This window comes from Acinetobacter sp. AND/436, assembly GCF_049546925.1.
In the GTDB taxonomy this organism is placed as follows: domain Bacteria; phylum Pseudomonadota; class Gammaproteobacteria; order Pseudomonadales; family Moraxellaceae; genus Acinetobacter; species Acinetobacter indicus.
This window is the reverse complement of sequence record NZ_JBMXBO010000010.1, coordinates 1-56343: the sequence shown is the minus strand read 5'-3', so window position 1 is coordinate 56343 and position 56343 is coordinate 1. Positions and strand designations below refer to the sequence as shown.

At 47.4% G+C, this 56343-nt stretch carries 56 protein-coding genes (1 of these 56 only partly in view); 32 read left to right on the top strand and 24 right to left on the bottom strand.

What is annotated here, in order from left to right:
* Positions 1-130: the 3' end of an alkyl hydroperoxide reductase subunit F gene (ahpF, locus tag ACPEPR_RS09385; protein ID WP_005179083.1), read on the top strand. The gene continues 1436 nt to the left of window position 1, outside the view; only the last 130 of its 1566 coding nucleotides appear in the window; its start codon lies off the left edge, out of view; its stop codon occupies positions 128-130.
* Positions 131-266: 136 nt separating this feature from the next.
* On the opposite strand, the gene ACPEPR_RS09380 is transcribed toward ahpF, so the two are convergent.
* The 3 genes from ACPEPR_RS09380 to arsC form a co-directional block, all read right to left on the bottom strand.
* Positions 267-521, bottom strand: coding sequence for a YfhL family 4Fe-4S dicluster ferredoxin (locus tag ACPEPR_RS09380; RefSeq protein ID WP_168407484.1), 255 nt, complete (start codon positions 519-521; stop codon positions 267-269).
* Positions 522-524: 3 nt separating this feature from the next.
* Positions 525-1916 (bottom strand): tRNA 5-hydroxyuridine modification protein YegQ, encoded by a 1392-nt coding sequence (gene yegQ / locus ACPEPR_RS09375; RefSeq protein ID WP_075166953.1) that lies wholly within the window; start codon positions 1914-1916, stop codon positions 525-527.
* Between the two features lie 144 nt (positions 1917-2060).
* Positions 2061-2489 (bottom strand): arsenate reductase (glutaredoxin), encoded by a 429-nt coding sequence (gene arsC / locus ACPEPR_RS09370; protein ID WP_423562354.1) that lies wholly within the window; start codon positions 2487-2489, stop codon positions 2061-2063.
* A gap of 84 nt (positions 2490-2573) precedes the next feature.
* On the opposite strand from arsC, the gene ACPEPR_RS09365 reads away from it, so the two are divergent.
* From ACPEPR_RS09365 to arsH, 4 genes are read left to right on the top strand one after another with little or no spacing between them, the layout of a single operon-like run.
* Complete coding sequence (locus ACPEPR_RS09365) at positions 2574-2891, top strand: ArsR/SmtB family transcription factor (protein ID WP_180103822.1); 318 nt, start codon at positions 2574-2576, stop codon at positions 2889-2891.
* Positions 2892-2895: 4 nt separating this feature from the next.
* Positions 2896-3369 carry an arsenate reductase ArsC gene (locus ACPEPR_RS09360; protein WP_423562353.1) on the top strand — a complete coding sequence of 158 codons (474 nt, stop codon included), beginning with the start codon at positions 2896-2898 and terminating at the stop codon, positions 3367-3369.
* Between the two features lie 3 nt (positions 3370-3372).
* Positions 3373-4422, top strand: a complete 1050-nt coding sequence (gene arsB, locus ACPEPR_RS09355; protein ID WP_127799995.1) for an ACR3 family arsenite efflux transporter — start codon at positions 3373-3375, stop codon at positions 4420-4422.
* Positions 4422-5126 carry an arsenical resistance protein ArsH gene (gene arsH / locus ACPEPR_RS09350; RefSeq protein WP_168396141.1) on the top strand — a complete coding sequence of 235 codons (705 nt, stop codon included), beginning with the start codon at positions 4422-4424 and terminating at the stop codon, positions 5124-5126. Before arsB ends, arsH begins: the two co-directional genes overlap by 1 nt.
* On the opposite strand, the gene ACPEPR_RS09345 is transcribed toward arsH, so the two are convergent.
* The gene (locus tag ACPEPR_RS09345) at positions 5107-5532 is read right to left on the bottom strand and encodes a MerR family DNA-binding protein (RefSeq protein WP_045794845.1); all 426 of its coding nucleotides are present in this window, start codon (positions 5530-5532) and stop codon (positions 5107-5109) included. The genes arsH and ACPEPR_RS09345 overlap by 20 nt on opposite strands.
* A 74-nt stretch (positions 5533-5606) precedes the next feature.
* Between ACPEPR_RS09345 and ACPEPR_RS09340 the strand changes: the two genes are divergently transcribed.
* On the top strand, positions 5607-6233 hold the full coding sequence (locus ACPEPR_RS09340) for a cation transporter (protein WP_180074300.1): 627 nt from the start codon (positions 5607-5609) through the stop codon (positions 6231-6233).
* 103 nt (positions 6234-6336) lie between these two features.
* On the opposite strand, the gene ACPEPR_RS09335 is transcribed toward ACPEPR_RS09340, so the two are convergent.
* Positions 6337-7116, bottom strand: coding sequence for a ferredoxin--NADP reductase (locus tag ACPEPR_RS09335; protein ID WP_005179053.1), 780 nt, complete (start codon positions 7114-7116; stop codon positions 6337-6339).
* A 105-nt stretch (positions 7117-7221) separates the two neighbouring features.
* Here ACPEPR_RS09335 and tsaA point away from each other — a divergent pair, with 105 nt between their 5' ends.
* Positions 7222-7941 (top strand): tRNA (N6-threonylcarbamoyladenosine(37)-N6)-methyltransferase TrmO, encoded by a 720-nt coding sequence (gene tsaA / locus ACPEPR_RS09330; RefSeq protein ID WP_423562352.1) that lies wholly within the window; start codon positions 7222-7224, stop codon positions 7939-7941.
* Here the strand turns inward: tsaA and ACPEPR_RS09325 are convergent.
* The gene (locus tag ACPEPR_RS09325) at positions 7928-9193 is read right to left on the bottom strand and encodes an MgtC/SapB family protein (protein ID WP_411688212.1); all 1266 of its coding nucleotides are present in this window, start codon (positions 9191-9193) and stop codon (positions 7928-7930) included. The two genes, tsaA and ACPEPR_RS09325, sit on opposite strands and share 14 nt — an antisense overlap.
* Before the next feature lie 191 nt (positions 9194-9384).
* On the opposite strand from ACPEPR_RS09325, the gene ACPEPR_RS09320 reads away from it, so the two are divergent.
* From ACPEPR_RS09320 to ACPEPR_RS09305, 4 genes are all read left to right on the top strand, one after another.
* Positions 9385-11142 carry a GspE/PulE family protein gene (locus ACPEPR_RS09320; protein ID WP_005179045.1) on the top strand — a complete coding sequence of 586 codons (1758 nt, stop codon included), beginning with the start codon at positions 9385-9387 and terminating at the stop codon, positions 11140-11142.
* A 111-nt stretch (positions 11143-11253) separates the two neighbouring features.
* Entirely contained in the window at positions 11254-11610 is a 357-nt protein-coding gene (locus tag ACPEPR_RS09315) for a NirD/YgiW/YdeI family stress tolerance protein (protein ID WP_423562351.1), read from the top strand.
* Between the two features lie 118 nt (positions 11611-11728).
* Positions 11729-12394: a response regulator transcription factor gene (locus tag ACPEPR_RS09310; RefSeq protein WP_016659177.1), complete on the top strand. Its 666-nt coding sequence runs from the start codon at positions 11729-11731 to the stop codon at positions 12392-12394.
* Positions 12395-13735 (top strand): sensor histidine kinase, encoded by a 1341-nt coding sequence (locus tag ACPEPR_RS09305; protein WP_016659176.1) that lies wholly within the window; start codon positions 12395-12397, stop codon positions 13733-13735.
* Positions 13736-13852: 117 nt separating this feature from the next.
* Here ACPEPR_RS09305 and hemP read toward each other — a convergent pair whose 3' ends face one another.
* A complete protein-coding gene (hemP, locus tag ACPEPR_RS09300; RefSeq protein ID WP_016659175.1) occupies positions 13853-14023 on the bottom strand; it encodes a hemin uptake protein HemP in 171 nt (56 codons plus the stop codon).
* 138 nt (positions 14024-14161) lie between these two features.
* Between hemP and ACPEPR_RS09295 the strand changes: the two genes are divergently transcribed.
* Entirely contained in the window at positions 14162-15085 is a 924-nt protein-coding gene (locus tag ACPEPR_RS09295; protein WP_423562350.1) for a thiamine phosphate synthase, read from the top strand.
* On the opposite strand, the gene ACPEPR_RS09290 is transcribed toward ACPEPR_RS09295, so the two are convergent.
* Together ACPEPR_RS09290 and mrcB are read right to left on the bottom strand one after the other, a co-directional pair.
* On the bottom strand, positions 15082-15636 hold the full coding sequence (locus tag ACPEPR_RS09290) for a hypothetical protein (RefSeq protein WP_104470304.1): 555 nt from the start codon (positions 15634-15636) through the stop codon (positions 15082-15084). The genes ACPEPR_RS09295 and ACPEPR_RS09290 overlap by 4 nt on opposite strands.
* Before the next feature lie 12 nt (positions 15637-15648).
* The gene (mrcB, locus tag ACPEPR_RS09285; protein ID WP_016659172.1) at positions 15649-18051 is read right to left on the bottom strand and encodes a penicillin-binding protein 1B; all 2403 of its coding nucleotides are present in this window, start codon (positions 18049-18051) and stop codon (positions 15649-15651) included.
* A gap of 189 nt (positions 18052-18240) precedes the next feature.
* Between mrcB and ACPEPR_RS09280 the strand changes: the two genes are divergently transcribed.
* Both ACPEPR_RS09280 and ACPEPR_RS09275 read left to right on the top strand, forming a co-directional pair.
* Positions 18241-19149, top strand: coding sequence for an NAD(+) kinase (locus ACPEPR_RS09280; protein ID WP_005179018.1), 909 nt, complete (start codon positions 18241-18243; stop codon positions 19147-19149).
* Entirely contained in the window at positions 19149-19418 is a 270-nt protein-coding gene (locus ACPEPR_RS09275; RefSeq protein WP_005179016.1) for a YeaC family protein, read from the top strand. The genes ACPEPR_RS09280 and ACPEPR_RS09275 overlap by 1 nt, the downstream gene beginning before the upstream one ends.
* Before the next feature lie 69 nt (positions 19419-19487).
* Here the strand turns inward: ACPEPR_RS09275 and ACPEPR_RS09270 are convergent, their stop codons facing one another.
* A complete protein-coding gene (locus tag ACPEPR_RS09270; RefSeq protein WP_168400315.1) occupies positions 19488-20489 on the bottom strand; it encodes a glycosyl transferase family protein in 1002 nt (333 codons plus the stop codon).
* Between the two features lie 428 nt (positions 20490-20917).
* Here ACPEPR_RS09270 and ACPEPR_RS09265 point away from each other — a divergent pair, with 428 nt between their 5' ends.
* Positions 20918-22267 carry a dicarboxylate/amino acid:cation symporter gene (locus ACPEPR_RS09265; protein WP_045794853.1) on the top strand — a complete coding sequence of 450 codons (1350 nt, stop codon included), beginning with the start codon at positions 20918-20920 and terminating at the stop codon, positions 22265-22267.
* A gap of 150 nt (positions 22268-22417) precedes the next feature.
* Entirely contained in the window at positions 22418-23560 is a 1143-nt protein-coding gene (locus tag ACPEPR_RS09260) for an acyl-CoA dehydrogenase family protein (RefSeq protein ID WP_005179008.1), read from the top strand.
* Between the two features lie 85 nt (positions 23561-23645).
* Here the strand turns inward: ACPEPR_RS09260 and ACPEPR_RS09255 are convergent, their stop codons facing one another.
* Complete coding sequence (locus ACPEPR_RS09255) at positions 23646-24167, bottom strand: type 1 glutamine amidotransferase domain-containing protein (protein ID WP_005179007.1); 522 nt, start codon at positions 24165-24167, stop codon at positions 23646-23648.
* 486 nt (positions 24168-24653) lie between these two features.
* Between ACPEPR_RS09255 and pheA the strand changes: the two genes are divergently transcribed.
* The 4 genes from pheA (at position 24654) to ACPEPR_RS09235 (ending at position 29631) form a co-directional block, all read left to right on the top strand.
* Positions 24654-25763 carry a prephenate dehydratase gene (pheA, locus tag ACPEPR_RS09250; RefSeq protein ID WP_005179005.1) on the top strand — a complete coding sequence of 370 codons (1110 nt, stop codon included), beginning with the start codon at positions 24654-24656 and terminating at the stop codon, positions 25761-25763.
* A 64-nt stretch (positions 25764-25827) separates the two neighbouring features.
* Complete coding sequence (gene hisC, locus ACPEPR_RS09245) at positions 25828-26919, top strand: histidinol-phosphate transaminase (RefSeq protein ID WP_005179004.1); 1092 nt, start codon at positions 25828-25830, stop codon at positions 26917-26919.
* A gap of 3 nt (positions 26920-26922) precedes the next feature.
* Positions 26923-29169: a bifunctional prephenate dehydrogenase/3-phosphoshikimate 1-carboxyvinyltransferase gene (locus ACPEPR_RS09240; protein ID WP_168398762.1), complete on the top strand. Its 2247-nt coding sequence runs from the start codon at positions 26923-26925 to the stop codon at positions 29167-29169.
* 96 nt (positions 29170-29265) lie between these two features.
* Positions 29266-29631: a hypothetical protein gene (locus tag ACPEPR_RS09235; RefSeq protein WP_005179001.1), complete on the top strand. Its 366-nt coding sequence runs from the start codon at positions 29266-29268 to the stop codon at positions 29629-29631.
* Between the two features lie 118 nt (positions 29632-29749).
* On the opposite strand, the gene ACPEPR_RS09230 is transcribed toward ACPEPR_RS09235, so the two are convergent.
* Positions 29750-30382, bottom strand: coding sequence for an alpha/beta hydrolase (locus ACPEPR_RS09230; protein WP_005178998.1), 633 nt, complete (start codon positions 30380-30382; stop codon positions 29750-29752).
* 135 nt (positions 30383-30517) lie between these two features.
* Here ACPEPR_RS09230 and yaaA point away from each other — a divergent pair, with 135 nt between their 5' ends.
* Together yaaA and ACPEPR_RS09220 are read left to right on the top strand one after the other, a co-directional pair.
* Entirely contained in the window at positions 30518-31297 is a 780-nt protein-coding gene (gene yaaA, locus ACPEPR_RS09225; protein WP_005178997.1) for a peroxide stress protein YaaA, read from the top strand.
* A gap of 17 nt (positions 31298-31314) precedes the next feature.
* A complete protein-coding gene (locus ACPEPR_RS09220; RefSeq protein ID WP_423562349.1) occupies positions 31315-31959 on the top strand; it encodes a metal-dependent hydrolase in 645 nt (214 codons plus the stop codon).
* A 76-nt stretch (positions 31960-32035) separates the two neighbouring features.
* On the opposite strand, the gene slyD is transcribed toward ACPEPR_RS09220, so the two are convergent.
* The 3 genes from slyD to ACPEPR_RS09205 all read right to left on the bottom strand — a co-directional run bounded on the left by slyD (position 32036) and on the right by ACPEPR_RS09205 (position 35378).
* Positions 32036-32518, bottom strand: coding sequence for a peptidylprolyl isomerase (gene slyD, locus ACPEPR_RS09215; RefSeq protein WP_005178991.1), 483 nt, complete (start codon positions 32516-32518; stop codon positions 32036-32038).
* Between the two features lie 134 nt (positions 32519-32652).
* The gene (locus ACPEPR_RS09210; protein ID WP_423562348.1) at positions 32653-33939 is read right to left on the bottom strand and encodes an NAD(P)/FAD-dependent oxidoreductase; all 1287 of its coding nucleotides are present in this window, start codon (positions 33937-33939) and stop codon (positions 32653-32655) included.
* Between the two features lie 128 nt (positions 33940-34067).
* Positions 34068-35378, bottom strand: a complete 1311-nt coding sequence (locus ACPEPR_RS09205; protein WP_168405734.1) for a D-alanyl-D-alanine carboxypeptidase family protein — start codon at positions 35376-35378, stop codon at positions 34068-34070.
* A 179-nt stretch (positions 35379-35557) separates the two neighbouring features.
* Between ACPEPR_RS09205 and ACPEPR_RS09200 the strand changes: the two genes are divergently transcribed.
* Complete coding sequence (locus ACPEPR_RS09200) at positions 35558-37261, top strand: M61 family metallopeptidase (RefSeq protein ID WP_075166933.1); 1704 nt, start codon at positions 35558-35560, stop codon at positions 37259-37261.
* 95 nt (positions 37262-37356) lie between these two features.
* Here ACPEPR_RS09200 and ACPEPR_RS09195 read toward each other — a convergent pair whose 3' ends face one another.
* The gene (locus ACPEPR_RS09195) at positions 37357-37494 is read right to left on the bottom strand and encodes a hypothetical protein (RefSeq protein ID WP_423562347.1); all 138 of its coding nucleotides are present in this window, start codon (positions 37492-37494) and stop codon (positions 37357-37359) included.
* Positions 37495-37671: 177 nt separating this feature from the next.
* Complete coding sequence (locus ACPEPR_RS09190) at positions 37672-38457, bottom strand: rRNA large subunit pseudouridine synthase E (RefSeq protein ID WP_045794865.1); 786 nt, start codon at positions 38455-38457, stop codon at positions 37672-37674.
* A 406-nt stretch (positions 38458-38863) separates the two neighbouring features.
* On the opposite strand from ACPEPR_RS09190, the gene icd reads away from it, so the two are divergent.
* Complete coding sequence (icd, locus tag ACPEPR_RS09185; protein WP_423562346.1) at positions 38864-40120, top strand: NADP-dependent isocitrate dehydrogenase; 1257 nt, start codon at positions 38864-38866, stop codon at positions 40118-40120.
* A 288-nt stretch (positions 40121-40408) separates the two neighbouring features.
* On the opposite strand, the gene ACPEPR_RS09180 is transcribed toward icd, so the two are convergent.
* On the bottom strand, positions 40409-40582 hold the full coding sequence (locus ACPEPR_RS09180; RefSeq protein WP_423562345.1) for a hypothetical protein: 174 nt from the start codon (positions 40580-40582) through the stop codon (positions 40409-40411).
* Between the two features lie 174 nt (positions 40583-40756).
* On the opposite strand from ACPEPR_RS09180, the gene ACPEPR_RS09175 reads away from it, so the two are divergent.
* Positions 40757-41326: a M23 family metallopeptidase gene (locus ACPEPR_RS09175; protein ID WP_423562344.1), complete on the top strand. Its 570-nt coding sequence runs from the start codon at positions 40757-40759 to the stop codon at positions 41324-41326.
* Positions 41327-41332: 6 nt separating this feature from the next.
* Here the strand turns inward: ACPEPR_RS09175 and ACPEPR_RS09170 are convergent, their stop codons facing one another.
* Both ACPEPR_RS09170 and ACPEPR_RS09165 read right to left on the bottom strand, forming a co-directional pair.
* Entirely contained in the window at positions 41333-42511 is a 1179-nt protein-coding gene (locus ACPEPR_RS09170) for a YbfB/YjiJ family MFS transporter (protein ID WP_168405073.1), read from the bottom strand.
* Between the two features lie 107 nt (positions 42512-42618).
* The gene (locus tag ACPEPR_RS09165) at positions 42619-43197 is read right to left on the bottom strand and encodes a flavin reductase family protein (protein ID WP_423562343.1); all 579 of its coding nucleotides are present in this window, start codon (positions 43195-43197) and stop codon (positions 42619-42621) included.
* Between the two features lie 136 nt (positions 43198-43333).
* Between ACPEPR_RS09165 and ACPEPR_RS09160 the strand changes: the two genes are divergently transcribed.
* Positions 43334-44161 carry a PhzF family phenazine biosynthesis protein gene (locus ACPEPR_RS09160; protein WP_005178958.1) on the top strand — a complete coding sequence of 276 codons (828 nt, stop codon included), beginning with the start codon at positions 43334-43336 and terminating at the stop codon, positions 44159-44161.
* A 121-nt stretch (positions 44162-44282) separates the two neighbouring features.
* A complete protein-coding gene (locus tag ACPEPR_RS09155) occupies positions 44283-47045 on the top strand; it encodes a M16 family metallopeptidase (RefSeq protein ID WP_423562342.1) in 2763 nt (920 codons plus the stop codon).
* 141 nt (positions 47046-47186) lie between these two features.
* On the opposite strand, the gene ACPEPR_RS09150 is transcribed toward ACPEPR_RS09155, so the two are convergent.
* Positions 47187-48254: an amidohydrolase family protein gene (locus tag ACPEPR_RS09150; RefSeq protein WP_160241186.1), complete on the bottom strand. Its 1068-nt coding sequence runs from the start codon at positions 48252-48254 to the stop codon at positions 47187-47189.
* A 124-nt stretch (positions 48255-48378) separates the two neighbouring features.
* On the bottom strand, positions 48379-48774 hold the full coding sequence (locus ACPEPR_RS09145) for a DUF3144 domain-containing protein (protein ID WP_005178954.1): 396 nt from the start codon (positions 48772-48774) through the stop codon (positions 48379-48381).
* A 108-nt stretch (positions 48775-48882) separates the two neighbouring features.
* Here ACPEPR_RS09145 and ACPEPR_RS09140 point away from each other — a divergent pair, with 108 nt between their 5' ends.
* The gene (locus ACPEPR_RS09140) at positions 48883-49515 is read left to right on the top strand and encodes a hypothetical protein (protein WP_423562341.1); all 633 of its coding nucleotides are present in this window, start codon (positions 48883-48885) and stop codon (positions 49513-49515) included.
* Between the two features lie 22 nt (positions 49516-49537).
* On the opposite strand, the gene ACPEPR_RS09135 is transcribed toward ACPEPR_RS09140, so the two are convergent.
* Together ACPEPR_RS09135 and ACPEPR_RS09130 are read right to left on the bottom strand one after the other, a co-directional pair.
* Positions 49538-51013 carry a CHAD domain-containing protein gene (locus tag ACPEPR_RS09135; protein ID WP_423562340.1) on the bottom strand — a complete coding sequence of 492 codons (1476 nt, stop codon included), beginning with the start codon at positions 51011-51013 and terminating at the stop codon, positions 49538-49540.
* 113 nt (positions 51014-51126) lie between these two features.
* Complete coding sequence (locus ACPEPR_RS09130) at positions 51127-52584, bottom strand: inorganic triphosphatase (RefSeq protein WP_423562339.1); 1458 nt, start codon at positions 52582-52584, stop codon at positions 51127-51129.
* 236 nt (positions 52585-52820) lie between these two features.
* Here ACPEPR_RS09130 and ACPEPR_RS09125 point away from each other — a divergent pair, with 236 nt between their 5' ends.
* From ACPEPR_RS09125 to ACPEPR_RS09110, 4 genes are all read left to right on the top strand, one after another.
* Positions 52821-53204: a DUF962 domain-containing protein gene (locus ACPEPR_RS09125; RefSeq protein ID WP_016659152.1), complete on the top strand. Its 384-nt coding sequence runs from the start codon at positions 52821-52823 to the stop codon at positions 53202-53204.
* 537 nt (positions 53205-53741) lie between these two features.
* Positions 53742-54362 carry a thiamine phosphate synthase gene (thiE, locus tag ACPEPR_RS09120; protein WP_016659151.1) on the top strand — a complete coding sequence of 207 codons (621 nt, stop codon included), beginning with the start codon at positions 53742-53744 and terminating at the stop codon, positions 54360-54362.
* A gap of 42 nt (positions 54363-54404) precedes the next feature.
* A complete protein-coding gene (hemL, locus tag ACPEPR_RS09115; RefSeq protein ID WP_423562338.1) occupies positions 54405-55706 on the top strand; it encodes a glutamate-1-semialdehyde 2,1-aminomutase in 1302 nt (433 codons plus the stop codon).
* 63 nt (positions 55707-55769) lie between these two features.
* Complete coding sequence (locus ACPEPR_RS09110) at positions 55770-56186, top strand: GlcG/HbpS family heme-binding protein (RefSeq protein WP_180036664.1); 417 nt, start codon at positions 55770-55772, stop codon at positions 56184-56186.
* The last annotated feature ends 157 nt before the right edge of the window (positions 56187-56343 follow it).

Here is a 56343-nt window from a genome sequence, read left to right as displayed (position 1 = left end):
CAACGTCAAAGGTGTATTTGCGGCGGGTGACTGTACTACCGTGCCATACAAGCAGATTATTATTGCTACAGGTGAAGGCGCGAAAGCATCCTTATCTGCCTTTGATTACATCATCCGTTCAGGACAGTAAGCAGAATTAGAATAGGGCCTGAGTTCCCCAATACCCAGGCCCTATATGCGGTAAAATATCAAAAAATAGTTATTGTTTTTTTTACAGGAACTGAGATCGCTAACAGCTCAGTTCCTTTTTTTGTTGTACCCCAGTTTTAAGGGTGAAGCAAGTTTAAGTGCTTGAACTTCTCAGTCAGTTCTTCCGGGCTTTCCCGGTGTTCAGGATGCGGCACAATACATTCAATCGGGCATACCGCAACACAGGTTTGATGATCATAAAAACCGACGCACTCGGTGCAGCGGCTGACATCAATCTCGTAGATTTTGTCGCCTTCATAAATGGCATCATTCGGACATTCCGGCAGGCACATATCACAATTGATGCATTTATCGGTAATCAGCAGCGCCATGAGTTAACCTGCCTGATAGGCCAAGGATGATGCTGAAATATCAGCAGTCGAATTCGGTAAATTACGGATCAGCAGGGCATAGCGCATATCAACATCAGCCGGGACCGGAATTTCCACAATATGACCAGAGCCTTTGGCTTCCTCAATTGAATTGCCTTTTTTGTCTTTGATTTCGGTGAGGATAAAGCTGATATTCCCTTTTGTGGTCATCAGTTCTAAAGAATCACCCACGACAAAACGGTTTTTGACATCAATTTTAATGTAGTCGCCATTGCGCTCCAGCACTTCGCCGCAGAATTGCTGATGATCAAAACTGGATGAACCATTTTCATAGTTTTGATATTCGCTATGCACATGGCGGCGCAGGAAACCTTCGGTATAACCGCGATTGGCCAGACCTTCGAGCTGGGTCATCAAGGATGGATCGAACGGTTTGCCGGCTAAAGCATCATCAATCGCTTTACGGTAGATTTGTGCGGTACGGGCGCAGTAAAAATAGGATTTGGTACGGCCTTCAATTTTCAGTGAATGTACGCCAATTTTGGTCAGACGTTCTACGTGTTGTACCGCACGCAAATCTTTGGAGTTCATGAAGTAGGTGCCGTGCTCATCTTCTTCGGCGGCAAACATATCTTCTTCATTGCGTTGTAACAGCACCGGTTCATTAAACTGGTGCTGGGCTTGCATGTGGAGCGCATCAGCATCTTGCGAGCAACAGCCTGCGTCCAGATTTTTTACCGGAATTACATCACCGGTTTCATCCTCGGCGGCATCCAGCACTTTGTATTCCCAGCGGCAGGCATTGGTGCAGGCGCCCTGGTTGGCATCGCGTTTGTTCATATAGCCTGATAGCATGCAGCGGCCGGAATAGGCCATGCACAGGGCACCATGTACAAACACCTCAATTTCCATATCGGGAACTTGGGTTTTGATTTCTTCAATTTCCTCAATGGACAGTTCGCGCGACAGAATCACCCGGGTCAGGCCCATATTTTTCCAGAACTTGACCGTAGCCCAGTTGACCGCATTGGCCTGTACCGACAGGTGGATGTCCATGTGTGGGAAGTGTTCACGCACCATCATGATCAGGCCCGGATCGGACATGATTAGTGCATCAGGCTGCATGGCCACGACTGGCTCAAGATCACGGATAAAGTTTTTCAGTTTAGAGTTATGCGGCTGGATGTTGACCACCACATAGAATTTTTTGCCTAATTCATGTGCTTCTTTAATGCCAATAGCCAGATTGTCATGATCAAACTCGTTATTCCGGACACGCAAACTATAACGCGGCTGCCCGGCATACACGGCATCTGCTCCATAGGCAAAGGCATAGCGCATATTTTTTAAAGAACCGGCAGGAGAGAGAAGTTCGGTAACGGGATGAAGATGCATGATCAATCAAAAAGGCATAAAAAAATTGTGGCTTTATTGTAGGGATAAAATTTTTCGATTCAACCTAGTAAAAAACTCGGGATTATCAGGCACTCAGCCTGCTAGCGCTGAGAGATGAGCGGCAGCAGGCGAGAGGAAAAACGGTTAATTGACACGCTGACCGTGCTCATCAATCACCAGTTCACCATCTTCTTTACGAAAGGCCTTGAGCTGCGGCTGGGTCAGTAAATCCAGTACCAGTTCAGAAGGTCGGCACAGTTTAACGCCGCGTTCAGTCACCACAAAAGGACGGTTAATCAGCAGTGGATGTTGTACCATCAGGGCAATCAGTTCTGCATCGCTCAGATCACGCTCGGCCAATTGCAAGGTTTCATACGGCGTTACATTTTGACGGATCGCCTCGCGTACGCTTAAACCGGCCTGCTGAATCATGTCGGCCAGCACTTCGGCTGTTGGTGGATTTTTTAAATATTCAATAATTTCAGGTTCTTGTCCGGTATTACAGATTAAGGTCAAAGTGTTGCGCGAAGTGCCACAGTCAGGATTGTGAAAGATTTTAATTGGAGCCGCCATAGTGCTAAAACTCAGGTAAAAGAGGAATATTGCTTTTATATATGGATATGCGTATATTCGCAAGTATAAATATGGGGAAGCTGTATGAATCAAACTGATTTTTTTAAATGCCTGTCCGATCCGACCCGTCTGGATATTTTGAAACTGGTGCTGGCCAAACAGAATATTTGTGTCTGCGAGCTGACCGAGGCATTAAATTTAAGCCAACCTAAAATTTCCCGTCATTTGGCTTTGCTGAGAAATTTATCGGTTTTACTGGACCAGCGTCAGGGGCAGTGGGTGTATTACCGCCTGAATCCAGATTTACCCGAGTGGGCAGTGAGTGTGCTGAATATTATCGCGGAGCAAGATGTCAGTCCGATGAGTTCGCTGACTGCAACGCTTTCAAGTTATTGTGAGTAAAACAATGAAATTCCTCTTTTTATGTACCGGAAACAGCTGCCGCAGCATTTTATCTGAAGTGTTATTTAACAGTCGTGCGCCGCAAGGTTTGACAGCCTATAGCGCCGGCAGCAAACCGACCGGTCGTGTCCATCCTCTGACGTTAAAGACGCTGGAAAATCTGGGCCTGTCGACTGAAGGGCTCTCCAGTAAAAGTATTGATGACTGTGAGCAGTATCAGCCCGATGTGGTGATTACCGTATGTGATGCGGCCGCGCAGGAAGCCTGTCCTTTGTATTTGGGCGGCGCAATTAAAGCGCATTGGGGACTTGCCGATCCATCGCATCTGGATTTGCCGGAAGCGGCCAAGTTGCAGGCCTTTTTAGAGACAGTCGCGCATATCAACAAGCGTCTGGATGCACTGTTTGCGTTACAGCCTGAGCAGATGACCCGTCCCGAACTGATTGCTGCCATCAACAACATTTCCCATATCGAGTAAGTCATGGCCAGCACCCGCAAACTTTCCTTTTTAGACCGCAATCTGACGCTGTGGATTTTTATTGCCATGGCGCTCGGGATTGGCATTGGGCTGTATTTCCCGCAGGTGTCGAGCAGTCTGGACCAGATGAGCATGGGCAATGTCAATTTACCGATTGCCATTGGCCTGATTCTGATGATGTATCCACCGCTGGCCAAAGTGGACTATGCCGCTTTACCGCAAATTTTTCAGGATAAACGCACGCTGCTGTTGTCGCTGGTACAAAACTGGCTGATTGCACCGTGTTTGATGTTCGCACTGGCACTGATTTTCCTGCAGCATTATCCGGAATATATGACTGGCCTGATTCTGATTGGACTGGCGCGCTGTATTGCCATGGTACTGGTCTGGAATGATCTGGCCTGTGGTGATAACCAGTATGTCGCTGCCCTGGTGGCCTTTAACAGTATTTTCCAGATTCTGTTTTTCAGTACCTATGCCTGGTTGTTCTTAAGCGTGTTACCGCCTTATTTTGGTGTGGCCGGTCAGGTGATTGATGTCAGTTTCTGGACCATTACCCATGCGGTGCTGGTCTATCTGGGCATTCCGTTTTTGCTGGGCTTTCTGACCCGGCTGATTCTGGTGAAAAACAAAGGACTGGACTGGTATCAGCAGCGTTTTATTCCCAAAATCAGTCCACTTAGCCTGCTGGCGCTGCTGTTTACCATTGTCGCCATGTTTAGCCTGAAAGGGGCCGATGTGGTTGGGTTACCTATGGATGTACTGCGCATTGCCATTCCATTGACCATCTATTTTGTATTGATGTTCTTTGTCAGCTTCTTGATGAGCAAGTGGATGGGCAATGACTATCCACGTACCACGGCCATTTCTTTTACCGCGGCCGGCAATAATTTTGAACTGGCTTTGGCGGTGGCGATTGCAACCTTTGGTCTGGCCTCGCCGGTGGCATTTACCACCATTATTGGCCCGCTGGTGGAAGTGCCGGTGTTAATTGCCCTAGTGAGTGTCTCGCTGTGGCTGAAACGTAAATTTTATAATGGAACAGGTGGATGATGTCACTTCCCAATCTTGATGTAGACTTAATTGAACAGCCGAGTTTTGAGCAGGTTCAGGCCAGAGCATTGCCGCATCCGCCGCGAATTTTATTGCTGTATGGTTCAAACCGCGAACGTTCCTATAGCCGTTTGGCGGTGATGGAAGCCGGCCGGATTCTGGAGCACTTCGGTGCCGAAGTTAAAATTTTCCATCCCAAAGGTTTACCGTTACCGGAAGATGGCGATGCTTCACATCCTAAAGTTCAGGAATTGCATGAATTGCTGGCCTGGGCAGAAGGCATGGTCTGGTGCAGTCCGGAACGTCATGGTGCCATGAGTTCCATTCTAAAGGCACAGATTGACTGGATTCCTCTGGCTGCCGGTGCTATTCGTGCGACCCAAGGTAAAACTCTGGCGCTGATGCAGGTTAGTGGTGGTTCGCAGTCCTTTAATGCGGTGAATCAGATGCGTATTTTAGGGCGCTGGATGCGGATGATCACCATCCCGAACCAGTCCTCGATTCCGAAAGCCTTTTTGGAGTTTGATGAAGCTGGACGTATGCAATCTTCTTCCTTATATGACCGGATTGTCGATGTCATGGAAGAGCTGTACAAGTTCACTTTATTGACTCGTGGGCAGGCCAGCTATCTGACCAACCGTTATTCCGAGCGCAAGGAATCGGCTGCGGAACTGTCGAAACGGGTTAATCAGAAGTCGATTTAGGCGTTTCATCGGCCTCTAGCTGTTTTAAAATCTGGCAATGGTCGATGGTGGTTCGGGCATTGCAAGACTGCCGTAATTGCTGCAGTTGCAGCTGAAAATGCTGTAACTCGGCAATTTTGCTTTCGATCTGTACTAAATGATGATCGAGCAGTTCATTTACCGCCTGACAGTCCTGATCGGGCTGCTGTTCCAGTGCAATCAGGTTTTCAATTTCCTTTAAGGATAAATCCAGTGCGCGGCAACGTTTAATAAAAATCAGCCGTTTTAAGGTGTCATCATCATAATAACGATAATTATTTTCGGCCCTTAAGGTGGGTTGGATGAGCGCTTTCTTTTCATAAAAACGCACCGTGTCTGCACTCAGACCGGTTTTTTTGACCAAATCCCGAATCAGATAATGTGCCATGACTTGACCTTGGAGTTAGACCATAGTTTCTAATGAGCATAATACAGTCATAGAAAAATGCAACAGGAGGCTTTATGGCCTGTCAATGTCAGCCTGCACCGGTCAAACCCGATGGCCGTTTTCGTACTGCACTCTGGATTGCCCTGATTATTAATTTGCTGATGTTTGTGGTGGAACTGTTTGGCGGGATGTATGCCCATTCGGCAGCACTCTGGGCCGATGCGCTGGATTTCTTTGGTGATGCGGCCAACTATGCCATTTCACTGGCTGTGCTAGGGATGAGCCTGTATTGGCGCGCCACCGTGGCTTTATTAAAAGGCATTACCATGGCCACGTTTGGCTGTCTGGTGCTGACCAAAACGGTCTATAACTATATGCAGGGCATTCCCCCGGAAGCCATTACCATGGGGGTAATTGGTGGACTGGCTTTAGTGGCCAACGTGGTGGCAGCCGTGATTCTGTATCGCTTTCGTGATGGAGATTCCAATATGAAATCGGTCTGGCTGTGTAGCCGTAATGATGCAATTGGCAATGTTGCGGTGATTCTGGCGGCAGTAGGGGTGTTTGGAACGGGTAGTTTATTGCCGGATATTATTGTCGCGGTGATTATGGCAGGGCTGGGTTTAACTGCGGGTTATCAGGTGATTAAAAAAGCCTGGGCGGAGAGACGGGAAAGCCGAGCTGTAGATCAGTGTGCATAAGGACGTTGATATAACATCGAATTAATGGGCGATACAGAACTCGACTCATTGGGACAAATAAAAAACCGGTCAATCTGACCGGTTTTTTTAGTTCTGGAAAAGCTTATTTTTCCACGAATGCACGTTCAATCACGTAATCACCTAAAACGCCCATACGTGGTGATTCTTTTAAGCCGTGTTGATCAAGCAGCGCAGCAACATCATCCAGGAAGGCTGGGCTACCACACAGCATCGCGCGGTCAGTTTCCGGGTTAAAACGTGGTAAACCGATTTTCTCGAACAATTGACCAGATTCAATTGCAGTGGTGACACGACCTTGAGTATGGAAATCTTCACGTGTTACCGTTGGATAATAAACCAGTTTTTCTTTCGCGCCCAGTTCCGAGAAGAATTCGTGGTTTGGAATTTCGTTCAGAATCAGGTCCTGATACGCCAGTTCAGAAATATAACGTGTACCATGAACAACAATGATTTTTTCAAAACGTTCATAGGTTTCCGGATCACGAATCACCGACAGGAACGGTGCAAGACCGGTACCTGAAGACAGCAGGTATAAGTTTTTACCCGGATTTAAGTCATCGAGTACCAGAGTTCCGGTTGGTTTGCGAGAAACCAGCAGTTCATCGCCCACTTTAACTTTTTGCAAAATCGAGGTTAATGGACCATCTGGCACTTTAATCGAGAAGAATTCCAGCTCTTCTTCATAGTTGGCACTTGCAATCGAATATGCACGCATCAAAGGCTTACCATTCACTTCAAGACCGATCATTACAAATTGACCGTTTTTAAAACGCAGTGCAGTGTCACGAGTCGTTTTAAAAGAGAATAAAGTGTCATTCCAGTGGTGGACGTGAGTAATCTTTTCGACGTTAAAAGCAGCCATTAAAGGTCTCAATAAATTATCAAATTAGAACAGGTTGCTATTCTAATCTAAATTCATACTCGATAAACTGAATATATTTAATTGAGCTTATCAAAAAAAGTGATTATGACTGATCTGACCTTGCCCATTATCGGGATTATGAAATCTCCTTATAAAGAAAAGTTTGGCATCCCGCGGCAGCCGAATCTGGTTCAGGTCGAATCCTATATTGACATGCTGGAACCTTATAACGATTTGCTGGCCTTTGAGGGCATTGAAGCATTTAGTCATTTGTGGTTGCTGTGGCAATTTCATGACAATAAAAACCAGCAGCAGACAAAATTCCGTGCTCAGGTGCGGCCGCCGCGTTTGGGTGGTAACCAGAAAATTGGAGTATTTGCGACACGCAGTATGTACCGGCCGTCACCGGTGGGCTTGTCAGTGGTGCAATTAAAACAGGTGAAAAAAGTCGGCAAGGCAGTACGGGTTTATGTGACCGGGAGTGATTTACTCGATGGTACACCGATTTTAGATATCAAGCCTTATATCCAGTATTCTGATGCGGTCATGGAGGCGCAAAGTGGCTATGCGCAGGATGAGCCTGAACGTAAACAGGTGGTGTGGACAGAGCAGGCCGCTGTACAAAAACAGCAATTGTTGCAGCAGCATAAAATTAGCGCGCAGATGCTGAGTGAGCTGGAACAGGTGTTGTTTTTAGACCCGCGTCCGGCTTATCAGGAGGATGAAACCCGGCTCTATAAAATGCACTTTGCCAATATTGATGTCGGATTTCTAGTACAGCCAGATCAGGTGCTGATTCAGATGTTAGCGCTTAAGCCGGCTTAAACATAAAATAAGCCATCGCAATCAGCACCGCCATATGCAGAATTTGGGCCGGTGCAAAATACAAGGCAAAGCGTGGTCCGCCAATTAAAAAGGCATTCACGCATTTGGCCAGTGCATGTGCACCCAGACCCAAAATCAGCGCATAAAACAGGGTTAAATTGCTGGGAGAACCTTGGGTAATTACCGCGGCAGCGGCGGCGTGAATTTCAAATAAAGACGCCAGAAAGGTCCCGGCAATTAAACCGGTGCTGCCCAGAGCTTGATCCAGTCCGTAGACCATGGCTTGAATCAGGGTGAGCGTGACCACAATAATCGCGGCCTCTTTGAGGCTAAACATGCGGCTATCGGCTTCTTTGGCTTTTTGCTGTGAGCCGGTATTTTTTCTGAGCAGCCAGTAACCCACCGCCACCAGAATCACAATTGCCACTGCACTCGGTACCACAAATACCTTAAACCAAGACAGATTAATCCCCACAATAATAATCAGAATCTGCAACAGCGTCGCCACGCAGGACATGAGCGCCGCGCCCGCATTAATCTGGGCATCGCCGCGGCCGGAACGCACTTCCATGCCTAAACTGGCAATGGTGGCGGTACTGGACACAAAGCCGGACGCAATTGAGGATAGCATCAGTGCATTATTGGTGGACAGCAGGCGCTTGGCGATATGCGCCAAAGCCTGTACCGATAAAATCAGAATCAGCAGTTTTAAAATCACATAAGGATTGAGCACATTGCCCCATAAGGGGGTATCTGGCGTCAAAGGCAGGGCAATCAGGACCAGTGCCAGCAGGAACAGACCATCACGCAGCTCTGCTTCGGTAATCCATTTGCTGACAATGCCGTGCATCAGGTGTTTGGTCATGAGCAGACCGGTTAAAATAACCGCCAGACCAGCCGCCAACGGAATATTCCACAAACAGAGCGCGCCAATAAAATAGGTCATAATAAAGGCCAGTTCGGTGGTCGCACCCGGGTCTTCAACCTGATTTTTAAGCGAAAACAGCCCAACTCCGCCAATAATCACGGCCCCGACAATACCAAAAACTGGCCCTAGCAAAAAGCAGATCGCACCGAGCAAGGCACACACGGCAAAGGTGCGCACCCCGGCAAAATGATGGTTGGCTTCATTGTGCTTGCTGCGTTCACGTTCCAGACCAATTAACAGGCCACAGCCGAGTGCGGCTGCAAGCATAGTCATCAGCTCCTGAAAAGAGGTACTCAAGATTGAAGGGGCAGTTAAAAATTCCATCTTTATATCCCGCGGCAGTGGGGCGACGTCTCCATCATATAATTGATTCTGTGAAGATTGCTATGCGGAACTGTATGTTTAATTTGCAGGAGCTGCGCTTGATGCGTATCTGCATCAGATTTTCCAGTGGCAAAGGCAGGCGGGAAAAATAAACTCTGCTATAGTGTGCTGATGTTGGGGGAACAAAAACAATGAATTTTAATTTTGAAATTGATACCACCTGGTGTTTAGAGCAATTATTAAAAGATGGCCGGATCAGCGAACGCGATAAAATGCTGGTGCAGACCACGCATCGCCAGCGCGAGCAGCTGAAATGGCATCCGTTGCAATGGATTGCGCATTTTAACCTGACCGATCAGCAGCATCCCCAAACCACCTTGACATTGAATCGTTTATGTCAGTGGCTGGCAGAAAAGACCGAGCTGCCTTTTTATGTGATTGATCCGTTAAAGGCCGATGTGGCCGCTTTAACCGCGGTGATGTCTCAGGAATTTGCCCTGCGCAATAAAATTCTGGCAGTAGAGATTCAGCCCGATGCGGTGTTCATTGCCACTGATCAGCCGTTTATGACCGACTGGGTCGCCAATTTAGAACACAGTTTATTACCGCGTAAAATCCAGCGCGTGCTGCTGAGTCCAGAGCAGTTACAGCGCTATCTGGTGGAATATTATCAGGTCAGTCGTGCGGTCAGCGGTTCACAAAAAGCTGCGGCACATGACCGTGAAAATAAAGGCGTTGAAGCCTTATTACAGCTGGGCGATACCCAAAACCCCGATGCCAATGACCAGCATATTGTTAAACTGGTGGACTGGGTGTTGCAGTTTGCCTTTGAACAGGGTGCCAGTGATATTCATCTGGAACCACGTAAAGACAAGGGGAAAATCCGTTTCCGGATTGATGGCGTACTGCATACCATTTATAACATGCCGGCCAATACCTTAACTGCGGTCATTTCACGGATTAAAATTCTCGGCCGCATGAATGTGGCAGAAAAACGCAAACCCCAAGATGGCCGTTTAAAAACCCGTACCCCCAAAGGTCAGGAAACTGAATTGCGTCTCTCCACTTTACCGACGGCTTTTGGTGAAAAACTGGTGATGCGTATTTTTGACCCGGAAGTGCTGGTACGCAGCTTCCAGCAGCTCGGTTTTGAAGAACGTTTATTACAGGGCTGGCAAAGTCTGACCGGTCATAGTCATGGCATTATTCTGGTCACCGGGCCGACCGGCTCCGGTAAAACCACCACGCTGTATTCATCACTGAAGCAGCTGGCCACCGATGAAGTCAATGTCTGTACCATTGAAGACCCGATTGAAATGATTGAGCCGAGCTTTAACCAGATGCAGGTCAATCAGGGCATTGAGCTGGGCTTTGCCGATGGCGTGCGCGCGCTGATGCGTCAGGACCCGGATATTATTATGGTCGGGGAGATTCGTGATCAGGATACGGCCAATATGGCCATTCAAGCGGCATTAACCGGTCACCTGGTGTTATCGACCTTGCATACCAATGATGCGCCGTCCAGTCTGACCCGTTTGCATGATTTAGGTGTGCAGCCTTTTTTAACTGCAGCCACCATTCTGGGGGTATTGGCGCAGCGTCTGGTGCGCAAGCTGTGTCCGCATTGCAAACAGGAAGGCATGATTAATACCAATGAATGGGAACATCTGACGTTTGACTATGTCATGGAGATGCCGGAAAAAGTTTATAAGCCGGTGGGCTGTGAAGCCTGCCGTCAGACCGGTTATAAAGGCCGGATCGGGATTTATGAGTTTATGCCGCTGAGTCTGGACACCAAACAGCTGATTGGTGCCAATGCCGATCTGACCCAGTTACGCCAGCAGGCCAAAAAAGAAGGCATCGAGCCACTACGGATTGCCGGGGCGCGTAAAGTCATGGCCGGTATTACCACCTTGGAAGAAGTACTGCGGGTGGTACCGTTAAACTAAAATCCAAAAAAGTGAAAAATTTTTGAATATGAGGAAATCTTAAGATTCAGCTCATCTTGCTTTGTTTTAATGACTACATCGAAACGAACAACACTGAATGAGGAAAGACAGATGAACCTATTTTCAAAAGCACTTTTAACTGCAGGTCTAGTGGGCGTAACTACATTTGCTGTTGCAGATACCGCAGTGAACCAGTCTGCACTGGCGCAAGCAACCACGGTGAAACAGGCGTTAACCATGAAAGATGACAGCAATGTTCAGCTGAAAGGTTATATCGTAAAAGCCATTGGTGATGAAAAATACCAGTTCCGCGACAGCACTGGCACCATTACAGTAGATATTGATGATGACCTGTGGAATGGTAAAGCGATTTCTGCCAAAACTCCAGTGGTGATTACCGGTGAAGTGGACATCGATTATAAACCTTCTAAACGTGTTGAAATTGATGTCGAGCAGGTTCGTTTCTAAGCCGACCTTTTAATCATATTGATTGCAGCTCCACGCAAAACCACATGCTCCATGCATGTGGTTTTTTTGAATCTTGTGAAAAATCAGGCATGATGTAAAAAAGGCTAGAGTAGAACCAATGCGTATTTTACTGGCAGAAGATGACGCCTCTCAGGCAGAAAGTATTAAAACCTGGCTGGAAATGGACGGTTATAACGTCGACTGGGTCGAGCGTGGCAATCATGCCATTTTGGCCATTGAACAGCATCACTATGATTGCGTGCTGCTGGATCGTGGCCTGCCGGGCAATACCGGCGATGAAATCCTGACCGCCTTGCGCCGCAAACAGCTGGATACCCCGGTGATTTTTATTACCGCCAAAGACAGCATTCAGGACCGGGTCGATGGACTGGATTTAGGCGCCAATGATTATCTGGTCAAGCCTTTTAGTCTGGAAGAACTGTCAGCACGGGTACGCAGCCAGTTACGTACCCGGCAGACCCAGCCCGATCATCAGATCCGTTTTGCCAATTTGCTGTTAGATACTCAAGCCAAAACCTTAACCCAAGATGGCCACGCGGTGAATTTAACCGCCAAGGAATTCCAGATTCTGTATAAATTAATGCAAAAGCCCGAGCATATCGTAACCCGGGAACAGCTGGAAGAATCGCTGTATGCCTGGGGTGATGAAATTGAAAGCAATGCCATTGAAGTGTTTATTTATCAACTGCGTAAAAAAATTGGCAGCCATTTAATTAAAACCATTCGCGGCTTGGGCTATCGCATGCAGCAGGAACAGGCGTAAATGAAGCAAACGGGTGCGGTTTCTTTACAGAAAACCCTGGTCAAAACCTCGGTACTGAGTTCCATGATTGCCGGCCTGCTGGCACTGGTGCTGCTGTTTGCCGTGTCAATTTATCAGACCATGCAGCTGCAAGATGAAATCATGGATGAAGCGGCCGATATGCTGTTATTGCAGGATATTAGCAGTGGCGCCGGCGAGCAGGTCGATGAACTCACTGAACAGTTCAAGATGCATTATCAGCTGCGACTGGGCCAGCAGACCTTGACCGAAACAGAAGATTTTCCCTTAGCACCAGCTACGATCACACAGCAGGAAGAGGGATTTTCCTTTGTCTGGGCGAATCAGCGTTTATGGCGCGTTTATGTGGCCAGTGATGATGACTTAAGCGTATTGATGACCCAGAAAATGAATGTCCGTTTTCAGGAAATCTGGGCCACCGGTCTGGGCTATGCCGCGATTTTAATTTTACTGTGGCTGATTCAATGGGGCATTGTGCATTTTGCCATTCATAAACAGTTCCGCTCTTTACAGGCTTTATCTGCGCAAATTGCGCAAAAGCATGTGCAGGATCTGAGTCCGGTACAAAGCACCCAGCCAGAATTGCTGGAATTACAGCCGATGGTGCAGCAGTTAAACCGTTTGCTTAGCCGGCTGGAACATTCTTTAGAAGCCGAGCAGCGTTTTACTTCTGACGCCTCACATGAACTGCGTTCGCCGCTTTCTGCCATTCAAATGCGCTTGCAGGTGTTAAAACGCAAATATCAGGATCAGCCGCAATTAGCGGAAGATCTGGCCCAGATTCAACGCGATGTCAACCGCGGCACTCAGGTACTGGAGAATCTGCTATTACTGGCGCGTTTAGACCCGGCACATCTACAAGACTTGCCTATAACCGAGGTTGATTTACAAAAGCTGGTGCTGGATGTGCTCGAGGCCTTGGCACCGTTTAGTCTGGAAAAACAGATTAAACCGCGCTTGCAGCTACAACCGGCGATCATTCAGGCCAATCCGGAATTGCTATATACCTGTATCCGTAACCTGATCGACAATGCCATCCGCTATGCCACGCAACAGGGTGAGGTGGTGGTCAGTATCAATGGTGATGCTGAACAGGTGCAGCTGTGTATTGAAAATAATGGTCAACAGATCAGTGATGAGGTGTTACAACGTCTGGGTGAGCGTTTTTATCGGGCGCTGGGCACACAAACCCAAGGCAGTGGTCTTGGTATTTCGATCTGTAAAAAGATTATCAGCCTGCATCAGGGCCAATTGCAGTTTAGCCGTTCAGCTTTAGGCGGTTTACTGGTGGAACTGAGTTTGCCCGGTGTGAAGCAAAAATAACAAAATCGAAAATAACAACATTGAGTTCAATCTTGAGATACGCATGGGCAGTTAAAAAGCAGTATGCGCTGATTCATACTGCTGCTTCCCACGATTATTATTATTCAGATGTTGTTCTTATTTGGTGAGAATAAGGCGATTATTACGGGTAAGGCGTAGGCGGTATTCTTCTCCGGCATGCATGATGCGAATTTCACGACCGAGAGCAAACAGGTTATTAGAATGTAACATTGGTAAGGCATGCTGTTGATCTGCATTACGGCTAAACAGGCTAAATGGTGCGTTCATTCCTTCGACTCCGTGGTGTATGTTGAACGATATAAATGATAATCATTATCAAATATATCTGTCAACGCTTGATTTGGGGAATTTATAAAAAGTATAAATTTGCTTACACTTGCTCATATTTCAAAAACAGGACGTTTCATGTCAAAGCCACATCTACATATCGCGATTGGGATTTTATTGCATCAGACCCAGGTCCTGGTCGGCTGGCGCGAAGCCAAACAGCATCAGGGCAATAAGCACGAATTTCCCGGCGGCAAGGTAGAGCAGCATGAAACGCCAGTGCAGGCCTGTCGCCGTGAAGTGTGCGAAGAAGTAGGCATTGACCTGATCCAGTGGCATGAGTTTGATTTTATCCGGCATGAATATGAAGATGTGATTGTCAATTTGCATGTGTTCCATGCCTTTGTGCCGGCGGCGTTGCTCTCAGACATCCAGCAACCGTGGACCTGGTATAAACGGCAGGATTTGGCTCGTTTGAATTTCCCGCAAGCCAACCAGCGTATGCTGCAACGCCTCTACTGGCCTGAATGTATCAAAATTAGTGAAGACTTAAACTGTCTGGATACCCCGGATACCCAGCAACTGCTGTACTGGCGTGTCGCACCGGCACCGGAACGCAGTATTGAACTGGCTGAGCAGAATATTGGCTGTTTAAAATCATTAATTGTTAATCTGGAACTGTGGAAGCAGCTGAATAGCGTGCAGCAGGTCTCGGTCGCTGCCATCCATTTAAAGCAGCAACAATGTCTGCAATTGCACAAGGGCAGCCTGCAGGCCGGTCAGCGTTATATTGCTGCCTGTCATGATCTGGAATCATTACAACATGCGCAGAATATTGGCTGTGATGCTGCAATTTTAAGTCCGGTGCTGCCAACAGCCAGCCATCCGGATACTCCGGCATTAGGCTGGGCACAATTTCAGAACTGGGCCAAACAGGTCGATATTCCGGTGTTTGCCTTAGGCGGGATGCATCGGCAGGACTTGGCGCAGGCCCAGCAACACCATGCCTATGGTATTGCCGGGATCCGCTTTATGGATGCGTTGGATAGCGCTTCAGCCTAAAGTTGTTTCAGCGCTTGCTGTGCCTGTTGCACGGTACGGCTATTGTTTTGTAGCTGGCCGGCTTTTTGAATAATCAGCCATAATTGGCGTTTCATCGCCGGTGTTTGTGCATAGCTCAGACCACGGCGGGCCAGGGCTTCTGCATTTTTCGGCTGTTTTTTCTGGTTCGCCACCAGCCCTAAATACATATAGGTTTCAGCCGATTGCGGTGCCAGACGCTGTGCCTGTAAGGCGGCAGCTTCGGCACGCGCCCATTGTCCCTGACGATAAGCCGTCTGGGTCTGCTGCATCAGTTTCTTAAACGCTGGTAAAGAGCGGCCATCTTCAAAACGCTGCTGTACTTTTTGTTCAGGAACCACGACCTGTAATTTCTTGCGCTGAATTTCTTCCTGTTCATAAGGATGAATCACCACGCCGGTGGGTGTGCGAATGGTTTTTCGTTCAGTCGTTTTTTCTTGGTCCGGTTGCGGTGCCGGCTTGGATTCCGGCAGGCTTTGACAGCCCACCAGTCCAGCCAGTCCCATCCCCAAGATCAGATATTTCAAGGTCATTTAAGGGTCCACTTATTGCGTATAACTGCCGCTTGAAATGATGCGTGCATCATTTTCGGAAAGTTGTCTTTCCATCTCGGCTTCACTTTCCTGGATATAATTCTCGATACTGTCACTGCTTTCAGGTACAGCTTGGTAATATTCGGTATCCGGATTGTAAACCGGCTCAACCTGATAATGCGGTAAACCACAGGCGGTGGCCTGACGCGGCACATGATTACGATAAATCGGAATATACATCGCACCGGCACAGCCTTGAGCCGACAAGTGACCAGAGTCACGGTCAATCCAGTGCCACTGCACGCTGTCCGGCTGGCGCAGATTTACCGGCTTCTGGCGCAGTTGACGCATCACGTTACTCCACACCGGCAGGGCACCCGATGAACCTGTCAAACCGGTGACTTTGTTATCATCCAGCCCTAACCAGACCACACTTAAATAGTTGCCCGAATAACCGGCAAACCAGGAGTCGCGGGTATCGTTGGTGGTGCCCGATTTACCGGCCAGTTTTAAATCGCTGGACAGGCTGTTATAGGCTGCACGTCCGGTTCCTGCACTCATTACCTGTTGCAGGCCATAATTCAGCATATAGGCCGCAGACGGTTCAATGGTCTGCTGTACCGACAGGCCATAACGTTCGAGCAGACGACCATTAGAATCGACCACCGCGCGAATGGCTTTGGTTGGATACTGGAAACCACCGGTGGCAAAGTTGCCATAAATATTCATCACCTGCATAGGCGATAAATCGACTGCACCCAGATAAATGGACGGATACTGTGGAATATTTTCGCTGCTGACGCCAAATTTAATCAGATGGTTACGGAAGGTCGATAGACCAAATTCCTGACCCAAACGTACCGCCGACAGGTTATAGGAATTGGCCAGCGCTTGCGCCATCGGGACTACGCCATGTTCGCTGCCGCTGTAATTACGCGGTGTCCATGACTTGCCGGCAGATGGAATACTGATTTCGGTATCCTGTACCGGACTGGCCCAGTTATAGCGACCCGATTCCAGCGCGCTTAAATAGATGACTGGCTTCAATAGCGAGCCGACCTGACGTTTGGCATCCAGCGCACGGTTAAAGCCGGTAAAGTCTTGGGTAGAGCCGACTGCAGCCACCAGTTCACCATTTTCAGGATGGGACACCAGCACCGCACCTTGCAAATCTTTTAAACGGCGCGGATTGGCATTGGCCAGACGGTTTACTGATTCTTTAAATGCACTTTGTACCTTGGTCTGTGCAATTGGGTCTAAAGTGGTAAAAATCCGTAGTCCCTGATTGGTCAGATCACCTTCTTGATATTCAGCACGTAACTGACGGCGCACAATGTCCAGAAAATCTGGGAAGCGGGCAGGGCCCATGGTCGGTTTGGCAATCACATTTAACGGACGCGCGGTTTCGGTTTCATACTGTTCCTGAGTTAGATAACCCATCACCAGCATATTGTTCAATACAATATTGCGGCGTTTTTCGGCCGCTTCCGGATTACGCCACGGATTATATAAAGACGGTCCCTGCACCAGACCAACCAGGAAAGCCTGCTGGGAAATATTCAGTTCGCGTAGCGGCAGACCAAAATAGAACTGTGAGGCCAGGCCATAACCATTAATAGAATAGTTGCCGTTTTGACCTAGGTTCACTTCATTTAAATAGGCTTCCAGAATTTCATCTTTGTCATAATGCAGCTCAATCAGCATCGCCATCAGTGCTTCATTGGCTTTACGCTTTAATGTACGTTCCGGGGTCAGATAAAAGTTTTTCACCAGTTGCTGGGTCAGGGTCGAACCGCCCTGACGTTTCCCGCCGGTAATATTGCTGACAATGGCACGCGCAGTCCCGCGAATCGACACGCCATGATGCAGATAGAAATTACGGTCTTCGGTGGCAATTAAGGCTTCAATTAACGGTTTTGGCACCCGGTTCAGTTTAATCAGCACCCGGTCTTCATTGTGCTGCGGATAAATCCCGCCAATCAGCATGGGCTCTAAACGGGCAATACCGGTGGTCGATGGTTTGGTCGCACTGACTTCAGCAATCTGGTTATTGGCAAAGCTGACTTTGAGCACCTGTTCTGGTTCTACGCTTTCACCAAAATCGAAGCCACGGGTATGTACAAACAAGGTATCACCCGCATCGACATAGCTGCCGGTTTTGTTATAGCTTTCTGCGCTTTTATAGCCTAAAAGTTTTAATTCCTGCACGAAATCGGCTTTATTGAGCGGTGCATTGGTATAGATTTCCAGCGGACGAGCAAAGACCTTGGCTGGAATGTCCCAGCGCTGTCCTTCAAATTTATCTCTAACAATATTATCTAATCGAATCAGGTAGATACTTAATGCCAGAAATGCCCCAATCACCAGTATACAAAATAGAAGTGCAATAATACCTATGCCACGTTCAGACTTCATAAATCGCAATAAAACCCTAAGAAATTAGGCTAATCATGCGAAGCTTTTACATAATTTGCAATATTTAATCTGTGAATGAAGCGGCCAATCGAGGAGAAAAAACGGTTGGATTCAGATTTCTAAAGTTTTTTTAAAACATTCGGGTTAGTGCTATTATAGTCAACGGATCGTAGCGGAGCGATGTCGTAGGTGCAAATTTCACACAAGAACTTTCGTAATATCGGATTGATTGGACGTCCTGGCAAAACTTCGGTCGTAGAAACGCTCAGTTTAATTCATGATCATCTGCTGAATTTAGGCCTGCATCCGGTATTTGATGCAGAAACAGCAGAACTGGTCCCTTATCCGAACACCCAAACCGTCAGCCGCGCCTTGCTGGGCGAAGTGGTTGATCTGGTGATTGTGGTCGGCGGTGATGGCTCGTTGCTGCATGCAGCGCGCGCGCTGGTCAAATACAATACGCCGGTCATCGGGGTAAACCGTGGTCGTTTAGGCTTCCTGACCGATATTAAACCCACGGAAGTCATCTTCAAGCTGGATCAGGTGTTAAAAGGCGAGTTTCAGCTGGACCGCCGTTTCCTGCTGGAAATGGAAGTGCGCTCCAAAGGTGAAGTCATTTATGAAGCGGTGGCTTTAAATGATGTGGTGCTGCATTCCGGTAAATCGGTACACATGATTGATTTTGACCTGAATATTGATGGTCAGTATGTTTATCGTCAGCACAGTGACGGTTTAATTGTATCCACGCCTACTGGTTCTACTGCCTATGCCTTGTCTGGTGGTGGCCCGATTGTGCATCCGAGTATGGATGCGATTGTGCTGGTGCCGATGCATCCGCATACCTTGTCTTCACGCCCGATTGTGGTGGGTGGACAAAGCGAAATTAAAATCCAGATTCGTGAAAACCGTGTCTTGCCAATGGTCAGTGCCGATGGTCAGCACAGTGTTTCACTCAGTGTCGGGGACAGTTTGCATATCCGCAAGCATCCCTATAAGTTAAACCTACTTCATCCACCGGGTTATGATTTCTATATGGCATGTCGTACCAAGCTCGGCTGGAACCAAGATTTTGATTCTTTGCAACAGCAGGATTTATGATGAATATTGAACAGATGCTGGCCGTACTCAATCCTGAAATTGTTGGTCGACTAAAAACCGCGGTAGAGATTGGTAAATGGCCGAATGGCGTGGCGTTGACCAAAGAGCAGCGCGAAATTTGTATGCAGGCTGTATATGCCTGGGAAATCCAGCATTTACCGGAAACCGAACGCAGTGGTTATATTGACCGCGGCACCAAGGAAGAAGGTGAACAATGTGATGATGATCATCACAAAAATGAAGATTTCCAGCCGATCAAGTTTATTTAAACTTTAAGAGCAGATTCATACAAAAAAGGTAAGCCGCGGCTTACCTTTTTTATTGGCTATTTTCGTGGCTTAAGCATTTAAACGCGCAGCCCAGAACTGCTGTGCTTTGTCCATGGCTGCTGCAAAACTGTCACAGACGCCCATGGTATACAGCGCAATGCCCATGGTTTCCACCACCGCCACTTCACCATATTCATGCGATTGCTGGCCTTCCCAGACGGCTTTAAATACCGCCAGGTCCAGTTCTTCTTCAATCGGGCTGCGGTTGTCGGTCAGCTTTGGCAATTCATGTTCATACAGCTCGCCGTTACGAATGCCACAAATTAAGGTTTTGGCATCCGGATTCCGTTCAAACTCGCCGCCTTCACCTTTAATCACCGCACTGTTCAGATAGCCCAGTTTAAACGCCGACTGTTGATGGGAACTGCGATAGGCCGGATGGAAAATGGCCTGTACCGTGGCTTTGGCATTAAAGGGGTTAATCAGCCGGGCAAGAGTATGAATAGGTGAACGCAGGCCCATTACATTCCGTAGTGCAATCAAATCGGCCAGCACCGGAGAAATCACGTCTAAAGGCAGATAGGCAAAATGACGCTGCTGTAATTGCTGTTCGACTTCCGTATCTGACTGGCAGATTGGATAGCCTAAGTATTCCAGCACCTGTTCGGTATAGACCCGGTTAATGGTATGCCCAGCAGCGCCGTGCATGACAATATTAAAACCCTGTTTGGCCAGAGTCAGCGCGGCCAGTAAAAACCACGGATAATGTTTGCGTTTCCCGGCATAGGAGGACCAGTCCAGATCTACATCTAAAGCTTTAAACTGCAACTGGTCACGGGTGGCCTGAACAAAGCCGGCCAGTTCATCGACCGATTCTTCCTTGACCCGCAGCAGCATCAAAAAAGCACCGAGCTGAACATCGAGTACTTCCTGTTTCAGGATCATGGAAAAGGCCTGATAGGCTTCTTCATAGGTGAGGGAGCGTGCACCATTTTTGCCTTTTCCCACAATACGTACGTACTGGGCAAAAGGATGTTCAATGTCTTTATAAATGTTTCTTTTCGTGCTCATGTAACTGCCTGAATCTCAAATAAATGGCGCCGGTCGCTTCCCACAATATACACATGTTTGCGGCTTTTTAAAAACCGTATGCTTTGCTCGGATTTAGACTAATGTCTAGGCTGCTTCTGTTTTAAAGTTCGCCAGTTCTCGCTGTTTTTAGCAGCACTATATTTGAATTTTAGGTAAAATTCGCAGCGTTTTATATTGTTTTTTATTTTTACTCATCTCCTGTTCTAAAAAGCCGCTTTTGCGTTTGAGCCTGTTTATTCTGGCAGCTCAAAGTAAGCCCGACTTTTGCCGATGAAAATAAAGCGTTGAATGTTTTGAGCCATGGCTCAAGGCAGCGTATGCCTGTTGTTTTAAAAACAGGCAGAACAGGTCGTGGGTAAAAAATCAAGGGTATTTGTCCTCTGGACAAGAACAAAAGTAGATCTGTTATGGCCAAACAACCTATTTATAAATCCCTGTATTTTCAGGTGATTATTGCAATTATTGCAGGTATTCTCGTCGGTCATTATTCTCCTAGTGGCACACAAATTATTAATGGCGTGGAACAGTATGTTCCGGGTCTGGGTGAGCAGCTGAAACCCTTAGGTGATGGCTTCATCCGTTTAATCAAAATGATTATTGCGCCGGTGATTTTCTGTACCGTGGTGAGTGGTATTGCCGGTATGGAAAGCATGAAATCGGTGGGTAAAACCGGTGGCGTGGCATTACTGTATTTTGAAATTGTCTCTACCATCGCCCTGATTATTGGTCTGGTGGTGATTAACGTCTGGAAACCAGGCGTTGGCATGAACGTTGATCCAGCTTCATTGGATACCACCGGTATTTCCAAATATGTAGAAACTGGTGAAGCGCAATCTACAGTCGAGTTCCTGTTAAATATCATTCCAAATACCGTGGTCGGTGCCTTTGCCCAGGGTGAAATCCTGCAGGTGCTGATGTTTGCCATCCTGTTTGGTTTTGCCTTACACCGTTTAGGGCCAGCAGGTAAGCCGGTCTTGAAACTGATTGATCAGATTTCGCATGTGTTCTTTAATATTGTGAACATGATCATGAAAGTTGCGCCAATTGGTGCTTTCGGTGCGATGGCCTTTACTATTGGTAAATACGGGATTGGCAGTCTGGCGCAACTGGCGCAGTTAATTATCTGCTTCTACCTGACCTGTGTGCTGTTTATTTTTATCATACTCGGCAGTATTGCGCGCATGACCGGTTTCAGTATCGTAAAAATGATCCGCATGATTCGCGAAGAATTACTGATTGTATTGGGGACCTCATCTTCAGAATCGGTATTACCGCGCATGTTGAAGAAACTGGAAATTGCCGGCTGTGAAAAATCGGTGGTGGGTCTGGTCATTCCAACGGGTTATTCATTTAACCTGGATGGTACCTCGATTTATTTAACCATGGCCGCAATCTTTATTGCCCAGGCCACCAATACACCTTTAGAACTGCATCATCAGATTACTTTATTGCTGGTGCTGTTGATTTCCTCTAAAGGTGCAGCAGGGGTGACTGGTTCAGGCTTTATTGTGATGGCGGCAACACTGGCGGCTGTGGGGCATATTCCGGTGGCCGGTCTGGCGCTAATTCTGGGTATTGACCGCTTTATGTCTGAAGCGCGTGCCTTGACCAATCTGGTGGGTAATTCATTGGCGACCATTGTTGTAGCGAAATGGGTCGGTCAGTTAGATCAGGAAAAGCTGCAATATGCATTAAATAATCCGGAAGAAATTGACCGCAAGATGGCAGAACAAAGCCAGCAATCTGCTTCGGCTTAACAGCAGGGCGGTGACTAAAGGAAGCTTCGGCTTCCTTTTTTTATTACTTGGCAGTCAATAAAAAAGCCGGGCGAGACCATGACAGTACGCTTAAAAATGCATAGCATGGGGCTGAATGTAAAACAAGAATGTACCCTACAAGGATCGACTATGCTGGCTTATGATGCAGATTTAGAATTATTCCGTGACAACTTCCGCCGCTTTATGAGCGAACAGATTGCCCCGCATTATGAACAGTGGGAACGGGAAGGAATTATGCCGCGCTCGGTCTGGAACCAGCTGGGTGAAAACGGCTTTTTATGTGTAGATGTACCGGAACAGTATGGCGGCTATGGCGTACCGACCCATTATTCGCTGATGCTGGTGGAAGAATCGGCACGTGCTGGTTATAGCGCACTGTCTACCGGTATTTCCTGTCATTCAGAAATTGCTGCGCCGTATATTTTAAATATTGGTTCAGAAGAACAGAAACAGTACTGGCTGCCAAAAATGGTTAGCGGTGAAGTGGTCGGTGCGATTGGTATGACCGAGCCGGGTGCTGGTTCTGACTTGCAAGCCATGCGCAGTCATGCCATTTTGCAGGATGATCATTATATTTTAAATGGTTCTAAAACCTTTATTTCTAATGGCCAACATGCCGATCTGGTGGTGCTGGCGGTAAAAACCGATCCGCAGGCACGCGCCAAAGGCGTGTCTTTATTATTAGTCGATACCCATCTGGATGGTTTTAAGAAAGGCACCAACCTCGACAAGATTGGCCTGCACGCTCAGGACACCTCGGAATTGTTCTTTGATAATGTAAAGGTACCTAAAGAACAGTTACTGGGCCAGCCGGGACAGGGCTTTGCCTATTTAATGCAGGAATTGCCACGTGAACGGACTGCGATTGCCGCCACCGCCTTGGGCGCTATCCGCGGTTCGATTGACATCACCACGCAATACGTCCAGGAACGTCAGGCCTTTGGTCAGAAAATTGGCCAGTTCCAGAACAGCCGTTTTGTTTTGGCGCAGACCAAAATTGATGAGCTGGCCACGGCTGCGTTTTATAACCAGAATGTCGAGCTGTATATGCAGGGCAAACTGGATGTCGAAACCGCAGCAGCACTGAAAAGCTTCTCGACCGATATGCAGATGAAAGTGGCCGATCAGCTGCTGCAGCTGTTTGGTGGTTATGGTTATATGACTGAATATCCAATTTCTCGTTTCTTTGTCGATGCCCGTATCCAGCGGATTTATGGCGGCACCAATGAAATTATGAAAGAGATTGTGGCGCGCGGTTTATTGGGCCGTTAAGTCCTGTACATCAGACCAAATGAAAACACCCGCCCAGCATCGACTGGGCGGGTGTTTTTTGGTGGGTGTGTTTCTGAGACTGATTTTAATGCAGGCTGAGCACATGCAGACTTTCCCGAATAAAGATCGGCAAGTCTGCTGGTGAGCGTGAGGAAATATACAGGTTATTGTCATTCACTACCGCCTCATCAAAATACACGGCGCCGGCATCCATCAGTTCCAGCATCACCGGGGCAATGCTGGTCATGCGCCGGCCTTTGACCACACTGGCATGGATCAGCAGTTGCGGACCATGACAGGTGCTCATAATCGGTTTCTGGGCATTGGCAAAATTTCGGACAAAATCGACAAAACGCAGATCATCACGCAGTTGTGCCGGAGATTGGCCGCCGGGAATCAGCAGCGCATCAAAATCATGAATGGTCACATCATCTATACTTTGGTCGATGGTCACCGAGCTGCGCCGTTGATAACCATAGACAATATTGCCGGCCTTGTTTTCAACATTTACCACGCTATGCCGCGCTGCACGGAAGGCGTGGATCAATTCTGGATAGTCTGCATCTTCATAATCATGGGTAATCAGCACCGCGATTCTTTTTGACATTATTATTCTCCGAATTGCTTTAAATAAAAGAGTAAAGGGGAAAAAGCAAAATTTCATTGCTGCTTTGTAACCAGTTTTCTTATTTCTTTTTCAAGTTAAAATTTCTGGAATTTTATTCAATATTTATGGGCGTTATTTTCTATGTAAGTAATTATGACGCCTGTTCAGTTTACGCAATAAACTTGCAAAATCCTATCACTATTCATCGAATTCAGATGCAAAAGCTATCGGCTGATTGGAAAAAGGCCCTGTTTCATCTGCTTAAATTCGCTACACTCTGGATGGAAAAACAGGCAAAGCGTCGTGACTTGTTCAGAATTATTCATGAGCCATAGCTGCTCAATTGATAAACAATCTCATAAGTTGCAGAGAGTTTAACCAACTGTTTGTTTTTAAGACTGAATCAATCAAAGTTGTATTGCGCAACATTTGAAAGCTAACTATTGTTATACTGTTTGCATACCGTTTATGAAGGGCGACATAACAATGATCAACGACGATCAAAACACAACGACTTCTCTTGACCTGAACAATATTCGTGAGGAAATTGACTCTGTAGACATGCAGATTCAACAACTGATTAACCGTCGCGCACGATTGGCAGAAGCGGTGGCCAAAGCCAAATTTGCCGCTGAAGAGAATCCGCTGTTTTACCGTCCGGAACGTGAAGCACAAGTTTTACGTAATGTTATGGATCGCAATGAAGGCCCATTGTCGGATCAGACCATGGCGCGTTTATTCCGTGAAATCATGTCGGCCTGTCTGGCACTGGAAGCACCGCAAAGTATTGCCTTCCTGGGGCCTGTTGGGACTTATACCCATTCTGCGGTACTCAAGCATTTCGGTCATGATGCCCTGGTGCGCCCTTTACAAACCATTGATGAAGTCTTCCGTGAAGTGGAAGCGGGCAGTGCGCATTATGGTCTGGTGCCGGTAGAAAACTCCTCTGAAGGGGTGGTGAACCATACCTTAGACTGCTTTAAAACTTCAAATCTGAATGTGATTGGCGAAGTTGAATTGCCGATTCATCATCAGTTCCTGATTTCTGCAAATACCCGTAAAGACAGCATTAAACAGATTTATGCTCACCAGCAAACGCTGGCACAGTGCCGTAAATGGCTAGATGCGCATTATCCTGGGGTGGAGCGTGTGGCTTTAAGTTCCAATGGTGAAGCGGCGCGCCGTATTCGTAATGAATGGCATTCTGCGGCCATTGCTTCTGAAATTGCGGCAACCATTTATGATCTTGAAATCATGCACAGCAATATCGAAGACAACCCGGAAAACACCACGCGCTTCTTGGTGATTGGCCGTGAGAAAGTGCCACAAAGCGGCAATGACAAAACTTCATTGCTGGTGTCTGCACATGACCGTGCCGGTGCCTTGCTGGAAATTCTGGCGCCATTTGCCAAACACAACATTAGTCTAACCAGTATTGAAACCCGTCCGGCTTTACCTGAAAAATGGGCCTATGTGTTCTTTATTGATCTGGAAGGTCATATTGAGCAAGACAATGTTAAAGCTGCGATTGAAGAAATCCGTCCATTGGTGAAAGAAGTCCGTGTACTCGGCTCTTATCCGGCGGCAGTTTTATAAAATTCTCTGGTGGCCGTGTGCGCTGCATGCGGCTGCTTTTCACCTGTAAATCTGGAAGTAAAAAATGTCGTTTGTCCCAGCCAATGAAGGCATCTCTAAGTTAAAGCCATATCAACCAGGTAAGCCGATCAGTGAACTTGAGCGCGAATTGGGTATTACCGATATTGTGAAATTGGCATCCAATGAAAACCCGTTGGGCTGTTCAGACAAAGTCAAAGAGGCCGTGGCTGCCGAGCTGGCAGAAATTGGTCGTTATCCAGATGGCGGTGGTTTTATTTTAAAAGACCAGATTGAAGCGCAGTTTGGTTTTGGTCATGAACGGATTACTTTGGGTAATGGTTCAAATGACCTGCTGGAAATGTTTGCCCGCGCTTTTGTGTCCGAGCAGGACTCAATCGTATATAGCCAGCACGCCTTTGCGGTTTATGCGCTGGTGACTCAGGCCATTAATGCACAGGCCATTGAAGTACCAGCCAAAGGTTTCTCGCACGATTTAGAGGCGATGGCTGCAGCCATTCAAGCCAACACCAAGCTGGTGTTCATTGCCAATCCGAATAACCCGACTGGCACCTGGTTTGAAGAAGCTGAATTTGAAGCCTTCATGCAAAAAGTACCGGCCAATGTAATTGTGGTACTGGATGAAGCCTATGTGGAATACTTCCCGGAAAACTTCAACAGCCTGAAATATCTGGATCAGTATCCAAACCTGATTGTTAGCCGTACTTTATCGAAGTGCTATGGTCTGGCAGCGCTGCGTGTTGGTTTTGCCTTGGCTTCTGTACAGGTGACTGACTATTTAAACCGTATCCGTCAGCCATTTAACGTGAACCATTTAGCCATGGTGGCAGCCGTGGCAGCGCTGAAAGATGAAGCCTTTATCGAAAAATCACGTGAAGTGAACAAGGCTGGTATGGCGCAGCTGGAAGCAGGCTTTAAAGCACTGGGCCTGAATTATGTACCTTCACGTGCCAACTTTATTCTGGTTGATGTACAGGCTGATCCGGCACAAACCTTTAATGCCTTGCTTAAAGAAGGTGTGATTGTACGTCCGGTTGGTATTCCAAACCATCTTCGTGTATCGATTGGAACAGAAGCAGAAAATGCCAAATTCCTGACTGCACTGGCGAAGGTGTTAGGTCTGGACGCAAAGGCATAAGCCATGACGCAACCCCTGTTTGAAAAAGTCGCTTTTATTGGACTTGGGCTGATTGGCTCAAGTCTGGCGCGTGTGATTCAGGCTGAACAGCTGGCTCATGAGGTAGTGGCATCGACCCGTTCGCAAAAAACGCTGCAAGATGCCAAAGCCCTAGGTTTAATTGCTGCCGGTTATAGCGATCCGGTCGAAGCGGTGAAAGATGCTGATCTGGTGGTGCTGGCCTTGCCGGTACGTGCCACCGAATATGTATTGCAGCAGATTAAACCGTATTTAAAACCTGATGCAATCCTGACCGATGTCGGCAGCACCAAAGGCAATGTGGTCGATGCAGCCAAAGCGGTTTTTGGTGAACAACTGCCTGCCGGTTTTGTGCCGGGGCATCCGATTGCTGGAGCCGAGCATACCGGGGTCCATGCCGGTAAGGTCGATTTATTCGCCAATCATAAAGTGATTTTGACTCCATTACCGACCAGTGCGGATTGGGCGGTCAATAAACTGATTCAACTGTGGGAAGCAGCCAAAGCGGAAGTGATCTGTATGGATGTGGACAAGCACGATGAAGTGCTGGCACATACCAGTCATCTTCCGCATTTAATGGCATTTAACCTGGTGGAGCAACTGGCCAACAGGGAAGACAATTTAGATATTTTTCGCTATGCTGCAGGCGGCTTTCGTGATTTCTCGCGAATTGCAGCCAGTGATCCACAAATGTGGCACGACATCTTCTTTGCCAATAAAAAGGCAATTTTGAATGCAGTCGATGGCTTTGAACAACAGCTGGCAATCTTGCGCCAGCTGATCGAACAGGAAAACTCGCAGGCTTTAATGGGCCTGCTGGGACATGCTCAAGCAGCGCGTCAGCATTTTAATCATATGCTGGCCAAAAAACCGTTGATGGAGAACAATAAAGTGACACAACAATTTACGATTTTACCGGGCTCTAAAAATTTCCAGGGTAAATTTACTGTGCCAGGTGATAAATCTGTGTCACATCGTTCAATCATGTTTGGTGCAATTGCAGAAGGCACCACCCATGTCACCGGCTTTTTGGAAGGTGAAGATGCGCTGGCGACTTTACAGGCTTTTCGCGATATGGGTGTCAGCATTGAAGGCCCGAAAAATGGTGAAGTGACCATTCACGGTGTGGGGATGCAGGGCCTCAAAGCTCCAGCCGGCGCGCTGTATATGGGGAACTCTGGCACCTCCATGCGTTTGCTGTCAGGCATGTTATCGGCGCAGGCCTTTGATTCGGTGATGACTGGTGATGCATCCTTGTCCAAGCGTCCAATGGAGCGTATTGCCAAGCCATTACGTGAAATGGGGGCGCAAATCCAGACTACAGGTGAGCGTGGTACGCCACCGGTGTCAATTACGGGCAGCCAGCAGTTAAAAGGCATTCAGTACGATTTACCAATGGCCTCGGCACAGGTGAAATCAGGAATTTTACTGGCCGGTTTGTGGGCCGAAGGTGAAACTGCAGTAACTGAACCGGAACCAACCCGCGACCATACCGAGCGTATGCTGCGTGCTTTTGGTTATGAAGTGAAAACCGAAGGTAACCGTATTTCCCTGCAAGGCGGCGGTAAACTGGTGGGAACCAATATTCAGGTGCCTTCAGATATTTCATCTGCAGCGTTCTTTATGGTGGGCGCGGCCATTACTGAAAATGCCGATGTCACTTTAGAAGCTGTGGGCATTAACCCGACCCGTACTGGCGTGATTGAAATCCTCAAACAAATGGGTGCAGATATTACTGTATCCAACGAGCGTATTGCCGGTGGTGAACCGATTGCCGACATTCGTATTCAGGGCAGCCGTACCTTAAAAGGTATTCATATTCCGGAAGATCAAGTGCCACTGGCGATTGATGAATTCCCGGCGCTGTTTATTGCAGCAGCCTGTGCGGAAGGCCAAACTGTACTGACTGGTGCGGCCGAGCTTCGCGTCAAAGAATCTGACCGGATTCAGGTGATGGCAGATGGCTTGAAAACCATGGGTATCGATTGTACCCCAACTGAAGATGGCATCATCATTGAAGGCAAGGGCAAAGCAGGTGACTGGTCGCCTGTGTTCACCGGCGGTGAAATTGAGTCACATCATGACCACCGTATTGCCATGAGCTTCTCGATTGCCGGTTTACGTAACTCGGAAGTAATTAAAATTGTGGGTACAGAAACGGTCGCGACCAGCTTCCCGACCTTTACCCAATTGACCGCTCAGGCCGGCCTGCAGATTGAAGTGACCGAATAAAGAGAAAAATAACCCAAAACAGCCAAGCTTTTGCTTGGCTGTTTGTTTTATATTGCTTATGCTAAATATACAACAAGAACAGCAGTAGGGTCGTTTATGAAAACACTCCAGTTTACCGCACAATGTGATAACAAGGCCGAATTACAGGACTGTAAGATTGCCCAGGACTATGTGGCAGATTTGCTGGCCCGACAGTTAAACCAGCACGGCTTTGAAACCTTGCCACAAAGTGGCGCACAAATTGCGGTTAGTGTGGAAGATCATCCTTTGCCCTTAAGCGTGAGCTGTGAAAGCCGCGATGCCGAAGGACGACTGGTGTGTGAAATCCTGTCTTATCCGGAAGAAGAGCAGGACTGGTTTGACCGGATTGAATCGCAAAGCTTGTTAAATCAGCTGGCCCAGGCGGTCGAGCAGACCTTAAAACAGGATGAAAACTTTACGGCCTTTGAATGGAAAAATTAAAACAATTCCAGAAGGAAATCGCGAAGCTATTTCGTCTGTATCCATTTTAAAATTAACAGTACCGTCACTGATCTCCCCCCCCCATAAAAAAACCCATCAGCAGATGGGTTTTTTGTTTTTAGCCTAAGGCCAGGAAGCGGGTAATTGCAATCCGCAGCTGTTTTAAATAGCCGGTAAAGAAATGGTTGGCGCCCGGTAAAATGGTAACCAGATGACGCTGTGGTTTGGCCCAAGTAATCATGTCCGAGAGCAGGGTCACATCATCGGCTTCGCCATGAATAAACAGGATGTCACCTTTAATTTCAGGGGTTACATAGTGACGTACACCAGCTACTGTCGCAGTTGGGAGGCCACATAAAATAGTCTGTTTCGGCTGTAATTCAACCGGTAGCGCTGCATAACTCTTTGCCATCACATGCGCACCAAAGCTGAAACCGCCGGCATAGAACGGCAGGCCAATGTGCTGGCTGCGCGCATATTTGATGACTTCTAGAATATCGTCCGTTTCGCCAAAGCCTTCATCATGCACACCTTCACTCTGGCCTGAACCGCGGAAGCTTGGGCGATATACCACGCAGCCGCGCTCTAGGTACATTTGTGCTAATAATGCAGGAACTTTGTGTTGCGGGGTGCCGCCTTGCAATGGATGGGGGTGGCTGACAACCGCGAATCCTTTCACTTCACCCTGTGGATAATCTACGAAAACTTCAATTCGACCCACAGGACCTGGAATGAAAATTTGCTCGGACATAAGATAATCGAATAATGGCAGGAGAATCGATTATTTTACCGATTATGTTTAGGAAAAACACAGATTGGCATTAAAATAAGCTGACTGTTATAGTTTGATTAATTATTTTTTAACCACTTTTTGATCAGGATGTGTATGCTCGCCTTAATTTCTCCTGCTAAGACTTTAGATTATGAATCTGCATTACCCACCGACAGCCACACCTTACCAAGACTATTAGCGCATTCACAAGAACTTATCGACGTTAGTCGTACGCTATCTGCTTCAGAAATCGCCAATTTAATGAGTGTGAGCGAAAAAATCGCCAATTTAAACGTAGAACGCTTCCGCGACTGGCAGGCCGATTTTGATTTTTCCAATGCGCGTCAGGCGCTGTTTGCCTTTAAAGGTGATGTCTATACCGGTCTGGATGCCTATAGCCTGAAGGATCAGGACATTGATTACGCACAGCAGCATTTGCGTATGTTGTCAGGCCTGTATGGCTTATTGCGCCCGCTGGATTTAATGATGCCGTATCGTCTGGAAATGGGCACCAAGCTGAAAAATCCGCGTGGCAGCAATTTGTATGAATTCTGGGGCACCATCATTACTGATCTGATCAATGAAGATCTGGCTGCGGCCAAGTCTGAATTGCTGGTGAATATCGCTTCGGATGAATATTATAAATCGGTGAAAGAAAGTAAGATTCAGGCAGAAATCATCAAGCCGGTATTTTTAGACCAGAAAAATGGCAAATATAAAGTCATCAGCTTCTATGCCAAAAAAGCCCGTGGCCTGATGGCGCGCTATATCATCGAAAATAAAATTGAACGTGCTGAAGATTTAAAAGGCTTTAATAGCGATGGCTATTATTTCGATGCTGACAGCTCCCTAAAAGGTGAGCTGGTGTTTAAGCGAGATGAGCAAGCCGCATAAACAGGGGAGTGCGTGCCATGCAATCAGAACTTGCTGATTTTCAGTTGTATTGGCAACGCTGCGCTCAGCAGTTTTCGCTGAATCGCTGCCAGACGCAGCAGCTGTATGCGCGGCTGCTGGCGGCCTATAGTGAGCCACAGCGGCACTATCATGGCGTGCAGCATATTCTGGAATGTCTGCAGCATTTCGACCAGATTCGGGCGCAATTACAGCAGCTATCGCTGGTCGAGCTGGGGCTCTGGTTTCATGATGCCGTTTATGACCCTAAAGAGCAGGACAATGAAGCGCAAAGTGTAGTGCTGTGCCAGCAGTTATGCGCAGATTTTTTAACAGCAGCACAACTGGAAACCGTGAGCCGCTGGATTCTCGCGACCCGGCAGCATCAGCCCAGTGATGAGCCTGACTTAAATGCCTTGCTGGATATTGATCTGGCGATTCTGGCTGCGCCGCCAGCACGTTTTGCTGAATATCAGCAACAGATTCATCAGGAATATGCCTGGGTCGAGCAGAATCTTTATCAGCACAAGCGCCGTGCGGTATTGATGCAGTTTTATCAGATGCAACCGCTATATCAGACCCGGTATTTCCAGCAGCATTATGAAGCACAGGCCAAACACAATCTGGCCCAAGCCTTGTCTGCAGCGGGCGAATCAGCATCGTGATGGTTTATTCACCCACTAAAATTCAGGCATAAAAAAAGGCAAAGTCAGACTTTGCCTTTTCCATCTTGTCACAAGATTAGTGGTGATGACCGCCAACACCGTGTACGTGACCGTGGTCTAACTCTTCTTGAGTCGCTTCACGGATTTCTACGATTTCAACTTCAAAAGTCAGGTCTTGACCAGCAAGCGGGAAGTTTGCATCAACGATTACGTTTTCGCCTTCAACTGCTTTAACCGTTACGATCTGTACGCCATCATCAGTTTGTGCTTGGAACTGCATGCCAGGCTGAATGCTGTCTACGCCTTGGAACATTTGCGCTGGAACTTCTTGAACCAGGTCAGGGTTGTATTCGCCATAACCTTCAGCAGCAGGTACGTTTACAGTGAATTTTTCACCCACAGTTTTACCTTCTAGGGCTTTTTCAAGACCAGGGATGATGTTACCCGCACCATGCAAATAGGCAAGTGGTTCACCTTGAGATTGGTCGAGAGTTTCACCCTCTGCGTTAGTCAATGTGTAGTGGAAAGAAACCACGAGGTCATTTGCAATAGCAGTCATGTTATAGATCCATTTAGTTTTCTAAGGGTACATCATAAAGTGAAAAGGCAAATTTGTTGAATACTTTTACTCAAAAAACTCACATTTGGCTTTTTTATGACATTTTCCCAGATATTGGGGCAGTCGATAAAATTTCAATGCAATTTTATTTTAGGGCCAATTTTTCTGCCGAGCATGTCTTTGGCGGTCAGCACCCCGGCATGGGTATAGCCATGAATGGTGGCCTGATGTAGCCGGTATAAAGACACATACATCGATTTGGCGACCATACCCTGTACATTGACCCGACCAAGTAATTCACCCACGGCCGTATGCTGGCTTAAAGAAATCAGCGAGCCTTTGTCGGAAAACTTAAACATCGGCAGTGGTTTCCCATTCACGCGCTGGCTCAGGGCACGAACCAGAAAGCTGGCCTGCTGACTGGCCACCTGCGCACGCGGACCCAGCACCGGTTCATCGGCTTTGGGTTGACAATGGGCACAATCGCCAAAGGCAAAAATGTTGGGGTCGGTATAAGTCTGTAAGGTGGCATAGACTTTTAAACGGTTCAGATGATCTTTTTCAAAATCTTCCCACTGTTTAAAAATTTCCGGGGCCTGAATTCCGGCAGCCCAGACTTTAATTTCTGCTTCCAGTGGATTGCCTGCAGCAAAATAAACCTGTTCTTCATCGACTTTGGCCACCCGATGCTGGGTCAGCACTTCAATGCCAAAGCGCTCCAGCTGGACTTGGGTATGCCGGGAAATTTGCTGTGACAGCGCTGGCAAAATCCGGTCGGCGGCTTCAATGAGCGTAATGCGAACCAGTTGCGGATCAATCCGGTTTAAACCATATTGAGCAAAAGTCTGTTTGGCCTGATACAGCTCTGCTGCCAGTTCAACACCGGTGGCCCCCGCACCAATAATGGCAATATTCAGGGCACGGCTTTGCGGTTGATTTTGGGCTTCTAAATACAGGTGTAGCAAGTCCTGATGAAACACCGTGGCCTGAGGCAGGCTGTCCAGAAAATGACAATGCTGTTTCACCCCTTCGGTATGAAAGTCATTGGAAGTGGAACCCAGCGCCAGCACCAGTGTGTCATAATCCACGTCGATCTGCTTCGGTGGCTGTTCTTTTTTGGAAAATTGCGGTGCCTGCAACTGAATCTTTTTCTGGGTCCGGTCAATGCCAACCAGGGTGCCTAATATAAACTGATAATGATGCTGGGCAGCATGGACAAAATAGTTGGTTTCTTCCTGATGCGGATTGAGTGTGCCGGCTGCAATTTCATGTAGCAGCGGTTTCCAGATGTGGGTCAGTTTCTGATCGACCAGAATAATCTGCGCTTTGCCCGATTTACCCAAACGATGACCGAGTTGGGTAGCAAGCTCCAGACCGCCGGCGCCGCCACCGACAATCACAATACGATGTAATGCTGACATGATGAACCTATATTGTTATTTTTAATGCAAGAACAGGCTCAATTTATGCCATCTCCCGGTCAGGAAAATGGCTCAGATTGTTCGACAACTTACATCATGTAGCATTTCCACTGTGCTTGTTCACAGGATTAAACCAGCGGATAAGTTTTGGCTGCGGTTTCATCCTTGGAGGAAAAGCTAAACAGGCTTTTTAGCCAGATCAGCAATTTTTCAAACAGGCTGGCTTCGGCAATATGTACTTCTTCTTCCAGATGAATGGTATTGATCAGGCGGTTATTCTGATAAACATGCACAGTGGCCAGCTGCATCACCTGTGCCAGCGGGGCCGTCAGTAACTTTTCTTTCAGCTCGACATTCAAATGGGTTTCGGTCTGGGTTAAGGGTTCAATCAGTCGGGTCTGACCGAAGGTATCGTTAACAAACAGGCGCTGCTGGGTCACATCAAACTGTTTTAAATTAATCGCGCTGTTTTCGCCATATAAAGACGTGGTGACAATTTTCGGTTGCTGCACTTCAACCTTGAACATTTTCAGGGTCGACTTTACCACTGGCAACTCAGCAATCAGCTGCTTGTTTTTTAAAGCCACTTCGTTGCGGGTGTAGGCATAACTGATGTTCATCAGTTGCTGGGCAATTTCAGCGCGTTTAAATGCACTTTTGGCACCCAAAACCACCACAATTAAACGCCGGTTCGGATCATCAAAATTCTGGGTGAGACGGTTGGCCGTCAGCGCCAGGTTATAACCGGCGGCACGGGTATAACCGGTTTTCAAGCCATCCACCGTCGGGTCCTGTTTGAGCAGAATGTTAGTGGCACGGTGATAACGCTGGTTATAGGTAAAACTGGTCTGTTTGGAATAAGCGAGATAATCCGGAGTGTCATTGACGACCGCCTGTGCCAGACGGGCCAGATCGGCCGCGGTAGAATAATGTTCCGGCATGGTAATCCCGGCCGGATTCTGGAAATGGGTATGCTGCATTCCCAAGGCCTGTGCTTCCTGATTCATACGTGCCACGAACTGCGGTACGCTGCCAGAAATCCGTTCGGCCAGAGTTAGGGCGGCATCATTGGCAGACATCACAATTAAACCAGCTAGCAGCTGATCAACAGAAATCTGCTCACCTTCTTTCAGGTACATCTGGGATTCATCCCACATCACCTGTTTCACCACCGACGTTGCGGTCAGCACATCTGCCACGTTCAGCTTGCCGGCCTGAATGTCCTTGAGCACAATATAGGCCACCATCATCTTGGTCAGCGAGGCCGGGGCGCGCTGAATCTGGCTATTGTGTTCTGCAATGACCTGACCCGATTGTGGATCAAGCACGGTCCAGGCTTCTGCTTCAACCGTTTCAGGATTAAAAGATAATAAGGTGGCATGCGCAAGCGAGCTGCATAGCCAGCACAGCAGCGCAATCAGGTAGATGACACGTTTCAAGGGGATTCCTTTTTTAACCAGTCCGTTGGTCATAAACATAAAAATTTTAGGCATGCTATGCTTTTTTTTGCCGCCTGACTAGCGATAATTTTCGACAATGAAGACGACTGCGCATTGCATGACAAAAAAATGTTAAGCTAATTGATAAGTTATCTCTTTGATCTTTTATATCGCCCATTATGTTGCATTATCAAATCGAATTTGACGATTATCGTCAGCATCTTATTCATGTCACTTTGCGCTTTCTGGCCAATCCGACACAGGTTCTAGCTTTACCAACCTGGATTCCGGGCAGCTATCTGATTCGTGAATTCTCCAAACATATTGAAGCGGTCAAGGCCTATGATGAAGCCGGGCGTATTTTAAAAATCCAGAAATTTGAAAAGAACAAATGGCGTTTGTTTAATACCGATCATGAACTGATTACGGTGGAATATGATGTTTATGCCTACGACCTGTCGGTGCGTGGTGCCTATGTTGATCAGACCCGGTTATATGTCAATCCGGCCTGTGCCTGTTTAGGACTGGAAGGTCAGGAAGATAAAGCGATTGAAGTCGAAGTGTTTCTGCCTAATGAGCTGAAACATTTCCAGCTGGCGACCGGACTGGCAGCCAAAAGTCTGGTGAAGGGGCGTTATACCTTAAAAGCCAAAAACTATGCCGAACTGATTGATGCGCCGTTTGAGCTGGCCGAGCAGACCCGTTTTAGTTTTGATGCAGCAGGCATTCCACATGAATTTGTGGTGTCGGGCAAACATGCCATGAATGCTGCGAGAATGCAGCAGGACCTGGAAAAAATCTGCGCCACTGAAATTGCCATGTTCGGTTCTGCACCGTTTCAGGATTATACCTTTATGACCATGGCGACCGGGAACAGCTACGGCGGTCTGGAGCATCCAAACAGCACCAGCCTGATTACCCCGCGCGATGATTTGCCAAAAGCCAATGAGCCGGAAGAACCCTCAAAAGAATATCAGCGTTTTCTGGGGCTGTGCAGCCACGAATATTTCCACTCCTGGCTGGTGAAATTTATCCGTCCGGACAGCTTTGTCAATTATGATCTGAACCGGGAAGGTTACACTTCCTTGTTGTGGATTTTTGAAGGTTTCACCTCGTATTATGATGACCTGATTTTATTACGCAGCGGTGTGGTCAATCAGGAATCTTATATTGCTTTATTAAAAGCGCAGATTGACCGTTATTTGCAAAATCCGGGTCGGGCAATCCAAACCGTGGCTGAATCGAGTTTTGATGCCTGGGTCAAATTCTACCGCCAGGATGAAAACTCAAACCATGCCGGTACCAGCTATTACAACAAGGGCTGTCTGGTGGCCTTGTGTCTAGATCTTGGTTTACGTCTGCGTGGCTCTAGTCTAGATGCCTTAATGCGCAAGCTGTATGACAATGCGCAGCAGGGGATTCAGGTGCATGAGCGCACGATTTATGAATTGTGTCAGGAATTAACCGGTGATAGCTGGGCTGAGCAGATTAACCATCTGATTAACACCACCGAAGAATTACCGCTGGATCAGCTGTTCCCGGAATTTGGTCTGAGCTACAGCTTAAAAAATGACAAGCGTTTGCCATTGGGGCTAAAACTGGCCGATAAACCGGAAGGCGTACTGGTACAGGCCGCACGCCGTGATGGTCAGGCAGCGCAAGCCGGTCTGTCGGCGCATGATGTAATCATTGCCATTGATGGCCTCAAAGCCAGCAGCAAACTGATCGAACAGTATGCCAAACAGAGCGGCAGCTTTACAGTACATGCTTTCCGCCGTGATGAACTGATGCAGTTTGAAGTGAATGCAGCAGGTTCTGAACTGACTGAAGTTGAATTAAAAGTTGAAGATCAGGCCAAACTGGATCGCTGGTTAAAAGTGTAAAATCACAGTCTGAAATCTATACTATAAAAAACCGATGCTCAGGCATCGGTTTTTTTATGCAGATCTATCGTCATAAACCCTATCGTAATCACACCTTATTTGATGATCAGGCGGGAAGTACCGCGAAACTCCGCCACAATCTGTGCGCTGTGTTCACCAAACGACACCAAATGGGCGCCCAGATGCTGCATTAATCGGTCCTGATGAAACATGGGATTAACTTGCTGATCCATAGCAGACTCCTTTTTTAAGATACGTTTTATTTTAAATTTAAAATTATGTGAATCATAAATAGCATTGTGATGCTGAAAATACAAGCAAAAAAATAAGGCCCCGTTGGAGCCTTATTTTCATCGTCTATTCAACGCATCTTTGCAACAGCTTTTTTAGCTATACAGATGCCAGCCCCATTAACGGGCACGACGACCACGTGATTTGGTGTTGGGACGGGTGGTGCCATTGGTCTTGCGACGTGGCTTTTCACCTTCTTCCATTTGCCAGATGCGTGGTGTGCCGGATTTTTTCTTGGCGGTACCATCTTTGTTGACTTTTTTCTGCATCGGTTTGCCACCAGTGCCGCCCGGTTTCTTCACATAAGAACGTGAGCGATACGGCTGTTCGGCTGGTACATCTTTAAAGTCGCTATAGAGCAGTGGTTCAATTTCACGGGTTTCACCCGGTTGCAGGCCCAGCTGAACCAGATCAATCGAACCGATTTTGGTGCGAATTAAACGCAAAGTTGGGAAGCCGACCGCAGCGGTCATGCGGCGCACCTGACGGTTACGGCCTTCACAAATTGAAATTTCAGCCCAGGAGGTCGGCACCGAAGCGCGGTAACGTACCGGCGGATGACGTTCCCATAACCACTCCGGTTCAGCCACTTTAATCGCTTTGGCCGGCAAGGTCATGCCATCATTCAGTTCTACACCTTTACGCAGCTGTTCTAGCGCTTCTTCGGTAATGTCACCATCGACCTGGACCAGATAGGTTTTAAACTTTTTATTGGCCGGGTTGGTAATAAACTGGTTTAAACCGCCATGATCGGTCAGGAACATTAAACCTTCTGAATCCATGTCCAGACGACCGGCAATCCGCAAATCCGGATCGTCAATGAAGTCGGCCATGGTTGGGTGCTTTTCATCGGGACGAAACTGCGACAGCACATCATAAGGCTTGTTAAGAATAACTATTTTCACTGTAACCTGCTAAAAAATATAACAAAATATGGGTGTGATTCTTATGCTAACTGTAATACAACCCGGCATGGGAGAGAAAGGGTGACAATGAGCAAAAAGAAGGTCCACAATATCGGGCTACTATAGCAGATTCTGTCTGATCTGCCTGAACTTTATGGCAAAGCTGAGCAGATGATTTTGATTGGAAATGTAAAACTTGCTGAGAGATGCTACAGGATATATGCCGATTTATTAAGCACAGAAATAAGGCCATTTCCCTTATAAATCCCGGGCTGGTTAAATTTTGATTAAACTGAAAAGGTCATCGAGTTAAAAATACAATTAAGCAGACAGCCAAAAAAGACCGGTGCCGGGCAAGAATAGTATGGATTTGCCCGCCCACCAATCACAGGGAGTAGCAAGGATTATGGGTTATCAGAAAATCGTCGTGCCTGCAGATGGCAGCAAAATTACGGTAAATGCAGATTTATCCCTGAATGTGCCGAACAATCCGATTATCCCTTTTATTGAAGGTGACGGGATTGGGGTGGATATTACCCCGACTATGAAAGCCGTGGTGGATGCGGCAGTACAAAAAGCCTATGGTGGCAAACGTGCGATTGAATGGATGGAAGTGTATTGCGGCGAAAAGGCCAACAAGATTTATGGCACCTATATGCCGGAAGAAACCTTTGAGGTCTTGCGTGAATTTGTGGTGTCGATTAAAGGGCCGCTAACCACACCAGTTGGTGGTGGGATCCGCTCATTGAATGTGGCCTTGCGTCAGGAACTGGACCTGTATGTCTGTGTGCGTCCGGTACGCTGGTTTGAAGGCGTGCCTTCACCGGTGCAACATCCGGAACTGACCGATATGGTGATTTTCCGGGAAAACTCGGAAGATATTTATGCCGGGATTGAATGGAAAGCCGATTCACCGGAAGCGAAAAAAGTTATTAAATTCCTGAAAGAGGAAATGGGTGTCACCAAAATCCGCTTTGAAGAAAACTGTGGTATTGGGATTAAACCGGTCTCCAAAGAAGGCACTCAGCGTCTGGTGCGTAAAGCCATCCAGTTCGCGATTGATAATGACAAGCCGAGTGTGACCTTGGTACATAAAGGCAACATCATGAAATATACCGAAGGCGCCTTTAAGGAATGGGGGTATGAAGTGGCGCTGGAGCGTTTTGGCGGCGAATTGCTCGATGGCGGGCTGTGGGTGAAGCTGAAAAATCCGAAAACCGGCAAAGAGATTATGATTAAAGATGTAATTGCCGATGCCTTTTTACAGCAGATTTTAATGCGCCCGGCAGATTATTCGGTCATTGCCACCTTAAACCTGAACGGGGATTATATTTCAGATGCACTGGCGGCAGAAGTCGGCGGGATTGGCATTGCACCGGGAGCCAATATTGGCGGGGCAATTCATATGTATGAAGCCACCCATGGCACTGCGCCAAAGTATGCTGGGCAGGACAAGGTCAATCCGGGGTCGATTATTCTGTCTGCGGAAATGATGCTGCGCGATATGGGCTGGACTGAAGCGGCCGATCTGATTATTCGGGGTGTATCCGGTGCGATTGCAGCCAAAACGGTGACATATGATTTTGAACGCCTGATGCCAGATGCCACCTTGCTGCGCTGCTCTGAGTTTGGTCAGGCGATTATTGACAAGATGGACCAATAAAACGCTATCTATTTGATGCAACCGCCCGCGTTTAACGCGGGTTTTTTATGCCTTATCTTCTCATCCATTTGTGTCAATGTAATGACAAGTAACCACAGTGATGCTTTGGGTGACTAAGGTAAAATAGTAAAACTATTTTCACTTAATTTGTAATGGATAATCCTGTGCCCAATTACATTGAGGCAATTTGATACAGCTTATGACTTGGGCAAAAAACAAAACCCGGTAGAGTAATACCTGTACATATTGTGCGACATATCGAACTGATACAGGAGTGATATGAAATGGCTAATCAACAAAACCAGCAGAATCAACAGAATCAGCAAAACCAACGTCAACAAAATCAGCAGCAACAAAATCAAAAACAGAAAAACCAACGTCAGCAATGATGTCGCCCCCCAATTTAAAAACTTTTTCATCGCCTAAAGGCGCAGATAGGTTTTTAAATTGATTTACTGACAAAGGCTCTCATGATGAGAGCCTTTGTCATATCTATATAGCCCATGACGATCTAGATCGGAAAGCAGCAGAGGAATCATCTCCAAACCCAGATCAGCAAAACCTGTACAAAAACCGTGTTTTATCTACCCCTGAGCAGACCTTAAGATCAAGTCATCCCTTGATGATGCAGGTGCCATGAATATCTTGATTTCTAAACGGCTCGCCGGTCTGGCGCTTGGCTTAAGTTTGAGTGTGCTGCTGGTCGGCTGTCAGCCACCGCCTTCGGGTGATGCCGCCGGTATGCGCTATCCGATGCTGTATCTGAAATTGCAACAGCAGGAATTCATGGCGCCTTTACCGGTCCCGGTAGAAGGTGTGCAGGCCAGGCAGATCAGTGATACCTGGGGTGCGGCGCGCAGTGAAGGGCGTCGGCATGAAGGCACTGATATTTTTGCCAAACGCGGCACGCTGGTACGCTCAACCACGGCTGGAATTGTATCGCGGGTGGGCACCAACAACCTTGGGGGTAAAGTGGTCTGGGTGATTGGTCCGGGCTTAAGCCATCATTATTATGCGCATTTAGAGGATTATGCAGCGGAGATTCAGGAAGGCGACTGGATTGAAGCCGGTGAAATCATTGGTTATGTCGGTAATAGCGGCAATGCTCAAAATACACCGCCACATTTGCATTATGGGATTTATCTCAGTGGTCAAGGCGCCGTGAATCCTTATCCCTATTTGGTACAAGAACTGACCGATGAATAAATGGGATCAGTTTACCTCGATTGTAGAAACTGGGGTTTTGGTGGCCGGCAGTCTGCAAATAAAATACAGATTTCCCAGTGCCAGAACCGCACCGGCCAGTAAAAACTGCTGCGGATAGGACCAGCCGGCGACTTGTAAGCCGCTAAAGCTTAAGCCTCCTATCAGCTGCACGCTGGCAAAGCATAAAGTAGCCATGCCCCATAATTTTTTATAGGCCAGACCATACAGCTGGAGCAGGGTATAAGAGGTCAGAAACACCACCGCCGGATTCAGCAGGCCAGTAAAAAAGGAAGACAGAAAGGTCATCACTGACCAAGGGGCGATTGCCGCTAAAATGGCCGCCACATACAGGCAATACAGGATTTTCAGGGCTTTGAAATTGCCGAGCTGTTTTGCCAGAAAATAGGCACAGGCCGCTCCGCAGGCACTGCCCAGGCCATATAAAATCCAGTGGCTATTGATCCAGAACAGGCTGAGTTGTTGCACCTGACTTAAATAGTCAATCCAGAAGAGTGAGTGTGGTACATAGGAAAACGCGCTACAGCTATACACCAAGAGCAGGCTGGCAAAGACTTTTTTATTGATGGGCACAGCAGCAGCGCTTTGAGGCTGGCTTTGGATGTTAACCGGTAGGGCTTTGGGTTTGAGCAGGATTAAACCCAGACTGCACAGCACGGCAAAGGCACATAAAATCAGCCAGGCGCTTGAGGTGGAGATATGATCTAAATAGGGCAAAAATAATGTGGCGAGCAGCACACCAAGTCCGATGCCACTAAAACCAATCACATTAATTTTAAACCGATGCTGCAATTCACAGTGCTGCGCAACCACGCTCGGCGCCAGAATCATCAGCCAACCACCGCAGATGCCGGACAATATTCGCCAGAACAGATACCAGCTGCCCTCAAAACCGGCGAACGCACAGCAGAATAAACTTAAACTGCCGAGAAAGGCCGCGGCCTGAATCCAGCTTAATAGCTGCCGGTTTAAGCGCATGGCCCAGACCGCACCAATTAAATAACCGAGTAAATTGGCGCTGCCTAACAGGCTGGCAAACTCGCTACTCCATTCAAAAGCCAGACGGGTACTGGGTAATAAGGCGGTATAAGAAAAACGAAAAATACCGATACCTAAACAGGTGGCCAGCAGTAAAAACAGGCTGAGGCGGCGTTGCTGTGCATCCATGCAGATTCCTTGCGCTTTTTATTATGCGTAAAATATTGTTGTATGGCGCGCGGGCTATTACAGTTGCGCGCTGATCTGGCCAATTTGTTTGCTAATCTAACAGCTGTTTATTCCACTGAAACCGGCTGACCAATGCTATAAAAATGCCCGCCGGCAATATGGTGGATACTTTTCCATTCATCGGCCACTTCATGATAATACCAGTGCCCGTCACGAAATACCCGCTGATCGGCATAGGCTGTAATGACTTTGCCTATAAACAGGTCATGGGTTTGCTGGTTGTGCGACTCCGGAATAAGTTCACAGATCAGCCAGGCGGCGCATCCGGCCACTGTCGGCACAGGAGAATGCTCAAACTGGAACAGCTCGACCCCACAGCGGTCCAGCTTGTTCGGTTCCTGAAACAGGCTGATGCTTCCCAGTTGATGCACCATCTTGAGCTGTTTTAAGGTCGGTACCTGCAAGGCAAAATAACCTGACTGTTCAATGATGGCGCGGGTTTTGGTGCTTTTATCCAGCACTACCGTAACTTTGGCAGGATTAAACTCAAGCGCACAGGCCCAGGCTGCAGCCATGACATCGGTTTCCTGCTGATCTTGCGCAGACACCAGCACGGTCGGACCATGATTAATCAAACGATAGGCCTTTTCCAAAGGTACAGTTTGCAGATCAGCAGGGAGCGTCATATTTTTTTATTCTTCAATCAGAGATCATTCCAGAGATATGCAGGAAAACAACAATTCTGCATTGTGCCGGGTGTTAAAACTTATATCATTGATGCATGCTTGAGAAAAAGCACAAAATACAGCGGGAGACAGATTCATGAAAATGTATCAGGTTGATGCATTCACAACAGCATTATTTAAGGGAAATCCGGCTGCAGTAATAGTGGTCGAAGACTGGCTTGATGACGCTTTAATGCAGAATATTGCACTGGAAAATAACCTTTCCGAAACTGCCTTTGTCAAGCCGATGGATGCTGAAAATTTCGAGATTCGCTGGTTTAGCCCCACAGTTGAAGTCGATTTTTGCGGCCATGCCACTTTGGCCAGCAGCTTTGTACTGTTTAAGGATTATACCCGCGCCAAAACCATTCATTTTCATGTCAAAAATTTAGGTCTTTTTATTGTCACGCAAGATGATGATGGCAAAATCCGCATGAATTTTCCAACCCGTGTGCCGGTACTGCAAGATGAATTTCCGGCGCAATTGCTGGATGTGATTGATCAGCCGGTTAAGGAAGTCTATTTAAATGCACAGGCCTATATTCTGGTACTGGAATCTGAGCAGGCAGTGTTAGCCGCCCAGCCCGATCTGGCCAAAATCCGGCAGATTGCAGAGCTGCATCAGGTCAGCACCGCAATTACCGCGACAGACCTAGATGTGGCCTTGACCGCGCCCTCTCAGGACTATGACTATATTGCTCGCTACTTTGCCCCGCATAAAGGGATTGATGAAGATCCGGTGACTGGTTCCATGCATACCGGTCTGGCGCCGTTATGGGCAGAAAAAACCGGCAAAACTGAACTGGTGGCTTATCAGGCTTCGGCGCGAGGTGGAATGCTGTACTGTGCCTTACAAGCAGAGCAGCGTATTGAAATTTCCGGTTATGCCAAATTATATCTGGTGGCCGAGTTATTTTTAGATTAAAACAGAACAGGGAAATCACGCTGGGTATGCCGGTGATTTTCAAACATAAGTCACAACAACAAACAATTTAATGCTGCAGTCATGCAAGCAGCTGCAGCAGGTAAAAGGTATTGAAAAAATTATGTTAATGCGGTTTAAACAGCTCAGCCTGTCTTTGCTGATCATGGGTGTGGGGGCTACGACATTTGCCCAGCCGGTGTTGGTAAAATCTGATCAGCAGATTGAAGAATACCGGCTGGATAATGGTTTTCGGGTGATTCTGGCGCCGAATGCCAAAGAAAATAAAGTGGTGATGAGTACCATCTACTTTACCGGTTCCCTGAATGATCCCCAAGGCAAAGGCGGTATGGCGCATTTACTGGAACATCTGGCGTTTAAAGGCACCCAGAATGTCCCGGGAGATGAATTCCAGCGCCGTTTAAACCAGTACACCTTAAGCAATAATGCCAGCACCGATTACTACTCGACCAAATATCTGAACACCATCCGCCCAGATCAGACAGCCATTAATGAGATGATTTATCTTGAAGCCGAGCGTATGGACAAGCTGGTGCTGCAAGAAAAATTTGTGCCGGCAGAAATTGCGATTGTGAAGCGTGAACGCGAAGTGCGTATGGATCAGCCCTATGCGGTGTTAATGGATCAGGTCTGGAAAGCGGCCTATGGCAACCAGTATCTGGGCCGTTTACCGATTGGTGATCTGAATGAGTTGCAGTCGATTCAGATGCCGGAATTGCAGCGTTTTTATCGTAACTGGTATGCACCGAATAATGCCGTGATGGTGCTGACCGGCAAGTTTGATAAAGCGCAGGTACTCAAGCAGATTGATCAGCATTTTAGTCCGCTGGCCAAACGCCAGATTCCGGCACAGGTCAAGGTGCCAGTGCTGGATGCCCGTACCATCAAAAACCGGGATTTTTTAGTGCAAAAAGGCAGCCAGCTGGCCAAGTTCAATATCTATTTAAATGGTCAGAACGGCCAGCATAAAACCGCTCTGGCGTTGGCGCCGTATTTATACACCATGCAGCCGAGCGGGCATTTGTATCAGGGCATGGTTGAAACCGGTATCAGCACCATGGTGCAATCGACCACCTGGCTGGATCAGGATTTTAATCTGGTCTTTATGGGTGCCTTGTATGCACCGACTCATAATGCCAAGCAGGTTGAAACTGCCTTGCAGCAGGGTGTCGAGCAGGGCAAAAATTTTAATCAGACCGAGCTGAACCGGGTCAAAACCCTGATTCGCAATAGCCAGGACAGTCTGTTTAGCAATGCCAGTGCTCTTGCCGGTATGCTAAGTGATTATGTGGTATCGGAGCAGGGCAACTGGGCACAGTATTTTGTCCATCAACAGGAATTACAGGCCTTAACGGTGGATCAGGTCAATACACGTTTACAGCAATTCCTGATTCCTGAACATCGTATGCGCGGGCATATTCAGCCGACACCAGAAGAGCAGAAAAAGGCCCAGCAACAGCAGGCTGCTGAACCGCTGAAAACCCTCGATCAAATGGATGTACAGGCCGAGCCACTCAAAGACATCAGCAGCTATGAGCAGGAAATTCAGCAGTATCTGCACACATCCAAACAGGCCTTAAGCCAGACTGAAGCCAAAATCCAGCGTGGCACACTGGCCAATGGCATGAAATATGCACTGTTTCCTACCTCGACCCGGGACGATAAAACCTACGCCACCATTATAGTCGATTTTGGCAATGAAAAATCGCTGTTTAATCAGGGCGAGATTATTGACCTGATGGCCTATTTAATGCTGCGTGCCTCAGATCAGTACAGCCTGCAGGATATTGCCGACAAATCGATTGACGCCGGTGGTTCAGCTTCGGCACAGGCCAATAGCAATGGCGTGGCCATTTCGATTGTGGCCAAAAAAGATAAATTTGATGAGTTTTTCAGATTTGTCTTGGAAATCATGAAAAAGCCGCTGTTTGAACAGGCCCAGTTTGATCTGATCAAGGCACAAAGTCTGGCCAGTCTGGACCGGCCGTATACCGAGCCGGAAACCGTGGCTGCCTTAAATATGGCACGTTTGATCGAGCGTTATCAGCCGGGAGATTTGCGTTATCACTTCGAGCCGGAATTTGCCAAGCAGCAGTTGACCCAGGCCAGCAATGAGAAAGTCAAACAGCTGTATCGGCAGTTTTTTGCCATGGATCATGCCCGGATTGCCATTACCGGCGATTATGAGGCCAAGCCGGTTCTCAAGCTGTTGCAACAGCAGTTTGCCACTTGGAACGGAGCACAGCCGTATCAGCGTTTAAGCGTGCCGTATAACAGCTATGCGGCGCAAAAACAGCATGTACTGTCCGAACAGCGTGAGTTTGGCAGTTATCAGGGCGTGATGACCCTGCCCGTGGGAAATGATCATCCCGATGCAGCCGCATTAATGGTCATGAGTCATATTTTAGGGGACTCACAACTGACCTCACGTCTGGCGCAAGAGCTGCGTGAAAAAAATGCGCTGGTCTACAGTTTTGGCAGTTCGCTCAGTTTAAGCAGCTTTGAAAATTCTGGTGCCCTCAGTGTGAGTGCCAACTATACTGCCGGTAAAGCGGCGCAGTTGTCGCAGGCGGTACATAAAGTCTTTCAGGAGTTGCGCAAAAATGGCGTGACTGCACAGGAAGTAGCGGCGGCCAAGGCTGACATTCTGAAACAGCGTGTCACAGCGCTGGAAGATGAGCGCCGTATTCACCGGATGCTGGTGGCACAGCTGGAACTTGACCGTGATTTACCGTATCGGGAAAAACGTGATCAGGCCATTGCCCGACTCAGCAAAGCCGATATTGATGCGGTGATCCAGAAATATCTGCTGCCGCAACATTGGGTCGAAGTCATGGCTGATCAATATGGTCAGCCGGTAAAATAAGTGCTGATTACAGATCATTCATATAAAAAATCTCCCTAAACGGGAGATTTTTATGAAGCCGGTTATGTTGGCACTGATCCCATCTGCCAGCAATCCTTATAGGTGCTATGAGTAAGTATGAGGTGAATTTATCATAGAGAATTAGAGCCGATAGAATTGTTTGGCATTATCATGGAACACCTGCGCTAATGCCTGCGGATGATACGTCGCCACCACATCGCTAAAGGCATCAATAATCGTGACTAAGTCACTGCTGACCCGATCCATCGGGAAATTGGAACCAAACATCACCCGATACATACCAAAACTTTTCAGCGCGTGCTGAATCAGCGGGGCAGTTAAATCAATAATTTCCTGTTTTGAGGCCAGCCGTTGCTGCTGGTGAAACTGATGGCCCAGTACCGGCATAAACAGCCCCGACAATTTGGTATAGACATTCGGGCAGCGCGCCAGTTCAGCCAGGTCTTCCTGCCAGCGAAACAGGATATTGTCGCGCGCAGTTTGGGTAATACCGGTATGCGAGCCGACCGGACCAAACAGACCGGCCGGTGTACCGAGGTGATCCAGCACAATTGAGGTTTCCGGAAACTGTTTTGCCAGGGCAATCACATCTTCCAGCTGGCTGGAATAGACCCAGGCATCAAAACTTAAATTATGCTGTGCCAGTAGTTCAAAGCCTTTCAGAAATTTTTTGTCACGGTATAAATGCGGATCATCGGCCCAGGCATAAATGTCTTTATCTTCATGAACCGCAGCCATTTTACGAATCCCGCGAAAATGTTGCGGCGCCGCTTTCTGATGCATTTTCAGAATCTGCTTGAACTGGCTGTCACGCGGGTCGGCCGTGGCCACCACTGCACCCAGCTGGATACCATTTTTGGTAAAATCCAGCGACTCAATAAAACGGGTTTCTCCAACCACACCTTTGCCTTTGTGGTCATGCCAGCTGGCCTCCACATGCACCACTTTTTCAACCGGATAAAAGCCGACATCGCGGCAATAATGCTCGGGCAAATAGGGGGCAGTGACATGCTGGGTATGTCCCAGGGTGTCAATCAGCGCTTTGGATTTTAGCGTACGGATGGTTTTATCCAGTAAGCGTGGATATTTCCCCAGCAGCTTGACCGCCAAGCGTGCGCTGTGTGGTGTGTTATACGGGTCCCATTGATGAATATGCGCATCAATCAGTGCAAATCCAAGATTTTGCATAGCAGGTTGGTTTGATCCTTGAAGATGTCTATTTTATTCAAAGCCAAGTCTGCAAAAAAGAAAAGGGTATTTATCGAAAAGATGACATTAAAAAAGCCCAACAGGGTGGACTTTTTTTAGCAATTTAATGATCGTGATCATGTTTGTGTTTATTGCTGTGAAATTCTTCATTACGACGGAAACGTAAATAGTTCTCGAACTGTTCACAGTATTCATCATAATTGTCTTCCAGCATCATCTGGAACTGCTGCAAAATGTAGGACATGACCTGATCTTTGGCAGCACGCATTTCCTCACCATCTTTGAAGTTATTGGCTGCGACCCAGGTATTAAAACGCGCCGTGCCGAACAACATGGCAGCGCTGACCTGACCGCGTTTTTCCGCTGGTTGTTCCTGTGAGCCTTTTTCGACGCGACAAAATTCGTTGGCCTGTTTGATAAATTCATCAGCACGTTCAAAGAAAGCAGCATTTAACGCTTCTTCTTCGGTAACATCGGTTGCTTCAATCTTTTGAACCATGAATTTTTCCTAAGCTAAAATCATAAACAATAATTATAGGCAAAGCCTTGCAGAAACTAAACCTTTGTCTTACTCTAAAAATAGCCTAAGCAAGAAAAAGGAATCACGATGCAAGATGCAATTGCGGTTCAAAGTCTAAAAAGTGATATTGCGCTGCTGCGACAAAACATCTGGCCGCCGGTACATCTGGCCAATGTAGAAGGGCTGCCAATTTATTATGGCAATCCGGCTGAAGTTGAAGCCTATTTCCAGCAATGGTCCGGATTGATTGAGCGGGCACAAGAGCTGTTTCAGCCCTTTATGGAAGATGAAGTGCTGGCTGCCATTCATCTGCCAAGTCACTTAAACCTGCCTTTATTTTTCTTTCATGTTGACCGAATCCGGATTAATAAAACCCGGGCCAAAGAATCAAAAACTTTTCGCGGTCTGGCCAGCTTGATGGAAAAGTGCGGCCAGTTTGATGCTACGCAGATGCTGGCGATGAAACAGTGGCTGGAGAGTGACGACAGCGCCGCACTGGTGGCACACCGTGAGTTTATTGATTTGCGTACCTATGTGTTTCAGCATGGGCAAAGTGAATACACCCGCACTCGTTTTTATGTCAACGGTATTGTGCTGAGTGTCGAACCGCATTTTCAGCTGGTGGATGCCCGGGAAAAACCGCGCAAGCAGCGGAGCGATAGTTATCATGATCCGCTGGCCGATAACGGTACCTGGAAGGTATTTGGCAAGTACCGCTAAATGATTATCTCCGTGCTGGGCTTTAGTCCGACCAGAAGGTTTTGCTGCGGGTAAATTCCAGCAAATGCTGCTGGGCTTCGGCCAGAACATGCTTTTGCTCGGCAGCAATCCAGCCCAGAACAAACCAGGCCTGTGGGTTTTGCTGAACCTCATGTTGAAACAGGGCTTCGGCCACCACCAGATCATTAAACTGCCCCAAAGATTCCTGTGCCGGTTTCAGTGCTTTCAGATACTGTTTGACGGCATCCGCTTCAAATAAAGAGGCAATAAACTCGACTGAATAACGCAGGCGTTTGACTCGTTTGCGGGTGCGGTGCTTCTGTTCACTGTCAAGATGTTCAAACTGCACGGCATCCTGACAAATTTGCCGGTGCATTTTTGCAAGCTGTTTCCGTACCTGTTTTTTCAGCGATTGATCATCTTCATGTGCTGTGCACTGGCTAAACTGTAGCAGCTCCAGCAAGAGGCGCACTGTTTCTGGCGCGCGAAATAGTGCATCAATTTCATCGCTGCTTTCGCTACTTGCTGGCAGTTCCGCGAGGGGAGAGCCGGCCTTGGCCAGACGTGGCATCAGGCTTTCACTCAGCGCATCGCGGTCGCGGGTGGAACCAAGTTGCCGGAACAGTTCTGCCAATTGCGCTTGCCATTCGGGTTGTACCTGTTCGGACCAGTGACCAAAGATTTTCAGCGCGCTGCGTAAACGGCGAATGGCCACACGGGCCTGATGTACATGACCACTCTGATAATGATTGTCGGCAATCGCCGTGGCATTTGGTAATAAATGAGTCAGACAGTTGCTGACAATTTTGGCCAGCGCGCGGCTACTCGAATCATGTTTATCGAGGCTAAAAGGTGTTCGATGTTGAACGGGCAAGATGTCCTGCTGATTCTTGAGCATCTGACCGCGCTGTGATTTGCTGCGAACATCAAGCCAGAGCTGATAGCGTTTTACCCATGGCTGCACAAAATCAATCAGGTCGCTAACATCGCCATGTTTCAGTTCAAACTCGACTTCGTAAATATCGCTTTGTGCTGTTGGTGTGCGGACTTCGCCCTGATCAAACGCCAGTTCAATTGCACTGTCTTTGACTTGTTCAAGCACAATCAGGCGTTGCACATCGGTTTCAAATTGCAGCTCCAGACCGGTATTTTTTAAATCGGCCTTTTTCAGCTCCAGCGCCTGTTTTAGCAAGGTTTGCGCCTGTTTATGTTCCTGATACAGGCTTAGATCCAGCTGCTCCGGTTCATCTGGGCCGAGGGCCAGTTCCAGTTCAAAACGCTCAAAATGATGCTGCCCCGGTGCTTTTAAGGTCTGACACCAGCGTTGACCTTCCAGACGCTGACGCAGGGCGATGGCATGCTGTGCCAGCTGCTGCTCAGGACTGTCATAATATTTGGCCCACAGCTGCATTGGCACGGCTTTTTTCTTGGCAATGGCTTTTTCAAAGGCGCGGCGCTGATGCACCGGCACCTGAAATTTCAGTTCGATTTCCGCCATAACCAACTCCTGCAATTTTTATTCTTGATTGACCTTACTATAGGCCAAGCCATGCATAAAAAGTAGCCATAAAGCGTATTCTTTTGTCTGGCCGGAGCGGAGAGTGGCTGAACTTACTTAATAAATTTGCGGCTGACCAGGAATTGTTCGGTGGCATCCAGCAAAGCTTGCGCATGGACTTCCTGTTTTGCGGTCAGCCAGCCGAGTACAAACCAGTCGCTGGCTTCCAGCTCAGTTTGCTGGATATACAGCGCAGCGGAGGAGAGAACCTGATATTCCTGCGCGGCCAGTTGGGCATCGTTCAGGGCTTTGCTGTACTTTTGCAGGTTTTTAACATCATAGATCGTGGTGAGTACCGGGAAAATAAATTTCAGGGCATTAATTTTCTGCGCTAGTTGATCCAGACTGTCAAAATCGGTCAGGCTGGTCTGGTTTAGCTGTTCTTGCAGTAATTTATATTGATGTTGCAAAGTCTGCTGGGCGGCCTGTTTTAAATCCTGCGCAGGGTGGGAGGCATCTTCATCCAGGCTAAACATCAACAGTTCCAGATAATGATGTACATTCTGGGTCGATTTCACCAGATTGGCCAGTTTCTCTTTAGCATATAAAATATCTTTGGCCAGATTCGAGGCGGTATTCGGATTCTGCAAAAAGGTGCCGAGGGTATTTTGCATGTGCTCTAAATGTTGCAGCTGGTCAAACTGCTGTCTAAACGCCAGTAACTGATTGGCCCATTTTTCCGAAATAGACGCACTCCAGTCTTTGAGCAAATGCACGGTTAAATACAGCTGATTCAGTGCATTTTGCGCCTGTACAATATGCTCGGCTTCATTAACACCCGCTGAAATAGCCGCAATGTTCGGTAGTAAATGCTGCAATTGCTGGGCAATTAACAGTCTTAAATTCTGATCGGCTGAGGCTTTTTTATTTAAACGGAATTCTTCAGCCAGACGCGGCGGGCTGACTTGTAAGTCTAAAGCCAGCAAATTGCCCATTTCGGCCTTGCTGCGCACATCTAACCAGAGCTGGTATTTCTTGACCCATTCAAAACAGAAGGCCAGCAGTGCCTGCACTGAACCGGATTTTAATTCAAACTCAATTTCATGGACGGGATATTCACGTTCACCACTGCGAATACAGCCCACATCTAAACTGGCTTCAATCTCCACTTCATCTAGCTGGATAACACGCGAAGTACGCGTAATATCGGTTTCAAATTGCAGTTGCAGCGGGCTTTCAGTCTGCGTGAGGACTGTATCTAGTAGCTGTCTGGCTTCAGGAGCGGCATCGTAAATGCTTAAATTAAGCGCAGGTAGCTGGTGCAGTTCGCCCAGGTCATGATTATGTTCAAAACGTTCAATATGGGTTTTACCGGCTTTTAGTGTCTGCACCCAGCGAGTGCCTTCCAAGCGTTGTCTCAGCGCAATACCATGCTGTGCCAGCAGGCGATCGGCAGTGTCATAATATCGGGCTTGCAGCGAAATGCTTTCAGATTTCTTAGGATCCAGCGCTTTGAGTAAGGCATTACGGCGCGCATCAGGAATTTGAAATTTTAATTCAATCTCGGTCATTCAATTGGTCCTAAAAAATTGAGCAATACAGCAAAAAATTGGCTTTCTGGCAGATGACGCCGCTATACCAAATTATTATCAAGTGTCCAGAAAAGGCGTTCATTGTTTAAGGCTTCTGATTGTAACCAAAATCTGTCCTGAAAAAAGCAGCCAGAAAAATAGCGCGAACAAAGTGGCTTTTATTTGTACAGAAAATGCGGTAATTTGAGCAAGAACAAAGCATCAGGATGATGAATATGAACGCACCCCTCAACACCGAATGGGCAAAAAAACCGGATGACACGCCTCAAGGTCCAATTCAAAATTATCACGAGTTTTATCGTTTTTATTTAACCGAACACCGCAATATCATGAGCCGGCGTCTGCATATGCTGGGCAGTGGTATCGGCCTGATCTGCCTGACGCAAATGGTCAGGCAGCGGAAGCCACGCTACTTTGTCTATGGACTGGTGGCTGGTTATGCCTGCGCCTGGGTCGGTCATTTTTTCTTTGAAAAAAACAAGCCAGCCAGCTTTAAACAGCCACTGTATAGCTTTATTTCTGACTGGCGAATGTTTGCCGACATTCTGCGTGGCAACCTAAGTCTTAAAGACCGCGCACTGGATAAAATTGACAGCTAATCTTCATTTTTCGAGCAAAACTAAAACTTTCGGTCAAAAATAAGATGAATAGTCAAAAAATTCATTGAAATTGTAGAGTGAATGTTCTATTAATTGAAGCAATGCAGAGTGTATGACACTTTGATGACATCAGTTTTTAACTTTCCAAGCCTGGAGTGACCTTTCTCCGGGCTTTTTTTATAGCTGGAATCATTGAAATAAAAAGAATGAAGAGAGTCAAAAGAGTGTGGACGTGCTAGCGTTTGATCACATTTCCCCAAATGCGTCCTGGCATCAAATTCTAGTACGTCCATGAGACCATGAATGCACGTTGGTTGTTATTGATATAAAAAAATAAAAAACAACAACTTATATCGTTATTATTGAGAGTCTTAGTAAATACCGAAACCGGCGCTGACTCTATCCCCAATACTAGGGATTTTGCATAAAAATCTGAACTGAAACAAAGCATCAGCGAAAATACAGGCAAGGCCTGCTCTTGAGCTGTAACTATGTAATAATGAGAGCCAATTTTTTGAGGTGTTTCAGGCAGGCAAAATGCGTGGCTTATATTTAATTACCAATGATGATCCGATTGAACTGCTTTTAGCCAAACTTGAAGGTGCAATGGCGACCTATGAAGTTGCAGTCTTGCAATATCGCCGTAAAAAGGTGGCAAAAGAAGATCAGGCTTATGAAATTGAATATATGAAATCATTGTGTGCACAGTACAAAGTGCCATTTGTGATTAATGATGATTTGGAAGCTGCGGTAAAATATGGTGTTGGCGTGCATTTGGGTCAAGATGATGGCTCAATTGTCGAAGCCGCGGCACGTTTACCAAAGAATGTCCTGATTGGCCGCAGCTGTAACAATTCACTTGAACTGGCAGAGCAGGCCATTGCCGATGGCGCTAACTATGTGGCATTTGGGGCAATTTTCGCCACCGATACTAAGCCGGAAGCCGGCAATATTGGTCTAGAAACCTTAAAGCAGGCCAAAGCAAAACTGAATGTACCGATCTGCGCGATTGGTGGTTTAACCGTTGAAAATGGTCAGCAGGTGATTGATGCCGGTGCAGACCTTTGTGCGGTGATTAGTGATATATTAGGTCGTCCGATGCATACCGTTGCTCAACGCGTATATGACTGGTCTGAACTATTTAAAAAGGCGGTTTAAGCCGAAATTTTTGTCTGATTTTATTTTGAGTTGAGTCGATTCATGAGCCTATCTCCAAAGCAAGAACAATTATTTAAACAAGCCAGCAAACATATTCCAGGTGGCGTGAACTCACCGGTACGTGCGTTCAATGGTGTAGGCGGCACGCCGGTCTTTATTGAAAAAGCCCAAGGCGCATATTTATATGATGTAGATGGTAAACGCTATGTCGATTATGTCGGTTCATGGGGGCCAATGATTTTGGGTCATGCCCATCCAGCGATTATTAAAGCGGTGCAGGATGCTGCAGTAGACGGTTTAAGTTTTGGTGCGCCAACTGTTCATGAAACGACGCTGGCCGATATTATCTGTGACATCATGCCATCAATTGAACTGGTGCGTATGACCAACTCCGGTACAGAAGCCACCATGACCGCGATTCGTCTGGCACGTGGTTATACCGGCCGTGACAAGATCGTGAAATTTGAGGGCTGTTACCACGGTCACTCAGATTCATTACTGGTGAAAGCCGGTTCTGGCCTGTTAACCAAAGGTGAGGGTGAAGCGACCTCTGCCGGTGTTCCTGCGGATTTTGCCAAACACACCTTAACCCTGCCATATAACGATATTGCCACCTTAAAAGAATGCTTTGCCAAGTTTGGTTCAGAAATTGCCGGGGTGATTGTGGAACCGGTTGCCGGTAACATGAACCTGGTTGCGCCAATTGATGGTTTCTTGCAAGCCATTCGTGATGTCTGTGATGAACATGGCTCGGTGTTTATTATTGATGAAGTGATGACCGGTTTCCGTGTTGGCTTAGGCGGTGCGCAGGCGCATTATGGCGTTACCCCAGATTTAACCACCTTGGGTAAAATCATTGGTGCCGGCTTACCGGTCGGTGCTTTCGGTGGTAAACGCGAAGTGATGGAATGTATTGCACCACTGGGTAAGGTGTATCAGGCCGGAACATTGTCGGGGAACCCGCTGGCGATGCGTGCCGGTATCGAGATGTTTAAACATCTGCGTGAGCCAGGCTTCTATGAAAAATTAAGAGCACAACTGGAAAAACTGCTGGCCGGTTTACAGGCAGCGGCAGATGAAGCCGGTATCGCGTTTAAGACCCAGCAAGTGGGTGCAATGTTTGGTCTGTACTTTACCGATCAGGACGATATCACCAGCTTTGATTCGATGCTGAAATGCGATGTCGACGCTTTCCGTAAATTCTTCCACGGCATGTTAGAGCGTGGCGTGAACCTGGCACCATCTGCATTTGAAGCCGGCTTTATTTCAAGCGCGCACAGCGATGAAGATATCGAGTTTACTATTCAGGCGGCAAAAGCCACTTTTGCTGAGATGAAAGCGTAAATTTGACCTCTCCCTAACCCTCTCCTAAAAGGAGAGGGAAGCTTCAGTTAATTCGAGATCAAAATGAAAACCAAACATTATTTGACTTTAAGTGATGCTGAATTTCTATTAAATGAAGCGCATCAATATGCGATACAGCATAACTTTAATGTCAGTATTGCCGTGGTGGATGAAACGGGCAGTTTACTGGCCATGAAACGTATGGATGGGGCAGCACCAATGACTGCAAATCTAGCCATCGAAAAAGCCAAATGTTCTGCCATGAGTCGCCATGCATCCAAACTGTTTGAAGATATTATCAAAGGCGGTCAGATGGGCTTCCTGACCATGGAATCATTTTCAGGGATGCTAGAAGGTGGTGAACCGATTATGTATCAAGGGCAGCTCGTCGGTGCGATGGGTGTGTCGGGTGTGAAGTCGTTTGAAGATGCGGAGATTGCACGGGTAGCGATTGAGAAGTTTGTGGCACAGCAAAGTTAATTCAAGAAAAAAATTGATTAGCTCAACTCAATAAATTCATCCAAAGTTGTACCAAAATGAAGCGTGGAACGTTAAATATGAATTAAAAAGCCCAATCGCTAATGATTGGGCTTGCCTATATACAATAAAATTATGATTTAAAAAGGAAATCAAAAGA

Excerpts from the sequence above, each read along its gene's own strand:
- ACPEPR_RS09380 (WP_168407484.1), bottom strand. The coding sequence starts at position 521 with ATGGCGCTGCTGATTACCGATAAATGCATCAATTGTGATATGTGCCTG.
- yegQ (WP_075166953.1), bottom strand. The coding sequence starts at position 1,916 with ATGCATCTTCATCCCGTTACCGAACTTCTCTCTCCTGCCGGTTCTTTA.
- arsC (WP_423562354.1), bottom strand. The coding sequence starts at position 2,489 with ATGGCGGCTCCAATTAAAATCTTTCACAATCCTGACTGTGGCACTTCG.
- ACPEPR_RS09365 (WP_180103822.1), top strand. The coding sequence starts at position 2,574 with ATGAATCAAACTGATTTTTTTAAATGCCTGTCCGATCCGACCCGTCTG.
- ACPEPR_RS09360 (WP_423562353.1), top strand. The coding sequence starts at position 2,896 with ATGAAATTCCTCTTTTTATGTACCGGAAACAGCTGCCGCAGCATTTTA.
- arsB (WP_127799995.1), top strand. The coding sequence starts at position 3,373 with ATGGCCAGCACCCGCAAACTTTCCTTTTTAGACCGCAATCTGACGCTG.
- arsH (WP_168396141.1), top strand. The coding sequence starts at position 4,422 with ATGTCACTTCCCAATCTTGATGTAGACTTAATTGAACAGCCGAGTTTT.
- ACPEPR_RS09345 (WP_045794845.1), bottom strand. The coding sequence starts at position 5,532 with ATGGCACATTATCTGATTCGGGATTTGGTCAAAAAAACCGGTCTGAGT.
- ACPEPR_RS09340 (WP_180074300.1), top strand. The coding sequence starts at position 5,607 with ATGGCCTGTCAATGTCAGCCTGCACCGGTCAAACCCGATGGCCGTTTT.
- ACPEPR_RS09335 (WP_005179053.1), bottom strand. The coding sequence starts at position 7,116 with ATGGCTGCTTTTAACGTCGAAAAGATTACTCACGTCCACCACTGGAAT.
- tsaA (WP_423562352.1), top strand. The coding sequence starts at position 7,222 with ATGACTGATCTGACCTTGCCCATTATCGGGATTATGAAATCTCCTTAT.
- ACPEPR_RS09325 (WP_411688212.1), bottom strand. The coding sequence starts at position 9,193 with ATGGAATTTTTAACTGCCCCTTCAATCTTGAGTACCTCTTTTCAGGAG.
- ACPEPR_RS09320 (WP_005179045.1), top strand. The coding sequence starts at position 9,385 with ATGAATTTTAATTTTGAAATTGATACCACCTGGTGTTTAGAGCAATTA.
- ACPEPR_RS09315 (WP_423562351.1), top strand. The coding sequence starts at position 11,254 with ATGAACCTATTTTCAAAAGCACTTTTAACTGCAGGTCTAGTGGGCGTA.
- ACPEPR_RS09310 (WP_016659177.1), top strand. The coding sequence starts at position 11,729 with ATGCGTATTTTACTGGCAGAAGATGACGCCTCTCAGGCAGAAAGTATT.
- ACPEPR_RS09305 (WP_016659176.1), top strand. The coding sequence starts at position 12,395 with ATGAAGCAAACGGGTGCGGTTTCTTTACAGAAAACCCTGGTCAAAACC.
- hemP (WP_016659175.1), bottom strand. The coding sequence starts at position 14,023 with ATGAACGCACCATTTAGCCTGTTTAGCCGTAATGCAGATCAACAGCAT.
- ACPEPR_RS09295 (WP_423562350.1), top strand. The coding sequence starts at position 14,162 with ATGTCAAAGCCACATCTACATATCGCGATTGGGATTTTATTGCATCAG.
- ACPEPR_RS09290 (WP_104470304.1), bottom strand. The coding sequence starts at position 15,636 with ATGACCTTGAAATATCTGATCTTGGGGATGGGACTGGCTGGACTGGTG.
- mrcB (WP_016659172.1), bottom strand. The coding sequence starts at position 18,051 with ATGAAGTCTGAACGTGGCATAGGTATTATTGCACTTCTATTTTGTATA.
- ACPEPR_RS09275 (WP_005179016.1), top strand. The coding sequence starts at position 19,149 with ATGAATATTGAACAGATGCTGGCCGTACTCAATCCTGAAATTGTTGGT.
- ACPEPR_RS09270 (WP_168400315.1), bottom strand. The coding sequence starts at position 20,489 with ATGAGCACGAAAAGAAACATTTATAAAGACATTGAACATCCTTTTGCC.
- ACPEPR_RS09265 (WP_045794853.1), top strand. The coding sequence starts at position 20,918 with ATGGCCAAACAACCTATTTATAAATCCCTGTATTTTCAGGTGATTATT.
- ACPEPR_RS09260 (WP_005179008.1), top strand. The coding sequence starts at position 22,418 with ATGCTGGCTTATGATGCAGATTTAGAATTATTCCGTGACAACTTCCGC.
- ACPEPR_RS09255 (WP_005179007.1), bottom strand. The coding sequence starts at position 24,167 with ATGTCAAAAAGAATCGCGGTGCTGATTACCCATGATTATGAAGATGCA.
- pheA (WP_005179005.1), top strand. The coding sequence starts at position 24,654 with ATGATCAACGACGATCAAAACACAACGACTTCTCTTGACCTGAACAAT.
- hisC (WP_005179004.1), top strand. The coding sequence starts at position 25,828 with ATGTCGTTTGTCCCAGCCAATGAAGGCATCTCTAAGTTAAAGCCATAT.
- ACPEPR_RS09240 (WP_168398762.1), top strand. The coding sequence starts at position 26,923 with ATGACGCAACCCCTGTTTGAAAAAGTCGCTTTTATTGGACTTGGGCTG.
- ACPEPR_RS09235 (WP_005179001.1), top strand. The coding sequence starts at position 29,266 with ATGAAAACACTCCAGTTTACCGCACAATGTGATAACAAGGCCGAATTA.
- ACPEPR_RS09230 (WP_005178998.1), bottom strand. The coding sequence starts at position 30,382 with ATGTCCGAGCAAATTTTCATTCCAGGTCCTGTGGGTCGAATTGAAGTT.
- yaaA (WP_005178997.1), top strand. The coding sequence starts at position 30,518 with ATGCTCGCCTTAATTTCTCCTGCTAAGACTTTAGATTATGAATCTGCA.
- ACPEPR_RS09220 (WP_423562349.1), top strand. The coding sequence starts at position 31,315 with ATGCAATCAGAACTTGCTGATTTTCAGTTGTATTGGCAACGCTGCGCT.
- slyD (WP_005178991.1), bottom strand. The coding sequence starts at position 32,518 with ATGACTGCTATTGCAAATGACCTCGTGGTTTCTTTCCACTACACATTG.
- ACPEPR_RS09210 (WP_423562348.1), bottom strand. The coding sequence starts at position 33,939 with ATGTCAGCATTACATCGTATTGTGATTGTCGGTGGCGGCGCCGGCGGT.
- ACPEPR_RS09200 (WP_075166933.1), top strand. The coding sequence starts at position 35,558 with ATGTTGCATTATCAAATCGAATTTGACGATTATCGTCAGCATCTTATT.
- ACPEPR_RS09195 (WP_423562347.1), bottom strand. The coding sequence starts at position 37,494 with ATGGATCAGCAAGTTAATCCCATGTTTCATCAGGACCGATTAATGCAG.
- icd (WP_423562346.1), top strand. The coding sequence starts at position 38,864 with ATGGGTTATCAGAAAATCGTCGTGCCTGCAGATGGCAGCAAAATTACG.
- ACPEPR_RS09175 (WP_423562344.1), top strand. The coding sequence starts at position 40,757 with ATGAATATCTTGATTTCTAAACGGCTCGCCGGTCTGGCGCTTGGCTTA.
- ACPEPR_RS09170 (WP_168405073.1), bottom strand. The coding sequence starts at position 42,511 with ATGGATGCACAGCAACGCCGCCTCAGCCTGTTTTTACTGCTGGCCACC.
- ACPEPR_RS09165 (WP_423562343.1), bottom strand. The coding sequence starts at position 43,197 with ATGACGCTCCCTGCTGATCTGCAAACTGTACCTTTGGAAAAGGCCTAT.
- ACPEPR_RS09160 (WP_005178958.1), top strand. The coding sequence starts at position 43,334 with ATGAAAATGTATCAGGTTGATGCATTCACAACAGCATTATTTAAGGGA.
- ACPEPR_RS09155 (WP_423562342.1), top strand. The coding sequence starts at position 44,283 with ATGTTAATGCGGTTTAAACAGCTCAGCCTGTCTTTGCTGATCATGGGT.
- ACPEPR_RS09150 (WP_160241186.1), bottom strand. The coding sequence starts at position 48,254 with ATGCAAAATCTTGGATTTGCACTGATTGATGCGCATATTCATCAATGG.
- ACPEPR_RS09145 (WP_005178954.1), bottom strand. The coding sequence starts at position 48,774 with ATGGTTCAAAAGATTGAAGCAACCGATGTTACCGAAGAAGAAGCGTTA.
- ACPEPR_RS09140 (WP_423562341.1), top strand. The coding sequence starts at position 48,883 with ATGCAAGATGCAATTGCGGTTCAAAGTCTAAAAAGTGATATTGCGCTG.
- ACPEPR_RS09135 (WP_423562340.1), bottom strand. The coding sequence starts at position 51,013 with ATGGCGGAAATCGAACTGAAATTTCAGGTGCCGGTGCATCAGCGCCGC.
- ACPEPR_RS09130 (WP_423562339.1), bottom strand. The coding sequence starts at position 52,584 with ATGACCGAGATTGAATTAAAATTTCAAATTCCTGATGCGCGCCGTAAT.
- ACPEPR_RS09125 (WP_016659152.1), top strand. The coding sequence starts at position 52,821 with ATGAACGCACCCCTCAACACCGAATGGGCAAAAAAACCGGATGACACG.
- thiE (WP_016659151.1), top strand. The coding sequence starts at position 53,742 with ATGCGTGGCTTATATTTAATTACCAATGATGATCCGATTGAACTGCTT.
- hemL (WP_423562338.1), top strand. The coding sequence starts at position 54,405 with ATGAGCCTATCTCCAAAGCAAGAACAATTATTTAAACAAGCCAGCAAA.
- ACPEPR_RS09110 (WP_180036664.1), top strand. The coding sequence starts at position 55,770 with ATGAAAACCAAACATTATTTGACTTTAAGTGATGCTGAATTTCTATTA.